Origin of the sequence: Bradyrhizobium iriomotense (assembly GCF_018129405.1) — a bacterium.
Lineage (GTDB): Bacteria > Pseudomonadota > Alphaproteobacteria > Rhizobiales > Xanthobacteraceae > Bradyrhizobium > Bradyrhizobium iriomotense_B.
This window is the reverse complement of sequence record NZ_JAFCLP010000002.1, coordinates 674,230-727,611: the sequence shown is the minus strand read 5'-3', so window position 1 is coordinate 727,611 and position 53,382 is coordinate 674,230. Positions and strand designations below refer to the sequence as shown.

The following is a 53,382-nucleotide window of genomic DNA, read 5'->3' as shown; positions in this document are numbered from 1 at the left end:
ACGCAAAATCGGTGATCACGAGCCCGAGCCCGCAGGCGCCGATCAAGCATGGCAAGGGTTTTACCATCGTCTCCGGGCTCGCCTGGAGCGGCAACGGCAAGGTCAAGCGCGTCGACGTGTCGCTCGACGGCGGCCGCAACTGGTGGCCGGCGCGGCTCGATGGCCCGGTGCTCGACAAGGCGCTGACGCGCTTCTACTACGAGTTCGACTGGAACGGCGAGCCGCTGCTCTTGCAATCGCGCGTTCAGGACGAGACCGGCTATGTGCAGCCGAGCAAGGCCGAGCTGCGCAAGATCCGCGGCGTCAACTCCATCTATCACAACAATGGCATCCAGACCTGGCATGTGCAGGCCAATGGTGAGGTCGAGAATGTCGAAGTCGCCTAAGTTCATTGCAGCCGCGCTAGTCGCTTGCGCGCTGGTCGCGCCGTCGCTGGCGCAACAAAAAACCGACGTCAAAGCCGGTCCGCGCTACCACATCGGTCGTGCTCCGACCGCGGACGAGATTCGCGGCTGGGATATCGACGTGCGGCCGGACGGCCAGGGCCTGCCCGAGGGCAAGGGCTCGGTCGCGCAGGGCGAAAAACTGTTCATGGACAATTGCTCGACCTGCCACGGTGAGTTCGGCGAAGGCAACGGCCGCTGGCCGGTGCTGGCTGGCGGCAAGGGCTCGCTGACGTCGGACAATCCGGTCAAGACGGTGGGCTCCTATTGGCCCTATGCCTCGACCGTGTTCGACTATGTCCGTCACGCCATGCCCTATGGCAACGCTGAGTCCTTCTCGGTCGACGAATATTATGCGCTGGTCGCCTACGTCCTCTATCTGAACGACGTCGTCACCGACCAGAACTTCGAGCTGAACAACAAGAATCTCGCCACGATCAAGATGCCGAACGAGCAGGGATTCGTGATGGACGATCGCGCCACGAGCGAAAAATCGTTCTGGCAGAAGGACCCCTGCATGAAGGATTGCATCGCGCCGGTGAAGATCACCGCGCGCGCGGCCGCGATCGATGTGACGCCCGAGGACAGCAAGGACAAGAAGTCGCGGGGCGTGGAATGAACTGCAGGCAGGCGAGCCGCCGCGGATTGCTTCGCGGACTGCTCGTTGCTGCCGTCATTGTATCAAATCTCGCCGTTCCGTCCCGGGCGGCGGAGCCGCACCGGCTTGCGCTCCAGATCAGCGACGACGACCCGGTCAAGATGCGTGCCGTCCTCGATGTTGCGGCCAACGTCTCGCGGCATTATTCCGGGCAGGGCGGGGATGTCGAGATCGTGGTGGTCGCTTTCAATGGCGGCCTCGACATGCTGCTCGAGGACCGCTCGCCGGTGAAGGAGCGTCTGGTGAACTTCCTGAAGTCGATGCCCAATGTGGGCTTGATCGCCTGCGGCAATACGCTGGAGACGCTGGCGGTGAAGGAAGGCCGACGGCCGCCGCTGATCGATGGCGTCAGCGTCACCCAGGTCGGTGTTGCCGCGCTGATGGATCTGGCGGAAAAGAACTGGACGATCGTCCGCCCCTGAGGAAAGAGCCACTGATGCGATGGTTGTTAGGACTGGCCGTCTTGCTCGCTCTCGCGTGGCCTGCCGGCGCCGCCGAGCAGGAGCTCGAACTGTCCATCAACGGCCATACGGCGCTCGCGACGCTGCGCACGCCGACGTCGATGGCTCCCGAGACGCCGCTGGTCGTGATGACCCACGGCACGCTCGCCCACAAGGACATGGAGGTCATTCAAGGCGTCGCCAAGGCGCTTCAGCAACGCGGCATCGCCTCGCTCGCCCATACGCTGTCGCTGGGGCTCGATCGCCGCAAGGGCATGTACGACTGTGCCACGCGGCACGACTATGTCGTTGACGATGCGGTTGCCGAGATTGGCGCCTGGGTGACGCGGGAGAAGGGAATGTCCCGGTTCGTCTTCACGTTCGGTCATTCGCGCGGCGGCAATCAGGTCGCGCGCTATCTGGCGACGAGCGAAACCCCTCCCGTCGCGGGCGCGGTGCTGTTGGCACCGACGACCGCGGGAGCCGAAGCGGGCTTGCGCGCTTCCTATGTCCAGACCTATGGCAAGCCGCTCGAGCCGCTCCTGGAAAAGGCGACCAAAGCCATCGCTGCGGGGCGCGGCGGCGAATGGATGGATGTGCCCGGCTTCATCTACTGCCGCAACGCGGTGGTGACGGCGCGGGCCTTTTCATCCTTCTATGCTGCCGATGCCGCCCAGGACACCGCGGCGCTCGTGGCGCGCGTGAAGCTGCCGGTGCTGGTGTTCGCCGCAACCAAGGATGCCGTAGTGCCCGATGTGATAGCGTCCTTCACGCCGCTCGCCGTTTCGAGCGGTGGCAGGGTGCAACTCGAGAGAATCGAGGACGCCGATCATTTCTTCCGCGACCTGTTCACGGAGGATGTCGCCGACCGCATCGCCGACTTCATCAAGCAGACACGATAGGAGGGACCATGCAGCGTCGATCCATGCTTCGCGCGAGCCTTGCCGGACTGTTTGGCGTCCTTGCCGTGCGCGAGGCAACGGCTGCGACGGAAACTCCGGCACGGCAGCGCGTCGTTTATCACCTCGCCGATGCCGAGCGGGTCGTCTTCGTGCTGGGCAACCTCCAGAACCATGTCGACGGCGTCGGCGGGCCGGGCAAGGCCGATATCAGGCTGGTCGTGCACGGGCCGGTGCCGCGCGCCTTTCATGCGCTGGCGGCCGAGGACCACACGGTTGCGATGATGAAGAAGCTCACTGACGCCGGCGTCGGATTTGACGCCTGCGCCAACACGATGAAGGCGCAGGGCGTTAAGCTCGATGACCTCACGCCCGGCTTCGTGGTGGCCGAGAAGGGCGGCGTCGTTCGGCTCGCCGAGTTGCAACAGCAGGGATATGCCTATCTGCGCCCCTGACCGGGAGCGGCGATCTCCTGCAAAGCTCGGGGCCTTGATTTGGCTCATTTGGCGAGGCCGCGCGGCGCGATAGATTGGCGGATCTCGACGGAAGACGGAGGCGGCTGTGCTGGCGCCACTGATCGATCTCCTGGGCGAAGACCGGCTGTCATGGCTCGGTGGCCTTCTGGTCGGCGGCCTGTTCGGCTTCTTCGCCCAGCGAAGCCGCTTCTGCCTGCGCGCCGCGGCCGTCGAATTCTCCCGCGGCGAGGGCGGCCCGCGCCTCGCGGTCTGGCTGCTGACCTTTGCCGCCGCGCTCATAGGCACGCAGACTTTTGTAGCACTTGGCTTGCTCGACGTCTCCGAGGCGCGGCAGCTTGCGCAGCAGGGCAGCATCTCCGGCGCGCTCGTGGGCGGGGTGATGTTCGGTTGCGGCATGATTTTGGCGCGAGGCTGCGCCAGCCGGCTGCTGGTGCTCTCGGCCAACGGCAATCTCAGGGCCCTGCTGTCGGGCCTGGTGTTCGCGGTGACGGCGCAGGCGTCCTATCGCGGATTGCTGTCGCCCGCGCGCGAATGGGTCACCCGTCTGTGGCTGGTCGACGGCGGACCGTCGCGCGATATCATGACGTTGTTCGGCGCGGGCTTGCCCGAAAAGCTTGCCTTCGGCGGCTTGTGGCTGATCGCGGGGCTTGCCTTCGCCTTTCGCTGCGACTTGCCGCGCCGCCTGATCCTCTCCGCGCTCGCAACCGGCGCGGCGGTGGTCGCCGGCTGGCTCTTTACCTATCAGCTTTCGCAGGCTTCGTTTGCGCCGGTGACGCTGAAGAGCCTCACCTTCAGCGGACCGTCGGCGGAACTGCTGATGCTGGTGCTGAACAGTTCGCAGCTCCGGCTCGGCTTTGATCTCGGCATCATTCCCGGCGTGTTCCTCGGCTCCTTCATCGCGGCAGCGCGTGCGCATGAGCTGGCGCTCGAGGGGTTCTCGGACGGGCTCGGCATGCGACGCTATCTGCTCGGCGCCGTGATGATGGGATTCGGCGCGATGCTTGCCGGCGGGTGCGCAGTCGGCGCCGGCGTGACCGGCGCCTCGGTGTTCGCACTCACCGCCTGGCTCGTGCTCGGCGGCATGTGGCTGGGGGCGGTGCTCACGGACCTGCTCGTCGACCATGGCGGCGCCCCGCAACCGCAGCAGACGGCGGGTTCGCCCGCGTCGCGCGCCTGTCATGTTGGCTGAGCCGCGACGAAGTCGAGTCCGAGCGCACCATAAATCCACTTTGACGTTGAAGTCCTTTGCTTTTCCTGGTGCATCCGGGTTTGCAGATGCCGGCTGTCATTGGATGGGGCCTGTCGGCGCAAACAGCGCCAAGCAGAGACCGAGCCCTCATGCGCTCCAGCCTTGCAGCTCGAATTCTACGCCTGGTTGAGGCGTCAATTCGCTCTACCGTGTCCACGCGGTAACAGCTGTCAGCTCCCGAAGCAGGTATAATGCTGCCCATATTTATCCCTGAGGTTGATATGAAAAAGCTTTGCTTTGGTCTTGCTGCCGCGCTCTCGATCGCTGCCGCTCCTGCCTCGGGTGCGGATATGGCCGCCAAGGCGCCGATCTATAAGGCACCAGCGCCGGTCCCCTATGTCTGGACAGGTTGCTACGTCGGCGGAAACGTCGGTGGTGGATGGGCGGACACGTCCTATCGGATCAACGACCCCACGCAAGGCGTTGTTAACGGTGCCAGCCTCGGGTCGAACACCGGTTCGGGCGTTGTCGGCGGCGGACAGATCGGCTGCGATTACCAAGTCGGAAACTGGGTCTTCGGTGCGCAGGGGATGTTCGACTGGACAGACATCAAGGGCAGTCATCCTGATCCGATCAATGCTTTCCCGCTGATCTGGACCAGCAAGATTTCCTGGCTCGCAACGGCGACCGGTCGGGTCGGCTACACCATCACGCCGCAGGCCCTGCTTTATCTCAAGGGTGGTGCAGCCTGGGCAAAGACGCATGACGACCGCACCGGACCGGCGTTGGGAATTATTCTGTCCTACACCACGCCCGATCACACCGACTTCGGCTGGACCGTAGGTGCCGGATTCGAATATCTCCTCGCGCGCAACTGGTCTGTGTTCGCGGAGTACAATTACGTTGATCTCGGCACCAACCGCCTCAGCTACACGCGCAACACCGACGGCGCCGCGTTCTTTGTCGATACCCGACGTCAGATCCATATGGCGACGGTTGGCGTGAACTTCCGGTTCGGGCAGCCCTGATCGAATCCGGGCGTCGCAACCAGATTTCGTAGCCGACGTTTCAGGCGTCGCTGCTCCAGATCCTGCGCGACCGCTCGTTCGGCGGCGCCCTAACAGAGCGGCTCCCACATCTCGATGTCGCGATCGAGTGCGAGCAGGACGGGAAGCGCCTCATGCCAGGCGTCTCGATAGGATCGCTTGATCTGAACGTTCACGACCTCGTCATGGCTCTCCCAGGTCTCGTAGAGCATGAAGCGATTTTCGGACACGGGATCGCGATGCAGGACCGCCTGATGAAACGTCGGCTCGTGTCTCATCGCGTCGAGCACTGCCCCGAGCAGTCGCAGAAAATTCGCACGCTGCTCGGGCACAACGTCAAACTTGATGACATAGGTCACCGGCATGGTGCTTCTCCTCGGCATGATCGGTCCTGCCGCAGCGCCATGGCTCGGACCCTTGCCAGGTCCGGGAAGGGTGCATCATGCGACCGCGCCCGGTCGATTACCTCGCAGGTCAAAAACACGGTGACGTGCGCCGCGAATATGACCACGGAGGTCATGGTGATCGCGGGATCGGTCGCAGGCGGCCCCTAGCTCGCCCGGTCGGCGGCCCCTTCAGCCGTATTCCTCGCCGATGCCGTATTCCTTGTAGATCTCGAGCGGATCGACTTCCGGAAACAGGCGGCATTTGGCCTGGGCGAGGTGCAGGCTCACCGCCGCCGGCTCCTTGCCGTTCGAAAGCATCTTGCGGATGTCGTCCATATGCGCGCTCGGCTGGTGCTTCGGCGCGAGCTGCTCCAGCGCGACCAGTGCGGTCGCGAGGGCCTCGGTCAGAACCCATTCGTCGTGGCCCGTGATTCCCTTCTTCGGCATCGGCAGACCCCAGATATGGCGGCGCGGCCCAGTCTATCGCGACTTCTGCCAAATCTCCATTGAGCCGTTGCGGACGGCCCGCGCGAGGCGGGCGCCCTTGCATTATGGCAGCGCGTGGCTAAAAGGCGGCAAATTGCAGGGCCATGGTATCTTTGTTGAAACAATATTGGCGTAGACGGGCGCCTGCAGGGATCCGGCTGGCAGTTCCGGTCTGGCTCCCCTGATCCCGCATTCGCAACGCGCTTCCGCCTGCGCACCCTCAAGGCTCAAGCCAGCATGGTCTTTCTCAGCTTCGTCTACCGCTTCGTCACCAATTTCGCGTTCCTGGCGGTGGTCTATTTCAGCCTGAACTTCATGGAGAAGTATCCGAACCGGGCGATCCTCGCGATCCTGGTGCTGGTTTATGCCGGCATGCGCGCCGCCTCGACGCTGCGTGCGTTCTACTTCTTCCAGAAGATCGAGAAGCTGGAGGCCGAGACGAAGCGTCTTCAGGCCCCGATCAATGACGGCTCGGGCGGAACCAATGCGCGCAAGCAGGTCGTTGCCGACGTCGCCCGGCTGCGCCGCGACGGCGAGCTCAAGTCCTATATGGACCTGTTCTTCCTTGCGCTGATCGTGCTGCTCTGCGTCGCCGCGATCATGCGGCAATAGCCGCTCAAGCGCGCTTCTTCACGCTGGTCGCGACGCGGGTCGGGCGGGACGCCGTGTTCTTGAGTGCAGTGTTCTTGGCCTGCGCGGCATGCTTGGGAGCGGCCGGCGCCGCATGCGCGGTCCGGGGAGCGTGTGGCTTGCCGGCCTTGGCCTTTGCGGCCTTGCCCTTGTCCGCGCGGGGCGTCTCGGCCGCCATGGCGAGCCGCGACAAGGTCGTGGACAGCAACACCTCGACCGAGCCTTCCGGAATCGCGAACAGATCGCGGCCGGGCACGGGCAGGGTGGATGCGATATCCACCTGCCCCTTGGTCCGGCGCGGCAGCAGCGGCTGATGCTCGGTCTGCGCATTGAGGTCGGACAGCGCCGGCGCCGGCAGCGTCCGGGTCTCGGTGAACACGAAATTCGGAACGGCCGGCCAGCGCACGATCGGCGTCGTCTCGGTCGGCGGATGCAGCAGCCATTCGACCGGCGTGGTCGGCGTCGCCGGCCGGTCCGCGGTTGCCGGTACCACATGCACGATGCGATAGCCGCGCGCCTTGAGGTCGCGGATGATCTTCGGCAGCGCCGCCACGGTGCGGGCCTGGATGTCGTGCAGCAGCAAAATGCCCTTGCCCTTGGCCTCCAGCCGCTGCATCGCGAGCTGATAGACGCGGTCGGACGACACGTGGCGCCAATCGTCGGCGGGGAAATCGGCGCTCCAGACCTGGATGCCGCGCGAGATCAAATAGTTCTCGACGCCCTCGGCGCGCATCAGGCCGGGAATGCGGAAGAACGGCGCGAGCTTGGACGGATCGGTCATCGCGGCCGAGGTCCACTCGATGCCGCCGTTGATCTCGGGCTCGTATTTCTCGACCGGCATCCGGTCGAACGTCAGCGGATGGTTCATGCTGTGGGTGCCGACGGTGTGACCCGCCGCCACCAGCTTGCGCACGCCTTCCGGGTTCGCCTTGGCCTGGCTGCCGATGATGAAGAAGGTCGCCTTGATGCACTCGTCGTCGAGCATCTTGAGGACCTGGTTGGAATATTTCGGCAGCGGACCATCGTCGAAGGTCAGGACGACCTCGTGGTCCTTCAGGGGCAGCGTCTCGCGGTACTGCATGGTGCCGATGCGCGGATGCTCGCGCGGATCGACCACGAGGGTGCGGGACGTGCCGAGCGCGTCCGGGTGGCCGGGGCAGTCGGCCGCATGAGCCGCCGGTGCGCCCACGGTCAGCAAACCCAGACAGAGGACGAGCCACGATCGCGTCCGAACCACAACGCTACTTCCGATCATGAATCCCGTCTGCCCTCATACGCGATTGCCGCCATAGTAGGTCGGAGACGCCTGGAAACGGTTCAGGCGCCATACCCTACCATCTTTGCATGGCGTAGCATGAACAGAGTGTTAATAGGGCCAAAATCACCCCATTTTGCCCCGGCGTGACATTCCGGCATCAGCGCGCATCGGCGTTTTTCTGTGACGTGCCCGCCGGAACCGCGTGAACGACGCGAAACCCGTTCTGCTTCAGATACCGCAGGAAGGCCGGCATGATCGCGGCCGTGCGCGCCTTCGGATCATGGAAGAGAATGATACCCTTGCCGCTCGCAGCGAGGCGCTCGGTGACCAGCTTCAATTCCTGCTCCGGCGTCATCTCGTTCCAGTCGCTCGCCCAGAGGTCGGCCCCGAACACGACGATGCCGCGCGATTGCAGCAGATCGAGCTCGGCCTGCGTCGCCTCGAAATAGGGGAAGCGGAAGAACGGCGTCGATGGCGTCGTCGTCGAGACCCCGTGCAGCGCCATCTCGTCGGCGGCGATGCCGCGGTCGATCTCGCTCCTGGCCTTGTCGATCGGGATCCGCGCCATGAACGGATGCGAGAAGGTGTGATGACCGATAGTATGGCCTTCGCGTGCAATACGCTTGACCATCTCGGGATGCTCGGAGGCGTGCAGGCCGATCAGGAAGAACGTCGCGCGCACGCATTCCTGCGCCAGCGCCGCCAGCACCTTCGACGTCGTCGGCGGATGCGGCCCGTCGTCGAAGGTCAGCACGACCTCGTGATCGGCCAGCGCCAGCGTCTGCGGAAAGCTCTTCAAGCCGACGCGCGGCGTGGCCTTGGCGTCGACGGTTAGGATCCGCGACGTGCCGAGCGCATCCTTGCGCGGGCACTCGGCGGCATCCGTCGGGGCAATGCCGGTGAGGGCCGCAAGGACGGCGCCCGCCGACATCAATGTCCATTTCAGCCGAAGCATCTTTGCCATTGCGCTGGGAGTCGCCTTGTGGGTATTGCCTGAACCATCAGCTCAGACCACTCGTTCCAACCTGTCAAACGGCGAGGCGCGCCATGGATGAACATATGGACGGTGCCCCATCCGCCGCGGATTCGGTACTCGACCACGTGCCGATGCGCAATGAAGACGGCGAAATTCGTCACGAATTCGTCGAGGAAATTGCCCGTGCGATCGAGGCGGCGGACAGCGCCGCGCTGCGCGCCTGCGTGGCCGAGCTGCACGAGGCGGACCTCGGCGACCTGATCGGCGCCCTCGCGCCCGACGACCGCGTCCGCCTGGTCGAGCTCACGGGGCGCGACTTCGACTTCTCGGCGCTGAACGAGGTCGACGAGGCCGTGCGCGAGGAGATCCTCGAGGAGCTGCCGCCGGAGACGGTCGCCGAAGGCGTCCGCGAGCTCGAATCCGACGACGCGGTCGAGCTGCTGGAGACCCTCGACGAGGACGAGCAGGAGGAGATCCTCGAGAAGCTGCCCCTGCAGGAGCGCGTCGCGCTCGAGCGCAGCCTGCTGTATCCGGAAAATTCCGCCGGCCGCCGCATGCAGACCGAGTTCATCGCCGTGCCCCAGGATTTCACTGTCGGGCAGGCGATCGACTACATGCGCGAGACGCCCGATCTGCCCGACCGCTTCTACGAGATCTATGTCGTCGACAAGGACCAGCACTGGCAGGGCGCAGTCCCCCTCGACGTGCTCTTGCGCGCGCGCCGCCCGGTGCCGCTCACCGAGCTGACCGACGAGGACCGCCGCCGCGTCTCCGTCCTGGAGGACCAGGAGGAGGTGGCGCGCATGTTCGGCAAGTATAACCTCGTCGCCGCGCCCGTGCTCGACACCCAGGACCGCCTCGTCGGCGTCATCACCGTCGACGACGTCGTCGACGTCATCGAGGAGGAGGCCGACGAGGATCTCAAGGCGCTCGGCGGCGTCACCAGCGACGAAGAGCTGTCGGACACGTTCCTCACCATCGCCCGCGGCCGCTTCAACTGGCTGCTGGTCAACCTCGCCACCGCGTTCCTGGCGTCCTCCGTGCTCGGCCTGTTCGAGGGTCAGCTCGAGAAGATGGTCGCGCTCGCGGTGCTGGCGCCGATCGTGGCGAGCCAGGGCGGAAATGCCGCGACCCAGACCATGACGGTCGCGGTGCGCGCACTCGCCACCCGCGAGCTCGGTTCCTCCAACGCCTGGCGCGTGGTGCTGCGCGAGACGCTGGTCGGCCTCGTCAACGGGCTCGCCTTCGCCGTGATCACGGGCATCGCGGCGGTGGCCTGGTTCAAGATCCCGGGCCTCGGCATCGTCATCGGGCTTGCCATCATCTGCAACCTCGTCGCCGGCGCGCTTGGCGGCATCCTGATCCCGATGGCGCTGGAACGCGTCAGGGCCGACCCGGCGGTGGCGTCGGGCACCTTCGTCACCACGGTGACGGATGTCGTCGGCTTCTTCTCCTTCCTCGGCATCGCGACGCTCTGGTTCGGGTTGAAGTAGCTCTCGCCCAGGCGGGAGTTCGTAGCCCGGATGGAGCGCAGCGTAATCCGGGACCGCTGTATCGCCGCGAGAGCTGCCCCGGATTGCGCTTCGCTCCATCCGGGCTACCGGCCATCATCATCTTTAATCCGAACTTAAGCGACCTGCCGCATCATCATGCCCGCTTGGGGGAATGGACATGCGGTTGCGGCTGAAGGCGGACGGGCGGATCGTCGAGTTGCGGGATGGACGGGAATTTCCGGTCCAGCCGGCGGCCAATGCCGCACCTAGCGACACCAGTTCGCTCGCGGTGCGCGATTTGCGGCGCCGCGCCTGCCTGACCCAGATGGAGTTTGCCGCCAAGCTCGGCGTTCCCGTCGAGACCATCCGCAATTGGGAGCAGGGCAAGCGCGCCCCGCGCGGACCGGCGCGCGCGCTGCTCGCGGTGATCGCGCACGCGCCCGACACCGTGTTCCAGGCGCTGGCCAAGGCGTGACGTCAAGGCCTGAAGCCTCGCGCGAACCTCCTGTTAGCATTGCCCTGAAGATCCGTCCCGATGGCACCGACGCCCGTTGGCAACCATCACGGGCGAGGTCCATAATGCCGTTCGGGGCTGCCGCAACAGAGAGGATTCCTCATGCTGTTCGTCGAGGCCAATGGCGCAAGGATTCCGGCGATCGGGCTCGGAACCTGGGAGTTGGAAGGGCGGACCTGCGCGCGCGTGGTCGAGCAGGCGCTGCGGCTCGGCTATCGCCATATCGACACCGCCCAGGTCTATGACAACGAGCGCGAGGTCGGCGACGGCCTGCGCTCCTCCGGCGTGCGCCGCGACGATATCTTCCTCACGACGAAAGTCTGGACCAACCATTTCGCGCCCCACGACCTCGAGCGCTCGGTCAAGGAGAGCCTCGCGCGCCTGCGGCTTTCCTCCGTCGATCTCTTGCTGCTGCACTGGCCCAATCCGCACGTGCCGCTGGCGGAGACGCTTGGCGCGCTGTCGCATGCGAAGCGCATGGGCCTCGCCCGCCACATCGGGGTCTCCAACTTCACGGTGGCGTTGGTCGAGCAGGCGGTTGCGCTATCGGGCGAGCCGCTGGTCTGCAACCAGGTCGAATTCCATCCCTATCTCGACCAGGCGAAGGTGAGGGCTGCCTGCGACCAGCACGGTCTCGCGCTGGTCGCCTACAGTCCCATCGCCAAGGGCCGCATCAAGTCCGACCAGACCCTCGCCGCCATTGGCCGCGCGCATCGCAAGACGTCGGCGCAGGTCTGCCTGCGCTGGCTGGTGCAACAGAATGTCGCTGCGATCCCGCGCACCTCGCGTGTCGAACGCCTGTCGGAGAACATCGATATCTTCGATTTCGAGCTCTCGGATGAGGAGATGGCGCAGATCGCCGCGCTGGCCAGTCCCAAGGGCCGCTTGACCGATTTCGGCTTCGCACCGAAATGGGATTGAGGGGAGACGGCGGTATGCTAACAGCAGGGCGGCAACCCAAGATCGGGCGATGGAACTGCGGAAGATCATACGGACGGACATTGCAGCGTCGGCGATCGCGCATCTGACGCTGGTGGCGCTGATCATCGTGATCAGCGAGGTCCGTCCGTTCCACGCCGCCGCGCCCGAGACCGTTTCCGTCGACATCGTCACGCCGGAGCAGGTGAAGCAGGAGGAAGCCAAGGCCCAAGAGAAGGAAGAGAAGGAGAAGCTGCCGGAGTCGCTCCCCGACCTGAAGCTGCCGAAGCTGGATGTCACCGACAAGGCGGACGCGACGGCGAAGCCGGCCGCCAAGCCGCAGGCATCGCCTGAACCGCAGCAGCCAGCGCAGCAGAAACAGCCGCCGCCTTCACCCTCGCAGCCGACAAAGCAGCGCGAGGCCAACGTGCAGCCTCAGCCTCAACAGCCGCCGCCGCAACCGCAGCCCCAACTGCCACCTCAGGCGATGCCACAACAGCCGATGCCGCAGCCACCGATGCAGTCGCCACAGGCGATGCAGCAGCCGCAGGCCACGCCCCCGCCGGCCTATCAGGCGCCAGAGCCTGATGTCACCGTCAAGTATGGCGTCATGCTCGGGTTGCCGCCCGAACTGCCGACCGAGCTGCCGAAAGACGCGCCCAAGGACGACGGCGGCGACGCCAAGGATTCAATTGCAGCCAAGCTGCCGGCGGAAGTCATCGCGGCACTTCGCCGACATTTGAGAAGCTGCGCCAAGCTGCCGGCCGGGGTCGAGCCGACCGACAACGTCCACATCAAGCTGCGCGCAGTGTTCGCCACCGACGGCACGCTGGCGCGCGAGCCGATTCTCATGGCGGCCCCGCCATCCGCCAAGGGCGTGGCCATCGTGAGGTCGGCGACGGCCGCGCTCCAAGCCTGCCAGCCCTACAAGATGTTGCCGGCCGACAAATACGAGGAATGGAGGGTGTTGGACCTGCCGTTCAGCCCGCGGGATTTCGCGTCGTAGCTTTCCCGTAGCCCGAGTGTCTGTGACGCCGTAGGATGGGTAGAGCACTTGCGAAACCCATCATGTTCGCGCAGGGACGAGAATGCGATGGGTTTCGCTTCGCTCTACCCATCCTACGAGTGCCACGAGAGTCGTTCAGAGAATTGCGCTGCTGCCTCATACTCCGTCATTGCGAGCGCAGCGAAGCAATCCAGAATCCCACCGCAGAGAGACTCTGGATTGCTTCGCTGCGCTCGCAATGACGATGCTGAAGCAGCGCACGCTCCACTTCGCTCTCGTGCCCCGGACGCAGCGCAGCGCTTCTTCAGCGGTGCGCTGCAGAGCCGGGGCCGCCCATCTCGCTCAGGGGATGTGGCTTCTAGGTCCCGGCTCTGCGCCGCAACGCTCCATGCGTTGCAGCTTGTCCGGGACACGAAGTGGCGATCAATGACCGCGCTTCCGCGCCTCCTCGCGATCCGCCGCGGGCGCCTCCGGCGCCATCGCCGCCCACGCGCTGGAGGCGAACTGCCGCCGCCACGTCACGATCACCACGGCGGCCGTGGTCACGAACAGCACCCAGGGGCTGACGAACCAGCCGAGATAGCCGAGCGCGAAGAAGAAGGCGCGCTGGCCGCGGTTGAAATGGCGGCCGGCGGATTCGAACAGGCGTGTGGTGCGCATGACATGGGCCTCGGCCTGCGGCGTGTCGGCTTGCGAGGCCGGCGGCATGCCGCCGAACAGGATCGCGACATAGTTGAACAGGCGATAGGCCCAGGCGAACTTGAAGAAGGCGTAGACGCAGATCAGCACGAGGCCGACGCATTTCAGCTCCCACATCGCCGGCGAGGTGCTGAGGTCGATCGGAAGCTTGCTCAGGATCGTGATCGCGTCGTTGGTGGCGTGCAGCAGCGCCAGCGCGCCGCCGAGCGCGAACAGGCTGGTGGAGGCGAAGAACGCGGTGCCGTTCTGGAGCGAGGCCATGATCTGCATGTCGACCATGCGCGTCTCGCGGTCGAGCAGGCGGCGCACCCAGACCTCGCGGTAGCGGTTCATGCGCGCCGACAGGCTGTCGCGGCCATAGGCCGAGTGCTCCAGCGTCAGCGCATAGGCCAGCCATTCGATGATGAAGAAGCCGACCGCCGTGATGTCGACCCAGTGCCTGCTCATGTCTTGCTCCTAGAGGGATCGCAACGATTGCCACGCATGGCCGGGCGCAGCAACGATTGATTGGCGGCAGGCGATGGCGTTAAAAGCAGCTCGCTTCAAGACGTCTCGGGAAGGATTGGTGACATGGCAACGCTCAAGCTCGCGATCGGCAACAAGAACTACTCGTCATGGTCGATGCGGCCCTGGCTCGCGCTGCGCGCGAACGACATCCCGTTCGTGGAGACCCTGATCCCGCTCTACACCGACAATCCCGCCGACAAGGAGCAGATCCTGTCCTTCAGCCGCGCCGGCAAGGTGCCCGTGCTGGTCGATGGCGACGTGACGGTGTGGGATTCGCTCGCCATTATCGAATACATCGCCGAGCGTTACCCGGAGAAGAAGCTGTGGCCCGACGACGCCGCGGCCCGCGCCCATGCCCGTTCGGTTTGCGCCGAGATGCATTCCGGCTTCGTGCCGCTGCGCAGCGAATGCGGCATGAACCTGCACCGGCCGATCCGCGCCGTAACGCTGTCGGCCGATGCGAAGGCCAACGTCGCGCGCATCGAGGAGATCTGGCGCGAGTGCCGCGCGCGCTATGGAGCCAAAGGACCGTTCCTGTTCGGCCGCTTCGGCGCGGCGGATGCGATGTATGCGCCGGTCGTGCACCGCTTGCGCACCTATGCGATCGACGTGGCGCCGGACACGAAGGCTTACATGGAGACGATGATGGCGCTGCCGGCGTTCCAGGAATGGACCCGCGAGGGGATCGCCGAAACGCTGGTCATCGCGAAGTTCGAGGACGCGTGAGCATGATTGTGATTGAGCGCGGCTTGACGGCATGCCGGATGGCGGCGCTCAATCACCGCGCAACTATGGCTTAGGAGAGGGCGCCATGGGAATCCTGGACTCGCTGGAGAACAATCCCGCGCTCCGCAGCGCGCTCGGTCAGCTCGGTGCCGCCGTGCTGCCGGCCGTGCTCAACGAAGTGCTCGGCAGCAATCATCAGGGCGGCCTCAGCGCGATCGTCGCAAAACTCCAGCAGGCGGGCTTTGGCGACCAGGTCAAATCCTGGCTCGGCAACGGCCACAACCTGCCGATCTCGGCCGACCAGCTCCGCGCCGTGCTCGGCAGCGACACCGTCCGCCAGCTCGCCGCACGCTACAACATCCCGGTCGACCAGTTGGGTGAGATCCTCGCCCAGGAGCTGCCCAAGGCCGTAGACCAGGCAAGTCCGCAAGGGCATCTGCCCCATACCGCCTAGGGCTCGGTTCCAGCGGTATCAAAGTGGGCCGCGGTTCCCGTTATCGTCCTGAAAAGACTTCAAAATTTGTGTGTTCGCCAGGCTTGCATGAGGCTGGTCAAAAACGCCGCATGCGTGCTATACAGCAGCCGGGTTTCCGGCCGGCCATCGCAGTGGGACCATGGGCGAGGCAGGCGCTGTTTGAGTAATGGAGAGGGTGTTGAAGCACAAATTCCCCGTTGGAACGCGCGTATTGTTCACGGCCAGCAACATCGCGCGCCCCGCTGCCAGCGGCTCGTATGAGGTCATCCGCCTGCTGCCGACGGACGGCGACGACTGCCAGTACCGGATCAAGAGCTCGACCGAGGCGTTTGAACGGGTCGCCAAGGAAAGTCAGCTGGCGCTCTCCTGACGCGCCGCCGACCCCGCGCTCATTGCAATTGCGGACGAATTTGCTCCGCCCGCCGTCAAAAGGCCCGCTTCACCTTCACAAGGTGGGGCGGGGGCAGCTGCCGACTCGCGGTGCTCGCTTGACCATTCGCTCTCTGCTCGCGTGAGGGGACGTCGCGCATGAACTCGGCATGGGCCACTTCGCTCGACCAAATCTGGCGCTCGGCGGCCTTTCCGATGTGGATGACGCTGGCGGCCGCCGGCTTCTTCGGATTGATTCTGCTGATCACGCTGCTGCGCGCCGAGAAGTCGGTCGCCAATGGCGCGCTGACGGTGATCACGCTGCTGTCCATCGCCATCGCGGGGGCTGCCACGGTGCGCGTCTATGGACCGGAGGGGCTGGACGCGCCGACCGAGTCGCGCGCGCAGGCCGCGGTCACCGCGAGCCTGCCGGCGCTGTCCTGCCTCGATGGCCTGGCCGGTGATGCCGTGGCCGCGGGCTGCGAGAAGGCGCTGTTCGGCGCACCCGACACGGCGGCGGCGGCCGTTGCCTACACCGCGGCCAGGATCGACCGTCTCACCGCGCTTGGTGACGCCGCGACCGCCGACAAGAGCCTGACGCTCGACATGAAGGTGCTGCGCAAGTCGCTGGAGCGTGACCGCTACGGCCTCGTCGCGCAGGTACTGGTTGCACGCGACGGCTGCACGCAGTTCGATTGTGCCGCCTTCCGCTCGCTGACCGATCAGCAGCAGGTCGCCGCCAACATGGATTCCCGTCTCTACGACACGCTGGTCGCGCGCTACGCGCCGACCTGGAATACGCCTGGAACGGTGCCGGCAATGCCTGCCACGGCCGCACTCGCGGGGTTGCCGCCATCGATGCCGACGGGCAAGCCGACCAATGCGGAGTTCCCGAGCTCCTCGTCGACGCCTCCGGTGAGCATCATGAATCCGGAGCCGCCGACTGCGGCGACGCGCCAGGCGGCGCCTGCCGCCGCTGCGCCGCGCGCGCCGGCCGCGACCTCGGCGCAGGCTGCGGCACCCGCGGCACCGGCCGCCAAGAAGCCGCCGGCACCGAAGGCCGCGCGTGCGCCCGCTGCAGCACCGGTTCCGATCGCGCCACCGACTTCCGCGCCGGCGGCTCCAGCTGCGGATAACGAGTAGTTCGGCATTCCAAATGGGTGGCTGCCCGGCTAATGCTGGGGCATGCCACTCCATCTGATCAAGCTCGCCGTCGGCTGCGACTCCGTCAAGGAATTGAAGGAGTGGGTGGCCGAACGGATGCAGACCGCCAAGAAGAAGGGTCTGCCGCAACATCACATCCACATCACCCGCATGGTGCCCAAGCGCGATGCCGAGATCCTCGCCGGCGGGTCGCTCTATTGGGTCATCAAGGGCGAGATCGCCGCACGCGAAAAGATCATCGGCATCGAGCCGTTCCGCGACAAGGACGGCATCGGACGCTGCCGCATCGTGATGCAGCCGAAGGTGATCTCGGTCTCGCCGCGGCCGATGCGCCCGTTCCAGGGCTGGCGCTATCTCACCGAGGATGCCGTGCCGCCCGATCTCGGCAAGTCCGCCGCCGGCTCGATTGCAGCCATGCCGGAGCCGATGCGGCGCGAGCTGCGCGATCTCGGGTTGCTCTAAACCGCGATATTGTCGATCAGCCGCGTCGTCCCGAGCTTGGCCGCGACCAGGATCCGCAAGGGGCCGTCCTTGCGCGAGGTGACCGGCGCCAGCGTCGCGGCATGGCGGGCCTCGTAATAGTCGAGCGAAAAGCCAGCCGCCTTGATCATCCCGGCGCCGCGCGCCATTGCGGGCGCGACGGCTTCGCCGCCGCGGATGCGTCCGGCGCTCTCCTTCATGGCGCGGTAGAGCGTGGTCGCGGTCTGCCGCTCCTCGGCCGAGAGGTAGACGTTACGCGATGACATCGCGAGCCCGTCGCGCTCGCGCACGGTGCGGGAGCCGATCACCTTGACGCCGAGATCGAGGTCGCGCGCCATTTGCGTCACCACGCGCAATTGCTGAAAGTCCTTCTCGCCGAAGATCGCAAAATCCGGCCGGCATTGCGTGAACAGCTTGCCGACGACGGTGGCGACGCCGCTGAAGAAGTGCGGCCGGAAGCGGTCCTCGAGGCCGGCGAGCGCCGGCCCCTCCGGCGCGATGCGGGTGGCGAAGCCCTCCGGATACATGGCCTCGACGCCGGGATGCCAGACGATATCGACGTCCTCGGCCGCGAGCTTGGCGATGTCCGACTTCCAGGTGCGCGGATAGGCACCGAAGTCCTCGGTCGGAGCGAACTGAGTCGGGTTGACGAAGATCGACACCACGACGCGGCTGGCCCGCCGCTTGGCGAGACGCACCAGCGACACATGCCCGTCATGGAGCGCCCCCATGGTCGGGACCAGCGCGATCGTGGCCTTGCGCTTGCGAAGATTGTCGACGGTGCGCCGGAGTGCGGGGACCGTGCGGGCGATCAGGGGACTTGGCGACATCAGGACTCGACGGGGTTGGGAATCAGCGGGGGCGGCTCGGCGCCTGGCTGGCTAACCTTAACAAGCGGCAGTCGTGGACGCCATGCGCACGGATGCGGCACAGCATCCCGCGCAAAGCCACGCGCGATGTCGCGACATTGTGGGCTGGATCACAGACGATGGATGGCGCCGCGATTCATGATGAAACACGGCGCGCTGCGATTTGCATTACCTGTCACGCATTTCACTTGACCGCAGACGCGGCCAACTCGAAGATATTCGTTAGGGGTGTTGAGGATCGCTATGCTCGTGCAAGCTAGCCAAGGCCAGTCAGGCTCGGCGCATGTTGTCGTGCTCGGCAACGAGAAGGGCGGCTCCGGCAAATCGACCACCGCCTTGCACATCGCCGTTGCGCTCCTGAAAGCCGGTCAGCGCGTCGCCACCATCGATCTCGACTGCCGCCAGCAAAGCTTCACCCACTACATCGACAACCGCGCCGCCTGGGCCCGCCGCACCAAGCTCGACCTCGAGCTGCCGGTGCATCGCTGTATCAAGCTCGGCGAGACCATGCAGATTGCCGACAACGAGAACTCAGAGTTCCAGCAGTTCATGGAGGCGGTCTCGGCGGTCGAGAGCAGCTTCGATTTCATCGTCATCGATACGCCCGGGACCGACAGCTACCTGATGCGCCTCGCCCATTCGATGGCCGACACGCTGGTCACGCCGATCAACGACAGCTTCCTCGATTTCGATGTGCTCGGCACCGTCGATCCCGCCAACTACGCGGTGACAGGCGAGAGCCACTATGCCGAGATGGTGCGGGACGTCAGGCGCAAGCGCCGCCAGCTCGACGGCTCGACCACCGACTGGATCGTGGTGCGCAATCGCCTGTCCATGCTCGGCTCCCGCAACAAGCAGCTCGTCGCTGGCGGGCTGAAGGATTTGTCGCTGCGGCTCGGCTTCCGCTATGTCGACGGCTTCGCCGAGCGCGTCGTCTACCGCGAGTTCTTCCCGCGCGGCTTGACCGCCCTCGACGAGATCGACGAGGCCACGCTCGGCATGCGGCCCAATCTCGGCCATCTCACCGCGCGGGAGGAGGTGACGAGCCTGCTCCGCCAGCTCAAGCTGCCGCTCGACGAACGCGGCCGCCGCCGTGCGGCAAATCGCGCCGAATGGTTCAGCCAGGTCGACAAGCCGCTCGAGGTTCACGACATCCTCGGCGCCTGAGGCGGCGGTATATCGCTACTTTCGATCGATCCAGGGGAGGTTCCTGCCCGGAACCAAGCCGGCGCTCGGGCGTTTCACCGCATATTTACTGCGAAATTGAACCCCATCGTGACCGGTTGCGTCGGATGGTGGCGAGCACCCGAGTAGCCACAGGAAAATGGAATGCTCAAGAAACGAGTGCGCCGCACAATGAAAGGGCTGCCGGTTCACAATATTTAGCCTTCCTGTCACGTGGCTGTGACATATATTAGGGAATAGGCGACCAGGGGCCGAAGAGCCCCGGAAGAACACGATTTTCAACAGGGATTCAGGCCGTAAGAGCCTGAGGCTGAGGACGAAAATGAAGCGTGGAATTGCCGTTCTGGTTTCGGTCAGTGCCCTCTGCGGCATCGCCTATTTCACGGCGAGCAAGTGGGCGATCAAGCACGAGACCATCACCTTCTACGACGCTTCGCGCGACAATCGCCCCGTGCCCGTCGATATCGCGGTCCGCCGCGACAAGGAAATGCAGGCCACTGCCGGCATGATCACGCTGCCGGTCGCTGTGATCAATCACGGCAATACCGTCAAGAACACCGAGTACGCCTTCCTCGCCAACATCTTCGCTGCGCGCGGCTATATGGTCGTCAGCCCGCAGCATGACCTGCCGACCGATCCTCCGATGGTGACCAAGCCCGGCGAGCTCTATGTCGGCCGGCTGCCGCAGATCCTGCGCGGCGTCGCCAACATCCATCTCGCCATGCAGGAGATGAAGAAGGTTCAGCCCAACGCCGACTACGACAAGGTGACGATGGTCGGCCACTCCATGGGCGGCGACATCACCATGTATTTCGCCAAGCAGTATCCGGACGAGGTCAAGAAGGTCGTCACGCTCGACAATCTGCGCGTGCCCTTCGTCACCGCCGGCAAGTTCAAGATCCTGTCGTTCCGCTCCACCGATCCGCAGTTCAAGGCCGATGCGGGCGTGATCCCGACGGACGAGGAATGCGAGAAGGCGGGCATCCAGGTGGTGAAGACCGAATTCCAGCACAACGACATGCGCGACACCGGTCCGGATGTCGCCAAGAACTCGATCCAGGGCATGCTCGACAAGTTCCTGAGCGCGACCGACAGCGAGGTGGCGCCGGTCGACACGCAGTCGTCCCCGCCCAAGATCCTCGAGCCCGGTCCGGTCGCTCTGATGGGACCCGCCAAGAGCTGACGGCTTTCTCGTAGACAGTCTTCAAAGCCCCCGCTGCCCCGCCGGCGGGGGCTTTGCACATTGACCGGGCTGCCTGCGCTCGCCACATTAGTCCCCCACGCTTGGTTGAGCTGCGATGTCGGGCGAACCCATCAAGCCGCGCGGTGATGCCGTTTCGACGAAGGCCGGCGGCGCGGTGCCGCAGGCCGGCACGTCGACCTCGGAGGACATTGCCGCCTTCGTCGCCAAGGCGCGTGCGCTGTCGCCGCATGCGCCGGGCGCGAAGGGGCGGCTGATCTTCGCGCTGGATGCGACGATGAGCCGGCAGCCGACCTGGGACATGGCCTGCGCGCTCCAGGCCGACATGTTTCGCGAAACCGCGGCGCTCGGCAGTCTCGACATCCGCCTGGTCTACTACCGCGGCTTCAACGAGTGCCGCGCCTCGGGGTGGATCTCCGACAGCGCCAGGCTGGCGACGCTGATGAGCAAGATCGATTGCCGCGGCGGCGACACCCAGATCGGCAAGGTGCTGAGCGAGGCACGGCGCGAGGCGGTCGCATCCGGCGTGCGCGCCGTCGTCTTCGTTGGCGATGCCATGGAGGAGCAGGTCGACGAACTCTGCGCCAAGGCCGGCGAACTCGGCATGCTCAAGGTGCCCGTCTTCGTGTTTCAGGAAGGCCACGATGCCGTAGCCGAGCAGGCGTTTCGCGAGATCGCGCGCCTGACCGGCGGTGCCTGGTGCCGGTTCGATCCGGGCGCGGCGGCGCAGCTGCGAGAGCTGTTGCGCGCAGCTGCAGCCTATGCTGCCGGCGGCCGCGAGGCGTTGCTGAAGCTGGCGACGACCACGAGCGGCGCGGCGATGTTGATCGGCCAGATGAAGTAGCGCTCAGGCTCGCCTTCGGCGGCGAACGCCATGCATTTTGTCGCAAGGCCGACTATATTCCAGCCATGACCCTGATCGCCGGCGCCGTCGCCGTTATCACGCTTTACCTGCTGCTCCAGATGTTCCGCTCCGCCAATCCGGCGGTGCTGGCGCGCACCATCAAGTTTGGCGGCGGCGTGGTGGCACTGGCGGTCGCGGCCTTCACGGGCTTGCGCGGCGAGCTGGCGGTGGCAATCCCCCTCGGAATTTTTGGCGCCGGGCTGCTCGGCTGGACACCATTGGCGAACTCCGGGTTCGGCAACTTTGGAGGGCTGTTCGGTGGCGCCGCGACGCGCCCGACCGGTCAGGCCTCGCGGGTGCGCTCGGCATTCCTCGATATGCGGCTGGACCACGATTCCGGCCGGCTCGGCGGCCAGATCATTGCCGGTCCTCACGCCGGGCGCGATCTCGACGAGTTCGATCTCGCGGGCCTCTTGGCGATGGTCCCGGCGTTCGACGCCGAGAGCGTGGCCTTACTTGAAAGCTATCTGGACCGCCGGTTTCCCGCTTGGCGTCAGAACGCGCAGCGCGACGCGGCAGGGGGGCAGCGCCGCACGGCGGCGAGTGGCAAAATGACGGCGGAGGAGGCCTACCAGATCCTTGGCTTGCAGCCGGGGGCGGGACGTGACGACATCAGCCGGGCCCACAAATCCCTGATGAAGAAACTCCATCCCGACCAGGGGGGCTCGACGTATCTCGCTGCCCGGGTAAACGAGGCCAAGGATACTCTGCTTCGCACGCATAACGGCTGACTCCGGCACCACGCTACAAACGCCCGTACCGCGTGAGCTCCGTTTGCTCTGTCTGTCGTCGCCCCGATGCCCGCCATTGTCGGCGTGGTCCATCCTTTGAGTAAAAATTTAACCGTAAATTGTTGACGAGAGGTTGTCGCGGAACTGGCATCGCCGCATCCCCCAAAACAAAAATGCCCGCGCAAGGCGCGGGCATTATGATCGGGACGGTTCAGACGATCAGTTGCGGACCGTGATGCAGGAGATGTCGGCGCGCTTCAGGGCGCGGCAGACGGCTTCGGCCTGGTCGCGCTCGAGCCCGGCGAAGCGGGCGCGGTAGAGCTTGCGATTGTCCTTGGCGACGACCGGCTCGGTAAACGGATCGGCCTTGCTGAGCAGCCCGCGGGCCGAGCTGCGCGCTGCATCAATGCGCTGCTGGGCTTCGTTCTCGCTCTCGAGCGCGCCGACCTGGACGATCCAGCCGCTGTGGGTGATGGCCGGCTTGGTGGTAGCGCTCATCTGGATCGGCTGCGGCGCCGGATCGGCGGATGCAAGCTTCGGAGCGGCCGGGGCGGGCGCGGCGGGGGTCGCGGCCGGCAGCACGCCGAGGATGCCATTGCCGGTGCCGAACCCGGCCGGCTGGCGCGGCAGCTCGGTACGGGCGACGTCCGCCTTCGGCGCCTCCGGCTGGCTCTGGGGCTCGGGCTTGTTGATCAGATCGGCGCGGGCGACGACGGCGCCGGAGGTTTCCGCGACGTCGGAGCGGGCAGCGATCGTGCTCGTGACTTGCGGTGCGACCGGAGCCGGGGCGGCGGAGGCGACCTTGACGGCGCCGGCCTTGACCTGAACGGTCTTGACCCGGACCGGCTTCATCGGCTCGGACGAGCCGGGGATGATCGAGAGCGGCTGGCTGGAGATCACGCCATTGGTGAGCGGCGCGGGCTCGATCTTGGATTCGGTCGGCCGAACCTCTGGCTTGCTGGCTTCAGGCTTGGGCTGAACCGGCGGCACCGCAGCCGTCGCCGCGGCAAGCGTCGACAGGCGCGCAGCGAGGCGAGACGGCGCTGCCTCGGGAGCCGGAGCGGCTGCAGCCTGGACCTGCGGAGCAGCGCGGGCCGGCGTGTCCGAGGCGTCGGCGACCTCGGCGGAGGCGTCAGCGCCATTGCGTTCGGTGACTGCGGCAACGGTGTGAGTGGTCGCGCCCTTCTCGAGGTTCTCCGCGAGCAGGTTGCGCATGATGGCGTCGCGCGAACCGCCGCTGCGGCCGCCCAGCACCACGCCGATCAGGTGGCGGTTGCCGCGGCGCATCGAGGTGACGAGGTTGAAGCCGGAGGCGCGGGTGTAGCCGGTCTTGATGCCGTCGACGCCCTCGACATTGCCCAGCAGGTGATTGTGGTTGCGGATCGACTGGCCGCGCCAGTTGAACGTCGAGGTGGCGAAATAGCGATAGTAGCGCGGGAAGCGCTCCTGGATGGCGCGGCCGAGCGTGGCCTGGTCGCGCGCGGTCGTGACCTGCTCGTCGTTGGGAAGGCCGTTGGCATTGCGGTAGACCGTCTTCGACATGCCGAGCGAGCGCGCCTTGCGCGTCATCATCTGGGCGAAGTCGTCTTCATCTCCGGCGATCGCTTCCGCGATCACCACGGCGGCGTCGTTGGCGGAGCGGGTGACGAGACCCTTGATGGCGTCCTCGACGCGGATGGTCTGGCCGGCGCGCAGGTTCAGCTTGGTCGGATCCTGGTCGGCGGCGTGCTGGGACACCGGCATCTCGGTGTCGAGCTTCATCTTGCCGGACTCAAGACGCTCGAACAGCAGATAGAGCGTCATGATTTTGGTGAGCGAGGCGGGGTGGCGGATTCCGTCGGGGCTGTTCGACTGGAGCACCGCGCCGGAATTGCCGTCGACGATGATGGACGCGAATTTCGGGCTGGAGCTCTCGGACACATCGCGCTGCACCCGGTGGTGCGCGTAGTGGCGGCGGTGGCGCCGTGCCTCGGCAGCATCAGTGGTGAAGATGACTGCGGTGGTGACCGTAAGAAGCCCGAAAACGCCAACCCGCGCCAAGCGCGAGGAAGACAAGTTTTTACGAAGCATGGAACCCCGTCCCCGTTTCTGACTTGATCACCGGCCCGTGAGGCGAAATTGTGCCCATGGGGACCCGGGATCATTACCTGCTCAGGCTGTCCCTCCGCCTGTGTTCGCTGCGGGGGACGTTGGGCCTAAGCCGCTATTCTGGCTAAGGTGATGTTCTCAAACGGCTTTTGACCGATTGCGGAAGCTGAACACGTCCAGGGAATCAGGGTAGGGGGCCGCGGTTTCCAAAAGCTTAAGGAACCCTTGCGGGAAACCCCGGGAATCTCCGCGATTTGCATCTAGTTTTTGTGCGTCGCACAAGATTCTTGACTTTATTGTGCGTTGCACTAATTATGGGCACAGTCAGGGAGCCGGGGCTTCCCGACGAGAGCCAGGGAAAAGGATTCCGAAATGTTCAAGGTTGAAGACTTTCAGAACTACGGGAAAGAGCACTTCGAGCAGTGCGTTGCCTCCGCGACCTCGGTGCAGCACGGCCTTCAGGCGATCGCCAGCGCCTATGGCGACTACACCAAGAAGTCGTTCGAAGACACCAAGTCCTTCGTCGAGAAGCTTTCCGGCGTGAAGTCGCTGGACAAGGCCATGGAAGCCCAGACCGACTTCGCGCGTTCCACCTACGAGACCTTCGTTGCGGAATCGCAGAAGATCGCCGGCCTCTACAACGACCTCGCCAAGCAGGCGTTCAAGCCGGTCGAGACCATCGTGTCGAAGTTCACCCCGGCCGCCAACTAAGCTTTCCCGGATATCCTGAAAGCAAAAGCCCGGCTGACCAGCCGGGCTTTTCGTTTGTCGCGACGGGTTCGTCTCGGCGCACCGCGCGCAGCTTGGACGGCCGGCTCGTTCGATCGTCCTGAATGTGTGGACGGTCGGGCTCGCCGAATTGTCCAGGACGAACTCGCTTGTGCTGCTCGCGCAAGATTGCACCTGCCCGTAGATTATGATGGTCGCGGGCCCCGGCGTTTCGCACAGCTTCGTCCTTGCCCGATTTCGCGCCACGCGATTCAAGCGGCGGCTCGACTGAACCGTAGAAGTCCGGAGATGATCCCGCGCGAAACCGTCGCAACAGTTGGCCCGGCCGGTTCCTGATCAAGACGTTCTAACCAGACGGCGCGGAAATTTTTGTCAAATTGGTCCGGATTGACTAACCTCGGTCAGGATCGTTCGGATTGGGAATCGGGACCGTCGCGGCCGCATTCGGCCGGACCTTTGCACGCTTGCGGCGAGCCGGGGGCGGGCCCATATTGCTGACGACCGACCCGGCTTGGACCGGACCGGTTGGAAGCGGCGATCCAACGAGGCGGCGAGCCTGCGTGAAGCTCCGAAGGCTGGGGCTCCGCGGCGGACCGTCATACGCTTCCGTGGGGAATTTGAACGCCTGAGCCATGCCGCAACTGTTGTCCAGACTCGACCTGTCCGCGGCCACCGCCGCCCTCGCTCCCCGGATGAGCAATGACGAGAACCGTTCGGGCGGTCCGACGGGTCCGAACACCTCTGTCATCACCAAGGTCAAGCCGAAGACCAAGCGACCGAACCTGTACCGCGTGCTGATCCTGAACGACGACTACACGCCGATGGAATTCGTCGTCCACGTGCTGGAGAAGTTCTTCCAGAAGGACGTCGAGGCGGCGACCAAGATCATGCTGCACGTTCACCATCACGGTATCGGGGAGTGCGGGGTGTTCACCTACGAGATCGCCGAGACCAAGGTGACGCAGGTGATGGACTTCGCCCGCAAGCACCAGCATCCGCTGCAATGCGTGATGGAAAAGAAGTAAGTCACCTTACCGCGCGTCTTTAGGCCGGCTCTCGTGCCTGTCGCAATGTGATTGTCGCGTGCTGCCTGCGCGCGATGGCTGTTGCGGCCGGCAAGATTTAAGGAATTCTGCACCGGCGCCGACCCCGCCCAAATCGGAACGGGTTTTGCATCGAAAATAGCCCAGGTGGCTAGCTGCCGAGTCGCGGAACCGGTCTTTCGCCGCGATCTTGTATAACTATATGTGACAAAGGTTGTTGTTGCCTGACCGGGCGATGGCGATCATGATGGTGGGGGCCATAGAGGACGCGAATGCCGACTTTTTCCCAAAGCCTTGAACAATCCCTGCATCGTGCGCTGGCGATCGCAAACGAGCGTCATCACCAATACGCGACGCTCGAGCATCTCCTGCTCTCCCTGATCGATGACTCCGATGCAGCCGCCGTGATGCGCGCCTGTAGCGTCGACCTCGACAAGCTCCGCACGAGCCTCGTCAATTATCTTGAGACCGAATTCGAGAATCTGGTGACGGATGGCGCCGACGATGCCAAGCCGACCGCCGGTTTCCAGCGCGTGATCCAGCGCGCGGTGATCCATGTGCAGTCGTCGGGTCGCGAAGAGGTGACCGGCGCCAACGTGCTGATCGCGATCTTCGCCGAACGCGAGAGTCATGCCGCTTACTTCCTGCAAGAGCAGGACATGACGCGCTACGACGCGGTCAACTACATCAGCCACGGCATCGCCAAGCGGCCGGGTGTCTCCGAGGCGCGCCCCGTGCGCGGCGTCGACGAGGAAACCGAGACCAAGGGCACTGAGGACGCCAAGAAGAAGGGCGAGGCGCTCGAGACCTATTGCGTCAACCTCAACAAGAAGGCGCGCGACGGCAAGATCGACCCGGTGATCGGACGCAATTCCGAGATCAACCGCGCGATCCAGGTGCTGTGCCGTCGGCAGAAGAACAACCCGCTGTTCGTCGGCGAAGCCGGCGTCGGCAAGACCGCGATCGCCGAGGGCCTTGCCAAGCGCATCGTCGACAGTGAAGTGCCGGAAGTTCTGGCGGCCGCGACCGTGTTCTCGCTGGACATGGGCACGCTGCTTGCCGGCACGCGCTATCGCGGCGATTTCGAGGAGCGCTTGAAGCAGGTACTGAAGGAGCTCGAGGCGCATCCCAACGCCATCCTGTTTATCGACGAGATCCACACCGTGATCGGTGCGGGCGCAACGTCCGGCGGGGCGATGGATGCTTCGAACCTGCTCAAGCCGGCGCTTGCCTCGGGCACGATCCGCTGCATGGGCTCGACCACCTACAAGGAATACCGCCAGCACTTCGAGAAGGACCGCGCGCTGGTGCGGCGCTTCCAGAAGATCGACATCAACGAGCCGACCGTCGAGGACGCCATCGCGATCCTCAAGGGCCTCAAGCCGTATTTCGAGGACTACCATCGGCTGAAGTACACCAATGAGGCGATCGAGGCTGCGGTGCAGCTCTCCTCGCGCTACATCCACGACCGCAAGCTGCCCGACAAGGCGATCGACGTGATCGACGAGTCCGGTGCGGCGCAGATGTTGGTCGCCGAGAACAAGCGCAAGAAGACCATCGGCATCAAGGAGATCGAGACCACGATTGCCTCGATGGCGCGGATCCCGCCGAAGAGCGTGTCGAAGGACGATGCCGAGGTGCTCAAGCATCTCGAGCAGACCCTGAAGCGCACCGTGTTCGGCCAGGACAAGGCGATCGAGTCGCTCGCCGCTTCGATCAAGCTGGCCCGTGCCGGCCTGCGCGAGCCGGAGAAGCCGATCGGCTGCTACCTGTTCTCAGGTCCCACCGGCGTCGGCAAGACCGAGGTCGCTAAGCAACTCGCGGCGTCGCTCGGCGTCGAGCTGTTGCGCTTCGACATGTCCGAATACATGGAGCGGCACACCGTGTCGCGCCTGATCGGCGCGCCTCCCGGCTATGTCGGCTTCGACCAGGGCGGCCTGCTCACCGACGGCGTCGACCAGCATCCGCATTGCGTGGTGCTGCTCGACGAGATCGAGAAGGCGCATCCCGACCTCTACAACGTCCTGCTCCAGATCATGGATCACGGCCGGCTGACCGACCACAACGGCAAGCAGGTCAACTTCCGCAACGTGATCCTGATCATGACCACGAATGCGGGTGCTTCGGATCTCGCCAAGCAGGCGTTCGGCTTCACGCGCTCGAAGCGGGAAGGCGACGACCACGAGGCGATCAACCGGCAGTTCGCGCCGGAATTCCGCAACCGCCTCGATGCCATCGTCTCGTTCGGCCATCTCAGCGTCGAGGTGATTGGCACCGTCGTCGAGAAGTTCGTGCTTCAGCTCGAGGCGCAGCTTGGCGACCGCGACGTCACCATCGAACTGTCCGAGCCCGCCAAGGCCTGGCTGGTCCAGCATGGTTACGATGAGCAGATGGGCGCGCGGCCGATGGCCCGCGTGATCCAGGAGCACATCAAGAAGCCGCTGGCCGACGAGGTGCTGTTCGGCAAGCTCAAGAGCGGCGGCCACGTCCGCGTCGTCCTGGTCAAGGACGAGGCCGACGAGACCAAGGACAAGATCGGCTTCGAGTTCGTCGAGGGCCCGGTCACACCGAAGCAGGAGAAGCTGCCCGGCACCCGCAAGCGCCCGCCGGGCAAGTCCAACAAGCCGGGTGGTCCCGGCGGCTCGAAGGGGCCGACCTCCAAGGGCCCGCTGGTCAAGGCTTGATCGGCATGTGATGAAATCGAAAAGGCCGGCTGTGAAGCCGGCCTTTTTGCTTTGAATTGCGAGCGATCCTTACGTTCCTGCCTTGGGCGCCGCTGCTGCCGGCGACCAGGCCACTGCTCCTGATAGCTAAACCACGCAGGGGTTGTGCACGAGAACATCTGGCACCTTGCGGGCGCGGAGTTACTCTCAATCCCCCTTCATCCGCTGCCCTTCCTGAATCCGGACATGCTCGGCGCCGCGCGCGCCCGCGGGTGACAGGCGCAACATGCTGAGCAGCGCGCCGCACAGGGCAAAGCCGACGCCGGCGAGCAGTGCGATCCTGGTTCCTTCCTGCGGGTAGCGGCCGAGGAACAGCGCGACCAGCGCGGCGCCGGCGGTCTGGCCGAGCAGCCGGGCAGTGCCCAGCATGCCGCTGGCCCCGCCGGAGCGCTCACGCGGGGCGGCTGCGATCATGGTGCGGTTGTTCGGCGTCTGGAACAGGCCGAAGCCGAAGCCGGCGAGGGCCATGCGCCAGGCGATGTCGAAGGCGCCGGGCTCGGCCGGCAGCATCGCCAGCGAGGCGAGCCCGCCTGCGAACAGCAAAAGGCCGATGCCGCCGAGCAGGCCGGCCGGATAGTGCTCGACCAGGCGTCCCGCAAGCGGGGCGGCGAACGCCACCGTGATCGGCCATGGCGTGATCAGAAGGCCCATATGCACGGCTGAATAGCCGAAGCGACTTTGGAGGTAGAACGGGATCGCGACGAAGGAGAGCATCTGGGCGCAGAACGAGGCGATCGAGGTCGCGATCGACAGGGCGAAGATCGGGATGCGCAGGAGATCGACCGGCAGCAGCGGCGCGGCCATATGCGTCTCGCGCCAGATCAGGGCGGCGCCCGCAATCGCGGCGACGGCGAATTCGATCAGGCAGGTGAGGAGCGGCTCGCCATGGCCGACGCTGTCGACGGCGAAAATGCCGACACCGAAGGTGACGGCGCTGAGCCCTGCGCTCTGCCAGTCGAATGAATGCTCCGCCAGGCGCGTGTGCGGCAGGCAGCGCGCGCCGAGCGCAACCGCGACCGCACCGATCGGCACGTTGATCGCAAACAGCCAGGGCCAGCTTGCCACGGCCAGGATGCCCGAGGCCAGCGTCGGCCCGATCGCGGCGGACACCGCCACGACGAGCGCGTTGCGCGCGATGCCGCGCCCGAGCAGCGCATGCGGATAGGTGAAGCGCACCAGCGCGGTGTTGACGCTCATGATGCCGGCCGCGCCAAAACCCTGAATGATGCGCGCGACGGTCAGCAGCGGCAGCGAGTGCGCAACGGCGCACAGCGCGGAAGCGAGGGTGAACAGCGCAAGCCCCGCCAGATAGACACGCCGGTAGCCGACGATCTCGCCAAGCGAGGCTAGCGGCAGCAGCGAGATGGTGATCGCGAGCTGATAGCCGTTGACGATCCAGATCGAGAAGGCGGGGCTCGCATCGAGGTCGGCCGCGATCGTCGGCAGCGCCACATTGGCGATGGCGCCGTCGATCACGGACATGGTGATGCCGAGCGCGATGGTGAGGATGGCCCATCGACGCTGCGGCAGCGGCAGGCCGTCGGCCTGCTCGATGGTGACTGTCGACATCGTGATCAGCGTCTGGTTTGGCGAATCGGACACTGCCAGGTGGCCGAGTATTGCGCCAACAGGGCAGGACCGCGATAGTTCCGGAACCGCAATCACCAGCGCGCGGTCGATTTTCCGAAGATGTAGAGGGCGATGAGCCCGAGCGTCACCGCTGTCGAGAAGACCAGGATGCGGCGATCCCAGTCGATTCTCTCTCGCTCAGCCCTTCTGAGAGACAGCATCGTGAACAGGGCTTTCATGGCAAATCGGCGCATCGCAAGCCTCGCGACGGCCGCAGGATGCCACGGCCGACGGAAGCGAGCTTGATGCAGCTCAAGGGCGCTCGCTACACCGCCGGCGGATTGCGGTCGGTGAAGGTCGTGCGCTGGTGCCAGTAGGGATAGGGCAGCGTCACCTTGCTGGCGGCGTCGAGCTTTGCGATCTGGTCCTTGGTCAAGGACCAGCCGACCGCGCCGAGATTTTCGCGCAGTTGCGCCTCGTTGCGCGCGCCGATGATCAGCGTCGAGACGGTGGGGCGCTGGAGCAGCCAGTTCAGCGCGATCTGCGAGACGCTCTTGCCGGTTTCCTTGGCGACCTCGTCGATCGCGTCGACCACGCGATAGACGTGCTCGTCCGGCACGGGCGGGCCGAAGTCGGCGGTCTTGGGCAGGCGGCTGACTTCCGGCTTCGGCTGGCCGCGCCGGATCTTGCCGGTGAGGCGTCCCCATCCGAGCGGCGACCAGACCACCGCGCCGAGGCCCTGGTCGAGGCCGAGCGGCATCAGCTCCCATTCGTAGTCGCGACCGATCAGTGAATAATAGGTCTGGTTGGCGACGTAGCGCGGGAAGCCGTGCTTGTCGGCAACACCGAGCGACTTCATCAGGTGCCAGCCCGAAAAATTCGAGACGCCGACGTAGCGGATCTTGCCGGCGCGCACGAGCACGTCGAGCGTTGAAAGCACCTCTTCAGGCGGAGTGAGCGCATCGAAGCCATGGAGCTGGAACAGGTCGATGTAATCGGTGCCGAGCCGGCTCAGCGAACCGTCAATGGCGGCAAGCAGGTGCTGCCGTGACGAGCCGATGTCGTTGGGGCCGTCGCCGAAGCGGAAGGTTGCCTTGGTCGAGATCAGCACCTTGTCGCGGCGGCCCTTGATGGCTTCACCCAGAACGCGCTCGGACTCGCCGAGCGAATAGACGTCGGCGGTGTCGAACATCGACACGCCGGCCTCGAGGCAGATATCGAGAAGGCGCCGCGCTTCGGTCGCGTCCGTCGTGCCCCACGCAGCAAGGCGGCCGACGCCGCCGAACGTGCCCGTTCCCAGGCTCAAAGCAGGCACCATGAGGCCGGACCGGCCCAAGCGTCGGTATTCCATCGACATGCTCCTCGGCTGGCCGCTGATTGATCGATGCGGCCTTGGTGTCGGATGTTAGTGCAAGCAGGCGCATTGTCCTACGACGCGCTCACATACCGGCCTTGCTTCGGAGCGGGCTAGTCGTGCCGAAGCATGTCATCGAACGCGGCGTTGGCAACGTGCGGGCCGACCGGCTTCGCTGCAGCCCGAGACTCGCTCCTTGCTGAAGGAAAGCAGGCGGCTTCGTTGTCACGCGTCTGCTGCGGCAGCAAAGCGAGGCTCCAGCCCACGAGGACCAGCATCGCGAGCCGGAACGCGATCGCGCCCAGCAGCAGCTCCGATCCGCTTATCGTCGCGCGAGACCTCATGCGTGTCAGCCTGATGCACGCGTCTGGATAAGACAATCTGGAATTGGCGAGCGTTGCCTTCGCTCAGGACGAAGGCTCGCGCAGATGGCAGCTCAGTGCGGCAACTGGCTCTGCCGGAAGTCGCGCGGCGACATCCCGAAGTGCTCGCGGAAGACGCGGCCGAAATGCGAGAGGTCGTTAAAACCCCAGGCGAACGCGATCTCGCTGATGTGGCGATGGGCGAGCAGAGGCGAAGCGAGGTCGCGCCGGCATTGGGCCAGACGCTCGGCGAGCACGTGGCGCTGGAACGACATCTCCTCGTCGGCGAGGAGATCGTTGACGTAGCGCGGCGAGATGCCGAGTGCGGCGGCGGTCTCCGCCAGCGACAGGTCGGGATCGGCGAGATGCGCGCGGATGTGGGCCTTCAGCCGGTAGAGCAGGGCGGAGCGATGGGTCGAGGACGGCAGCGAGGTCTTGCCAAGCCGTTCGCTCAGCGCCATCGCCAGCAGATCGACGGCCTGCTCCGACAGGGCGGCCGCATTGTTCGGCGCTAACCGGTCCGCACTCTGGCAGAGCCTGAAGATGAAGTCGTAGGCGAGCCGCTCCAGCGGCGCATCCGCTCCGAACGCGATCGCGGTGAGCGTCTCGGTGCCGCCGAGCCGCCGCTGCAGCATTTCGCGCGGCACCTTGAAAATGGTCTGCGTAAAACTGTCGTTGAACTTCAGCTCATAGGGCCGCGTAGTGTCGTAGAGTGCGAACTCGCCGGGATGGATCACGGTCTCGCGCCCGTCCTGCGCTACGCCGCCGTCGCCGCGATTGCCGAGTGCGATCAGCACAAAATCCTGGTCCGAGCGCGCGATGCGCGAGGGCGTGCGGAACACGTGCTGGCGGTCGGAGCAGACGTCGGAGCAGACGGCCTTGCCGAGCGGGGCTTGCGTCACCGAGCCGTGGAAGGCGCTGCCGAGGTCGGACTTGCAGTCGAGCCCGACGAAGACGTCGCAGACGATGTCCTGCCAGAGGGCGAGCCGCCGGTAGCCGGGGCTGCCGTCCGTCGTGAACTGGATTGGCATTTGGACAGCCTCCCTTTCACATCCCGCAAAATCGCAAATTGGCGCAGATCCAGCCTGACCGGAGGCAAATCCCGTACCGGGCGGCGATCCCGTCCGGTCGAGTTTTTGTGCCGCCGCAGTCGAGCGCCCGGCCGCCCGGCTTGGCCAAATAGACTGCATCGGACGAGGTCTGCGATCAACCGGCAATGGAGGCGGCCATGGGCATCGAACATCCCAAATATAAGGTGGCGGTGGTGCAGGCGGCTCCCGCCTGGCTCGATCTCGATGCCTCGATCGACAAGTCGATCGCACTGATCAGGGAGGCGGCCGAGAAGGGGGCGAAGCTGATCGCCTTCCCGGAAGCCTTCATTCCCGGCTACCCCTGGCACATCTGGATGGACTCGCCGGCCTGGGCAATCGGCCGCGGCTTCGTGCAGCGCTATTTCGATAATTCGTTGTCTTACGACAGCCCGCAGGCCGAGCGTTTGCGCGATGCCGTGCGCAAGGCGAAGCTGACGGCGGTGATCGGTCTGTCGGAGCGCGACGGCGGCAGCCTATACCTGGCGCAATGGCTGATCGGCCCCGATGGCGAGACCATCGCAAAGCGCCGCAAGCTGCGCCCGACCCATGCCGAGCGCACCGTCTATGGCGAGGGCGACGGCAGCGACCTCGCCGTGCACGCGAGGCCCGACATCGGCCGCCTCGGCGCGCTATGCTGCTGGGAGCATCTGCAGCCGCTGTCGAAATACGCGATGTACGCCCAGAACGAGCAGGTCCACGTCGCGGCCTGGCCGAGCTTTTCGCTCTACGATCCCTTTGCGCCGGCGCTCGGCGCGGAGGTCAACAACGCCGCCTCGCGCGTCTATGCGGTGGAGGGATCCTGCTTCGTGCTCGCGCCTTGCGCGACGGTGTCGCAGGCGATGATCGACGAGCTCTGCGACCGGCCGGACAAGCACGCGCTGCTCCACGCCGGCGGCGGCTTTGCCGCGATCTACGGCCCCGATGGCAGCCAGATCGGCGACAAGCTCGCGCCGGACCAGGAGGGACTCCTGATCGCCGAGATCGACCTCGGCGCCATCGGCGTCGCCAAGAACGCCGCTGATCCCGCCGGGCATTATTCGCGGCCCGACGTGACGCGGCTGCTGCTCAACAAGAAGCGATACCAGCGCGTCGAGCAGTTCGCGCTGCCGGTGGATACCGTCGAGCCCACGGACATTGCCGCAGCGGCGAGCTGATCGCCGCCGCGCGGAGACGGGCTCACATTACGCGACGCAGTGACCGAGCAGCTCGGGATGCGCGGCGCAGATGTGATGTGCGCCGGCCGCGCGCAGCTCGGCTTCGCTGCCATAGCCGTAGAGCACGCCGATCGCGGTCATGCCGTTGGTGCGTGCGCCCACCACGTCATGGCTGCGGTCGCCGATCATGATCGCGCTGGCCGCATCGACCTTGGCCTCCTCGAGCGCGTAGCGCAGCAGGTCGCGCTTGTCGACGCGGGTGCCGTCGAGCTCGGAGCCGAATACGCGCTCGAAATAGGGTTTCAGGCCGAAATGATCGACGATGCGGGTGGCGTAGACCGCGGGCTTGCTGGTGGCCACGAACATGCGTGGCGTCGTTGCGGCGAGCGTTGTCAGAGTGTCCACGATGCCGGCATAGGCCTCGTTCTCGAACAGGCCGATATCGGAAAAGCGTTCGCGATAGAGCAGCAGCGCGCGGTCGGCGAGCTCGTCGCTTCCGGTGAGCTTTTTCAGGCTGGCATGCAGCGGCGGCCCGATGCACCAGGTCAGCTCGTCCTCGCTTGGCACCGCCAGGCTCAACCGCTCCAGCGCGTACTGGATCGAGCGGGTGATCCCGGGCTTCGGGTTGGTCAGCGTGCCGTCGAGATCAAAATAGATTGCTTGCATCCGGACCCGTCCCCCGAGTTGTGACGGGTCCGTTGCTAGTCGGATCAGCCTTCAAGTCAAGGCCCGGGTCGTCATTGCTGCTTCGCCCATTCGACGATCGCTGTGGCATCCGGGCCGGCCTGGGCTTCCCAGGCGGCGATCGCATCCTTTGCGGCGCTGCGAAGTGCCGCGACGAGGGACGGCGGCGCCGGCTCCGCGATCTTGACGCCGTTATCGCGCATGCGCGCATAATTCTCCGTGGTGCGGTTGGCCAGCAGGGCGAACTGGCTCTGCTCGGTCTCGGCTGCCGCGGCAAGCACCTCGCGCTGCATCGGCTCGGACAGTTCGACAAATGCCTCGGTGCGGACGAAAGCGATCGAGATCGGCATCGCGTAGTTGATGGCGGTGAAATACGGCAGGTGGTCCCAGAGCTTGCGTCCCGCGCCGCCGTCGCCGGAGGTGAGGACGGCGTTCAGCCGGCGCTCTTTCAGCCCGGCGATCGCCGCGTCCATCGGCAGGAATTGCGCATTCGCGCCGGCCGCGCGCATCACCGCACTGGAATTGGCATCGTAGGCGCGCAGGTTCAGCGTCGGCAAATCCTCGGCGCCCGCGAGCGAACGATCCGACCAAAGTCCCGTCGCCGGCCAGATCGTCAGATAGAGCAGCTTCAGACCGCGGGCGGCGAACGCCTTCTCGTAGAGCGGGCGGGCCCGCGCATTGGTGGCGCGCGCGACGTCGACCGATTGCACCAGGAAGGGCAGGGTGGAGAGACCGAGCACCGGGTCGATGCCGGACAGTGCGCCCGCAAAGGCATCGCCCCCGGCGATCCGGCCATCCGCAGCGGCCCGCGGCATCTCGCCCGAACTGATCTTGAGAGTGTTGTCGAAGGCGTTGGCCAGCGTCACGAAGCCGTTGGTGCGCTCGGAAACGCGTTTGGCGAAGGTCACAAGGCCGATACCGGAAATGTTATTTTCGGGGTATTCGGTGGTCATCCGCCAGGTCACCTGGGCGGTGGCGGGCGCAGCGGTCAGGAGAAGCGCGACGAGGATAACGAAGGCGCGGATCCGTTTGGCGGGGGAACGCATTGAAGGCAGCAGGTCGGGCAGCATATCGGTAACTCATCGAACCATGGCACGATGCCACGGCATGGCAGATCATCTTGTTGCACGACGCGCCGGCGTGCGCCACAGCGATGCTTGGGCACGGCTGCCGCGAATTGCGTCACTCATCGCTGTCGCGCTGCTCGTCTTGGCGACACGGGCGGCGGCATGGGACAGCTCGCCCGCGAAAACCAACGTCGCCGTCCCCAGTGTCGAAGAGCTGGCGATGCCGCCGCAAAAGCCCGCCAGCGCACGCGAGAGCGATACGCGGGAATCGATCTGCCTGATCGTCGAGGCTGCCGCGCGCGATGCCAATCTGCCGCTGGAATTCTTCGCCCGCGTGATCTGGCAGGAAAGCCGCTTCCAGGCCGATGCGATCGGGCCCATGACGCGCAGCGGCGAGCACGCGCAGGGGATCGCGCAGTTCATGCCGGGGACTGCGAGCGAGCGCGGGCTGCTCAATCCCTTCAATCCGGTTCAGGCGCTGCCGAAGTCGGCCGAATTCCTCAACGAGCTGCGCAACCAGTTCGGCAATCTCGGCCTTGCCGCAGCCGCCTATAACGCCGGCCCCCGCCGCGTCCAGGAATGGCTCGCCGGCACCGGGCCGATGCCGGAGCAGACCCGCAACTACGTCTATGCCATCACCGGCACGAGCGTTGACGCGTGGGCCAAGGCGGGCAGCACCGGCAAGGGACCACCGAGTTCGCCACCGACGAGCTGCCGCGACCTCATGGCGCTGTTGAAGCGCGCGCCGAATCCGTTCGTCGCCGAGCTCGAGCAGCATGTCGAGCTTGCCGCCGCAAAGATCTGGGGCGTGCAGCTCGCCGCCGGCTTCGACCGCAACAGGGCGCTGGCGATGTATTCCCGTGCGGTCACGCATCTGAGCGCGGTGATCGGCGAACGCGATCCGAGCCTGCTGAGCTCGGTGATGCGCAGCCGCGGCACGCGTACGTTCTACCAGGTGCGCATCGGGGCCGATACGCGGGCCGAGGCGGATGATCTGTGCAACCGCATCCGCAGGGCTGGCGGCGCCTGTTTCGTGCTGAGGAATCGGGGTGTGGCGGGGTAGGAGGCGTCTCTCGCGCGCATGCCAGCCCCGCCGCGCGCTTCCTTGACGCGGACGGTCGCATTGCCCGTTATGCAGCCACGATTCCGTAACCTCGGCCAATACTCCCGTGGCGCTTCCCCCGCTCGATTCACCTCAATGGCAAAGTCCGTGGCGCGCCTTTGCGTGGGGACTGCGCTCGATCACGCAGACGATCCTCACCATCGTGCTGTTCGTGACCTATCTGGGCATCGGCGCGCTCGCCCATGACACCCATTTCAGCCTGCTCTGGGCGCTGTGCTCGACGCTGTTCGTTTGGGCTGGTCCGGCACAGATCATCCTGATCACCACGCTCGGCTCGGGCGCCACCGTCATCCAGTCGGCGATCGCCGTGACCGTCAGCGCCATCCGCCTGTTTCCGATGGTGGTCTCGGTGCTGCCGCTGATGCGCACGCCGACGACGAAGCGGCGCGAGCTTATCTTCGCCGCGCATCTCACCGCGGTGACGCTGTGGGTCGAATGCCACCGCTTCCTGCCGCAGGTGCCGCGCGAGCGGCGCATCGCATTCGTCCATGGTCTCGGCTGTGGCCTGGTCTCGGTGTGCCTCACCGCCAATACGGTCGGCTATTTCCTCGCTGCCAACCTGACGCAGACGCTTGGCGCGGCGATCCTGTTGCTGACGCCGCTGTCGTTCCTGTTCTCGACCGCGCGCAACAGCCGCGAGGTCGCCGATGTCGTCGCGCTGACGCTCGGGATATTGCTCTATCCGCTCGCGGCCAAGATGAACTCGGGTCTCGACATCCTCGTGAGCGGCGTGGTCGCCGGCACGATCGCCTATGGCGTGCATTGGTGGCGGGAGGTGCGCGCATGAGTTTTGCGCAAGCGATCGGCGACTGGTACGCGCTCGCCGTACTGTTCATCGCCGGCGTTGTTCCCAACCAGATCTGGCGCATGCTGGGCCTGTGGTTCGGCGGCGGCATCGACGAGGGCTCGGAGCTGCTGGTCTGGGTGAGGGCGGTCGCGACCGCGATCCTGGCCGGGGTCATCGCCCAGATCGTGGTCGAGCCGCCGGGCGCGCTGGCCAGCGTGCCTGATGTCCTGCGCTATGGCGCGGTCGCTGCCGGCCTTGTCGTGTTCCTGCTGACCCGCCGCTCAATCTTCGCCGGCGTCGTCACCGGCGAAGTCTTCATGCTGGCCGGCAAGTGGTGGTTGGGCTAAAACGCGTCCGACAAGCTTAAGGAACAGGACATATGGTTCGCGAAAACGAGCTCCGCGAGGGCGAGGTCGCCATCGAGCTGCCATCGACCGAGGACGCCGGTCTCGTCTTCATCGGCCGCATCCGCACGCCCTGGACCTCGCGGCTGGAGACGCCGCGGCAGGGGCGTCAGGACGGTCCGATCTGCCGCCTCGAGATCTTCGAGCCGTTCGTGCCGGCCATCAAGGGCGTCGATTTCTACAGCAATCTCGAGGTGCTCTACTGGCTCGACCGATCGCGCCGCGACATCGTCCTGCAGAGCCCGAAGAACAACGAGAAGACCCGCGGCACGTTTTCGCTGCGCTCGCCGGTGCGGCCCAATCCGATCGGGACCTCGATCGTCAAGCTGGTCGGGATCGAGGGCAATGCCATTCTGGTGCGCGGCCTCGACTGCATCGACAACACGCCGCTGATCGACATCAAGCCCGATCGCTGCGAGTTCACGCCGCTGGCCGAGCCGCAGAAGGGCGATTTCGAGACGGAGTGACTTTCTCCGTCATTCCGGGGCGTGCCGTAGGCACGACCCCGGAATCCATCGGACGGCAGAGACGGTGGTGAAATGGATTCTCAGGTGCGCAATTGCGCACCATAGCTCGACGCTTCGCGTCGCCCCGGAATGACGATCAGCTCTTCAACGCCGCGATCAGCTTGGTCGCGTGCTCTTCCAGCACCTTGGCGTCTTCCTTGCGGCTCGCCGGCGGCAGCATGGCGACGCCGTCGTGGCGCGGCATCACGTGCATGTGCAGATGGAACACGACCTGACCGCCGGCGGGCTCGTTGAACTGCTGCACGGTGATGCCGTCGGCGTTGAACGCCTTCATCGCGGCCGTTGCGATCTTGTGCGCGCCGCGCGCGACATGGGCGTAGTCGTCGGGCTTGATGTCGAGGATGTTGCGGGCAGGGGCCTTCGGGATCACCAGCGTGTGGCCGGGCACGCGCGGCATGATGTCGAGGAAGGCGACGACGTGCTCGTCCTCGTACACCTTGTTGCAGGGCAGCTCGCCGCGCAGGATCTTTGCAAAGATGTTGTTGGTGTCGTAGGCGGTCATGGTGGCGGCTCCCAAGAAATTTGCGCTTAGAATTTTGCGCTTACTGTCACCAGCCGCGGCGGGCCGTCAAGGCGCCTCGTCGGCGCCTTTTCGGAACGGGCCGAGTTCGGCCAGCTCGCGGCCGGCGTCGGCGACATAGGCGCGCTCGCGCTTGAGGTAATCGTCGATGGCGCGGCGCAGGCCGGGATCGGCGATGAAGTGGGCTGAATGCGTCGTGCGCGGCAGGTAGCCGCGCGCAATCTTGTGCTCGCCCTGCGCACCAGCCTCGACATGGGTGAGGCCATGCTTGATCGCGAAATCGATCGCCTGATAGTAGCAGACCTCGAAATGCAGGAAGGGATGATGCTCGACCGCGCCCCAGTTGCGGCCGAACAGCGTGTCCGAGCCGATGAAGTTGATCGCGCCCGCGATCCAGCGGCCGTTGCGGCGCGCCATCACCAGCAGCACGTCCTGGCTCATGGTCTCGCCGATCAGAGAGAAGAACTCGCGTGTGAGATACGGCCGGCCCCATTTGCGCGAACCGGTCTCCATGTAGAATGCGAAGAAGGCGTCCCAGGCATCCTCGGTGATGTCTTTGCCGGTGAGCCAGTGGATCGTGATGCCGGCCGCGAGCGCATCGCGCCGCTCGCGCTTGATCGACTTGCGGTGGCGCGAGTTCAGCGTTGCCAGGAAGTCGTCGAAACTCGCAAAACCCTGGTTGTGCCAGTGGAACTGCTGGTCGGTGCGCTGGAGGAAGCCGTGCTCGGCGAGCAGCTTCCATTCGTCCTCGCGCGCGAAGGTGACGTGCACGGACGAGGCCTTGCTGACGCCGCAGAGCGCCACCAGCCCGCTCGCCAGCGCCTCCCTGATCTGCTCGCGGTCGACGCCGTCGCGGACCAGCAGCCGCGGTCCCGTTGCGGGGGTGAAGGGAACGGAGACCTGAAGCTTCGGATAGTAGCGTCCGCCGGCGCGCTCATAGGCATCCGCCCAGCCCCGGTCGAAGACGTATTCGCCCTGGCTGTGCGATTTCAAATAGCAGGGCACGACGCCGGCGACGCGGCCGTCGAGCTTGGCCACCAGGTGCCGTGGGCCCCAGCCGGTGCGGATCGTCGCCGAACCTGATTTCTCGACCGCGCAGAGAAAGGCGTGCGAGACGAACGGGTTATAGGCGGGTCTTGAGAGGCCGAGGGAATCGCCTGGAAAGGCGGATGAGGTTCCCGCGCCATGCCCGTTGCAAGCCTTTTCGTTAATCGCCTTGCTGGGGCTGGCGCAGGCGTCCCAATCCGCGGGCGAGACTTCGCCAATGGACGGTACAGCCTCGAGCGTAATGTCGGATGATGCCATTGGGCCCAAGATCGTGCATTGCAGCAGCGACTTCAAGGGGGCGGGGGAACATGATGCCGCCTGCGATTGCGCGCAACTCCATCCGCGAGTCGTCCTGGCGAAAGCCAGGACCCATTACCCCAGGGAGGAGTTGTGGCGTCGAGCTGTCAACCACCTGTCTTCGCCAAACCGACGCTGGTGGTAATGGGTCCTGGCTTGCGCCAGGACGACGCCGGAGGCTACGGCACAAACCCCTCAAAGATCATCTGATCGGCATACTGCCCGACCCGTGTCCGCTGCTCCGGCGTGCGCACGGTCCAGCCGAGCAGGGCGCAGCCGAACAATTTGCGGGCGAGCCAGGGGGCGGGGGCAGGGAGGTGGTCGACCTTGAAGGCGACGAAATGCGGCTGGGTCTGGAAGCCGTGGCGCAGGTACAGCATGCTGTCGCGCTGCTCCTGCGTCAGGTAAGCCCAATACTCGTCCTCATAGCTCCGTTGCGCGACGATGCCGCGCGGGCGGGAGGGCAAGAGCTCGCGCAGCGCCAACACCTGGTCGGGATCGAAGGACATGCCGACCGCAGGGCCCTGATAGGACGCCAGCACCTCGGCCATGCGCCTCACCAGCTTGCGGTCGCCGCCAAAACGGCTCTTCACCTCGATCACGAGGGGCACGCGGCCGGCGACCATGGCGCAGAGGTCGGAGAGCGACATCATCCGCTCGTCGGTGTCCTTGAATTTGACGGCCTTCAGCTCGGCCGCGGTCTTCCCGATCACGTCGCCGCTGGCCTCGGTGAGGCGGCCGAGCGCATGGTCGTGATGCACCATGGCCTCGCCGTCGGACGAGAGCTGGATATCGACCTCGATCGAGAAATTGCCGGCGATCGCAGCCTGCACCGCGCTTGGCATGTTCTCGACGATGCCGCGCGAAATGTCGTGCAGGCCGCGATGGGCGACCGGCCGGGCTGTCAGCCAATCAGGAGCGCGCATGCGCGTCAGGCGACCTCGAACACGCCTTCGACCTCGACCGCCGCGTCCGCGGGCAGCGAGGCGACGCCGACGGTGGTGCGGGCGTGGCGGCCCTTGTCACCGAAGGCGGCAACCATCAGGTCGGAGGCGCCGTTGAGCACCTTCGGCCCGTCCAGGAAATCCGGGGCCGAGTTGATGAAGCCGCCGAGGCGCACCACGCGCACGACCTTGTCGAGGTCGCCGAGGGCCGCCTTGACCTGGGCCAGCAGGTTGACCGCGCAGCCGCGCGCGGCCGCCGCGCCGTCCTCGATCGAGACGCCGGCGCCGAGCTTGCCCTTGGCGATCAGCTTGCCGGCGGGGTCGAAGCAGACCTGGCCGGAAACAAACAGCAGGCTGCCGGTCCGCACGAACGGGACGTAATTGGCGACGGGGGTGGGGGCCTCGTGCAGTTTGATGCCCTGTTCCGCCAGTTTCTGCTCGACCGTGCCCGCCATGTCCGACCTCGTTGTCCAAAAATCATTCAGCCCCGGCACGTCCGCAGGCGGCCGGGCGCGCCCTGTTTCGCCCATCGTGCCGCCACATGCAAGCAACCGGAGGGGGCTGCATTTTGTTGAGGCAGGGCAGCAGGTTCAAAGCGGGGGCCCCAACTTTACGTGAAACGGCCTCAGTTGCGACGCAATGGAACGGTCATTAAAATGTCGAATCTGCGCTTTCCTCAGGGAACAGACATGGTGCACCTTTTCCGGACTTCGCTCGGTGTGATGGCGCTTGTGGCGGCCGCTTTCGGTCCCGGAGGCGGGGCGCTCGCCGCCAACGGTCCGTTCCTCGCGCACCAGGCGCTCTATGATCTGCGCCTCGTCAAATCGCGGTCCAATTCGGTCAACAGCGCGCGGGGCCGCATCCTCTACAATTTCACCGGCAGCGCCTGCGAGGGCTACACCTCCGAATTCCGCCAGGTCTCCGAGCTCGACAGCGGCGAGGGCAAGGTCACGCTCAGTGACCTCCGCTCCAATTCCTGGGAGGACGCCGCGGGAAAAAGCTACCGCTTCAAGATCGAGACGCGGATGAACGAAGCCGATGCCGGCCGGGTCGACGGCTCGGCCGAACGCGACGGCGACCACATCAACGTCAAGCTGAAGCTGCCGGCGCCGAAGAGCTTTACGCTCGACGGCAAGATCGTATTTCCGACCGAGCAAATCCAGCGCATCATCGCCGCCGCCAAGGACGGCAAGTCGCTGCTCGAGCTTTCCGTCTATGACGGCTCCGACGATGGCCAGAAGGTCTACAACACGCTGACCGTGATCGGCCAGCCGGTCGCCGCCGACCGCGCCACCTCGTCCGATCCGTCGACGTCCGACGAGCACATGAAGTCGCTGAAGCGCTGGCCGGTCACCGTCAGCTATTTCGATCGCGAGGCCCAACAGAAAGAGGGCGAGCAGACCCCGGTCTACGCGATGGCGTTCGAGCTCTACGAGAACGGCGTCTCGCGCCAGCTCGTGCTCGACTACAACGATTTCGTCATCTCCGGCGCGATGGGCAAGTTCGACGTCAAGGACAGCAAGCCCTGTAATTGAGGGCTTCTCCGTCATTGCGAGCCACCGGGTCCGCGCGAAGCGCGGCCCGATGACAGGCTCAGCGAAGCAATCCAGAATCCCTCCGCGGAAGCAGTCTGGATTGCTTCGTCGCAAGAGCTCCTCGCAATGACGGGGCATCAGTGTTGCGCGTTGCATCTAGCTCTCGTCACACTCTCCAGCTACGCTGCCTCCCAACCACAAACTCCGGGAGCCAGCCCATGCCCAAGCTCGACCATCTCCGTCCCAGCGGCCTGCATCACAATCCCGCCTATTCCCACGTCGTCACGGCCACCGGCGCGCGGACGATCTACATTTCCGGGCAGGTCTCGACCGACGAAGAGGGGCGGATCGTCGGCGAGGGCGATATCGCCGCGCAGACGACGCAGGTGATGCAGAATCTCGGGCTGGCGCTGAAGGCAGCCGGCGCGAGTTATGCGAACATCGTCAAGATCACGACCTTCGTCGTGAACTACAAGCCGGAGCTGCGCCCCATCATCGGCAAAGCGCGCTCGGCCTTCTTCGAGGGCATGGAGCCGCCGGCCTCGACGCTGGTCGGCGTCTCCGCGCTCGCTGCGCCGGAATGGCTGATCGAGATCGAGGCGGTGGCGGTTGCGGATTGAGGTGTGGACGGAATGACGTCTCAAAATGCCATTCGGATAGCGGCTGCATTGATGAGCCGGAGCGATGGGCGTGTCTTGCTGGTCAGGAAGCGGGCCACCGAAAGCTTCATGCAACCCGGCGGAAAGATCGAGGCCGGCGAGCATCCGCAAGTCGCGCTGAGGCGCGAACTGTCGGAGGAACTCGGCATCGATATCAATCCGGATGAGATGAGCTACGTTGGACGCTACACGGCGCCTGCCGCGAATGAGCCGGGCCGGGAGGTCGATGCGGAGATTTTCCGCATCGTCATTGCGCACCCGGTCGCTCCGGGAGCCGAGATCGAGGAGATCCTCTGGCTCGATCCGTCCTCGCCAGGAGCCGTCAAGCTCGCCCCTCTGACCCGCGACAAGCTGCTTCCGCTGTGTTCGTGAATGCCGTAGCCCGGATTGCGCTCCGCTTCGTCCGGGCTACAAGTGCCTCGCGCCAGACATCTCCTTTAGAACGGCCATCGCCTCGTCGGCCTGGTCGACAGGCACGAAGAGATGGTCGTGGTGAAACGCCGAAACCGCGTTCACGCTGATGCCGGCTTCGGCCAGACGCGCCGTGATGGCCGCCAGAAAGCCCACCGCATCGAGCGCGGAGTGGACCGTCAAGGTGATCAAGCGCGAGGCAAACGCGTAGCGTAAGCCTGACGCCTCGGCCTCCTCGTGCAGCATCACCAGCGTTGTTCCTTCGCGTTCGCGGAACGTCAGGATCGGGCTGATGGTGGCTGGAATGCTCGCGCTCGGCGCAAGCGTGCAAAACACGAAGATGCCGTCTACCATCTCCGGCTTCATGTTCCTCAGCAGCACGTCGAGATCGCGTTCGCCTGTCACGGGGCCAACCCAGCGGCTGTCGAAGGCACAACCAACATACCTTTGTATATTCCTTCCAATCCTTCTCATACGCCGATCTTACGCTGGTACAATTGAGCGACGGCGGGAGATTCTTACAATTTGAGTCCACTCGGGTCACTGCGAGGAAGCTCAAATGAACGTCGTCATTCGAAAGCTCAACGGCCTGTGGCACCTCATCGTCGGGTCCTGTCAGATCCGAACTCCGTTCCTGGAAACTCAGGATCGGCAGTTGGTCGTTCAGTATGCCAGGCGCGCCTATCCGGGTGCACGGATCTTCGAACGCGATTGAGTAGGGCGGGACCCGATCACTCCTGCGCCTTCTCCGGCCCGTCATAGGCAATGCCGCGGATCACCGCGGCGCTGCCGAACTTCTTGCGCAGGCTGTCAACGGCACGTTCGGCATGCGCAGCGCGGCGGTCGAGCATGTCGGTGTCGTCGCTCGCCGATCCCTCGCGCAGCGCGCTGACGCCGGCGCCCATCAGGCGGAAGGCGGTGCCGTCGATTTCTTTCGCCAGAATCTCGCGGCAGATCGAGAAGATCTTTGCGGCAAGCTGCGTCGGCGCGGCGATCGATTGCGAGCGGGTGCGCTGGCGGAAGTCGGCGGTCTTCAGCTTCAGCGTCACGGTCGAGCCGGCGAGCTCGCTGCTCTTCAGCCGTGACGACGTCTTCTCGCAGAGCCGCCACAGGATCTTCTCCAGTGTCGCGAAATCGCGGATGTCGGTCTCGAAGGTGGTCTCGCTGGAAATGGTCTTGGCGCCGCGGTCGGGCTCGACGCGGCGGTCGTCGATGCCGCGGGCGAGCCGCCACAGCCTGCGGCCGTCGCTCGGAAACTGCCGCATCATCTCGATCTCGTCGGCCTTCTGCAGGTCGGCGATGATGCGGAAGCCGCGCTGCACGAGGCGCTCCTGGGTCGCCGGTCCCACGCCGAAGATGAAGCCGACCGGCTTTTCCGCCAGCATCGCGCGCGCTTCCTCCTGATCGAGTGTCGCAAAGCCGCGCGGCTTGTCGAGGTCGGAGGCGATCTTGGCCAAAAACTTGTTGCAGGACAGGCCGACCGAGACGGTGATGCCGATGTCGCGCTCGACGTCGCGGGCAAAGCGCGCCAGCACCTTGGCGGGGATCATGCCATGCACCCGTTCGGTGCCGGAGAGATCGAGGAAGGCCTCGTCGATCGAGAGCGGCTCGACCAGCGGTGTCAGCGCCTGCATGGCCTGGCGGACCTCGCGGCCGACGCGGACGTATTTCGCCATGTCGGGGCGGATCACGGTGGCATGCGGGCAGGCCTCGAGCGCCTTGAACATCGGCATCGCCGAGCGCACGCCGTAGGTGCGCGCGATGTAGCAGGCGGCCGACACCACGCCGCGTCTTCCGCCACCGATGATGACGGGCTTGTCGGCGATGTCAGGATTGTCGCGCTTCTCGACCGTCGCATAGAAGGCGTCGCAGTCGATGTGGGCGATGGTCAGGCTCGCCAGCGCCCGGTGGCGGACGAGGCGGGGGGAACCGCAGGCCGAGCAACGGCGGACGCTCGTGTCCAGATCGGCCAGACAATCCCGGCAGAAGCAGCGGGGCCCGGCCGGGACGGGGGCGCTCACGGCACGTCGCGCTCCCAATTGGGGTCGCCGAGCGCATCACCGAGGACCTGCCGCGCTGCGGCAACGTTGGTCGGATGCAGCTCCGAGGCCTTGGCAAAGGCCTTCACGGTGGCGTCATCGCGCAGCACGAAATCGAGCACGTTGAGGAGGAAATTCGGGTCCGCGGCGGCGTTCCGCAGGGTCTCCGGGCCGACACCTGTCTCGGCCAGGAACAGGCCCAGCCGCTCGGGCTCGCCCGCGACGAAGGACAATGCCTGAATCGCAACGATTTCAGCGACTTCGCGAGGGTTGTGAACAGGCTTTTTCACGGGGCCGGTTTGCCTTTCCGTTAACTTTCGGTGTCTACTTTGCATCATGCCCGAGTCTCCGCCTTGAGTCTTGCGATCCCGGGGCAAGCAACTGGAAACCACATCGCAGAAAGTGGCCCCTCGGGTTTAACGAAACTAGAGCGAATCTGAGGCTAGTTTGAATCCAGTTTTCGAAGCGCCGGCGAGCGGCGCCTGAGGCGTCACATGTATCCGGCTTCGTGCCAATCAGGAGGGCGGGATGGCTAAGACCGTCCTGATCGTGGAAGACAACGAGCTCAACATGAAGCTCTTCCGCGACCTGTTGGAAGCACATGGCTACCAGACTTCGGGCACCAGCAACGGTTACGAGGCGCTCGATCTGGTGCGCAAGATGCGGCCCGACCTCGTGCTGATGGATATCCAGTTGCCGCAGGTCTCGGGGCTCGAGGTGACGCGCTGGATCAAGGACGATCCGGAGCTGCGCACCATTCCCGTCGTCGCGGTCACGGCGTTCGCGATGAAGGGCGACGAAGAACGCATCCGCGAGGGCGGCTGCGAGGCCTATTTGTCCAAGCCGATCTCGGTCGGCAAATTCATAGAGACGGTCCGGCGTTTCATCGGATAGGAAGTGAGTGCAAAGTGTCCGCGCGTATCCTCGTCGTCGATGACGTTCCTGCCAACGTCAAGCTGCTAGAGGCCCGTCTGTCCGCCGAATATTTCGACGTGATGACCGCCTCGAACGGCACCGAGGCGCTTGCGATCAGTAGGCGGGCCGAATGCGACATCATCCTGCTCGACGTGATGATGCCTGATATGGACGGCTTTGAAGTCTGCCGCCGCCTGAAGTCAGATCCGGCCACGCACCACATTCCCGTCGTGATGGTCACCGCGCTCGACAGCCCCGCCGACCGCAACCGCGGGCTCGAGGCCGGAGCCGACGATTTCCTCACCAAGCCCGTCTCCGACGTCGTGCTGATCGCGCGCGTGCGCTCGCTGACGCGGCTGAAGATGATGACCGATGAGCTGCGCATGCGCGCCATCACCTCGCTCGAGATCGGCATGCAGGCGCCCGAGCGCAGCGCGGTGGCCGACACCGGCAAGGGCGGCCGCATCCTCCTGGTCGACGACCGCGAGTCCTCCTATGAGCGGCTGGCGACGATCCTCGCGGCCGAGCACACCGTGGACGTCGAGCCGAACCCGACGGAGGCGCTGTTCCACGCCGCCGAGGGCAATTACGACCTCCTGATCGTCTCGCTCGACCTCAACAATTTCGACGGCCTCCGCCTGTGCAGCCAGGCGCGCTCGCTGGAGCGCACGCGCCATGTGCCGATCCTGGCGATCGCCGAGCCCGACAACTCGACGCGGCTGCTGCGGGGCCTCGAGATCGGCGTCAACGACTATCTGCTGCGTCCGATCGACAAGACCGAGCTCCTGGCGCGCGCCCGCACCCAGATCCGCCGCCGCCGCTACACCGATCATCTGCGCGACAACGTGCAGAACTCGATCGAGATGGCGATCACCGACGCGCTCACCGGCCTGCACAATCGCCGCTACATGGAGAGCCATCTGGCAACGCTCGCCGAGCAGGCCGCGACCCGCGGCAAGCCGCTGGCGCTGATGATCCTCGACATCGACTACTTCAAGTCGATCAACGACAATTACGGCCACGACGCCGGCGACGACGTGCTGCGCGAATTCGCGGTGCGGGTGCGCAAGTCGATCCGCGGCATTGATCTCGCCTGCCGCTACGGCGGCGAGGAGTTCGTCATCGTGATGCCGGAGACCGATCTGCACGTTGCCGGCATGGTCGCCGAGCGCCTGCGCCGCTCGATCGCGGGCGAGCCGTTCGCGATCCACAAAGGCACCAGGCGCATCGAGGTCACGATCTCGATCGGGCTCACCACGCTGGAGCAGAAGGGCGAGGCGGTCGCCGACGTCCTCAAGCGCGCCGACACCGCGCTCTACCGGGCCAAGCACGACGGCCGCAACCGCGTGGTGTCGCAGGCGGCGTGAGGCTGCCGCGATATAAAAGTCGCGAAACAACCCCATGCACAGTAGCCGGCGTTAGTCGGATCAATGGGTTATGCGGGTGGCAGAAAGGCTTGCGCTGGCGATAGCGCCGTTTGACTCGTCGGGCAAAACAGGAGCATGTTGGTAAGATCGGATAGTGGGACAAATATCAGGCTCACACACTCGGTGTCGTCCCGGCGGAGGCCGGGACCCATAACCCCAGGAAGGGGTTGTGGTGCGAGCTGGTAACTCCGAGTCCTCGCCAAACATCTGTCTGTGGTTATGGGTCCCGGCCTTCGCCGGGACGACAGTGATTATTTTGGTGCGCGCCTGCGCTTCACTGGCTCCCCCACATCCACCCCCGCATTCCGCAACAACACCGTGGCCGCTTCCTTCGCGGCGCGGGCCATCGCGGGATCGTCGCGCACGAGGTCCTGTGCGATCGAGCCGTCGACCAGCAGCACGAGCTGCGTTGCCAGCGCGTCCGCATCGGCAACGCCGAGCTCGGTCAGGCGGTCGCGAAACCAGAGGCGGCGGCTTTCCTTGAAGGCGATGGCGATCTTCTTCACGGCGCGGTCGGAAGGCCCGAGCTCGGCGACTGCATTCACGAACGGGCAGCCGCGGAAATCCTTCGCCGCAAAGCGCCGCTCCAGCGAATCGAAGGTGGCGAGAATCTGCTCGGCCGGTGGCTTGTCGGAAGGGCGGGCGTGCACGAACCGGCGCTCGAGATAGGCCGCAATCAGCGCGTCCTTGGACGGGAAGTGATTGTAGAGCGTGCGCTTGCTGATACCGATCTCGGCCGCGATTGTGTCGACGCCGATGGCGCGAATGCCTTGCAGATAGAACAGCTTGTCGGCGGTCTGAAGGATCCGCTCTTTCATCGTCTGTGGGGCGGGCGGGGGAGCCATGCAGAGCTAAGCGTCCTGTTCGCTTGACAGCTGAGACCAACTATAGCCTAAGTACACAGGTCTGTGTAATCAAAATCATCGGCAAAAACAGACGTCGGCACGCGTGCCGCGCCCAAAAGGGAGAAGAAAAATGCCCCTGTTGCAGGTCCTGCGTCCGACATTGCCGATCCTGATCGGCGCCTCGATCATGCTGACGCTGAGCATGGGGCTGCGGCAGAGCCTCGGCATCTTCATGCAGCCGCTGACGCACGACATCCACATTTCGATCTCGGATTTCACGCTGGCGCTGGCCGTGCAGAACCTCGCCTGGGGCTTTCTGCAGCCGCCCGCCGGCGCACTCACCGTGCGCTACGGCTTCCGCCCGATCATGATCGCGGGCGCGCTGATGTACATTGCCGGGCTCGCGCTGATGGCGACCGCGAACGGGCTCGTCAGCATCATGATCGGCGGCGGCATCCTGATCGGGACGTCGCTGGCCTGCACCGCAGCCGCGATCGCGATGTCGGTGGCGGCGCGCGCGGTGCCTGCGACGGTGCGCTCGACCGTGCTCGGCATCGTCTCCGGTGCAGGCTCGCTCGGCGCGCTGCTGTCGGCGCCGATCGGGCAGATGCTCAACGAAGGCTTTGGCTGGCGCATCGGCCTTGCCGGCTTCGTCATCATGTCGGTGCTGATGATCCCCGCCGCCTGGTATGCCGGCCGCGTCGACAGGATCCCGCTGCCGAAGCCGGCCGCCGATGACATCGGCGATGCCTCGGCGGCAGCCGCGGCAAGGACGGCGTTCGGCAACGCGCCGTTCGTGGTGATGACGTGCGCCTATCTCGTCTGCGGCATGCAGCTCGTGTTCCTGACCACGCACCTGCCGTCCTACCTTGCGATCTGCGGCCTCGATCCAATGCTGAGCGCGCAGACGCTCGGCATGATCGGCGGCTTCAACGTGCTGGGCTCGCTGTTCTTCGGCTGGGCCGGCCAGCGCTGGAACAAGCTGGCGCTGCTGGGCGGCATCTACATCCTGCGCTCGCTGGCGCTCGCCTGGTACTTCATGCTGCCGGCCACGTCGTTCTCGACGCTGCTGTTCGGCGCGATCATGGGCTTCCTCTGGATGGGCGTCGGCCCGCTGGTCGCAGGCGTGGTCGCCGAGATGTTCGGCCTGCGCTGGCAGGCGATGATCCAGGGTCTCGCTTTCATGAGCCACCAGATCGGCAGCTTCCTCGGCGCCTATGGAGGAGGGGTGCTCTACGACGCGCTCGGCTCCTACACCATGGCCTGGCGCATCGGCGTCGCGCTCGGCCTTGCCGGCGGCATCGTGCAGGTGGCGTTCGCGCTGATCCGGCCGTCGCAGCCGCCGGTGTTGCGGACGGCGTAGGTGGGCGTGTGGTCGCTTCGTCTGCTTGGAGGCTGACAGCGGACGCCGCGCTGTCTGGTCGTGATGGTTGCTTGTCCCGAAGCCGACATTGGTCGGAGGGCGCCCAAAATTGAAAAAAGGCCGCTGGCAATATGTCCAGCGGCCTCCGCGCTCAACGTGGTTTGCCGCCGGGTGGCGCCCGGACTAGAGATCGATGCTAACAGCGATGTTACGGCCCTGTAGTTCGGCAATCTTCAACCCGTCAGCCATCACCTGCGCGAACTCCGGGTCCTTTGCCACGGCCTCCTGCACTTTGCCGTAGACCTCCCAATTGGCGTAGCGCGTCGTAACCAGCAACTCTCCTGCCCAATGGCCGGTGTGGAAACGGGACAGCCGAAGAAATTCGGCGCCGTGTTTTTCGAAGATTTTCTTCGCCCGCCCGACAACCTTGGTCATTTCCTCGGGCTTGTCGGTTTTGAAGCGAGTGAATTGAACGATCGGCATGGGACTACCTCCTTAGCGATGTAAAATGTCCAAGAGGCATGTATCGAGTGACCTTTGGGAGCGAACCCCAATGCAATCTCGATGAAGGTTTGTCTTCATCGATTGATTTTGGTTCAGGGTTCGCAAGAGACAGTAACGCTGCCGTATCTCGGCTCACATCGTTACTGGCTAAAACCGGTGGGCCGATATCAAGACCTGAGCTGTTCGGGCGTGTAAACGCGTGCCCGATCGAGGAAGAATTGCACTTCCTCGAAAAGCTGCATCCGGTTCTTCTCCAGCATAACGATATGTGTTCCCTCACCGATCTCAACGAGTCGCTTGTTCGGGCCACTCGGCAGCTTGTGGAAGAGCGCTTGCGCACCCTGGCTGGGAGTCGCCTGATCCCACTCGGCGACGACGAGTAGCGTAGGATTCTTGATTTTCTCCGGGTTGTAATATGGCTTGCCCCCGTCCCAGTAAATTCGGATGTCTTGGAACACGCCAGCTGGACTGCATAGCACCGGCGGCTCTTGCTTTGACCCGACCGGATCGCTGGCCAATGCGGCCGCCGACCATGCTTCGAACCACTTCGCCGGCATCAAATCGTTCTTGCGATCGTCGGGTGCGCCGGCCTGCAGGCGTTCCCGGGCGGTCGCCATTGTTGCCGCAACATAAGCTCCTAATGGCGGGCTCGCAGTTTGCGGCGGCGGTGAGGCCCTCAGCCACTGCGGCGCATAGAGCACCAGCCGGTCGACCTTGTCACTATGGTCGGCCGTGTAGGCGCCCATAATCACGGTCCCCCACGACCAGCCCATAAGACTGAGCTTCGATACGTCTCGCCGCTGGAGAATGAAGGTGATTGCGGAACCGACATCCTTCACAGCCACATCGGTCGTGACGATAGGAGGATTGCTGGCGGCTGGCTGATCCATTTCCGGCGGACGCGTGGATCGGCCGTAGCCTCGTACATCAATCAAATACACATCCCAACCATGCTGGGCGATGTAGTCCATCCAGGACAGTCCTTCGATCGGAAGATCAAAAGTCGCCTCCGCCGGCTGCGTCGCACCGTGAACGAACAGCAACGTTTTCTCCGAGATAAACTGCTTCAAATCCTCCGTCCGTTTGTTTCTGACGTACAGCTTTATTCCAGGATCGGCGGCGTCGATCATGAACTCCTCGGTCACGAGTTTTTGCGCTGGATCAACCGCAATGAGCATAATCTTCCTCCCTGCTTTGTGGACCGGTTGCCGGTCCCGTGTCAGCCGGAGGTCGCGCCAGGCAAACCCGGCGAACCGCACTCTACTCTTTCAGGTTGACATCAGCGAGGAAGATCGCTGCCCCGCGGCGTTGTGTCCGGTCTTTCGGAGTTCATTGCAACGAACGTCAGACATCGGTCCCTAGGAATGGTGCGTTTGTCGTACCGAATATCAGGGAATCACTGGATGTGGACCGGATGCCTCGTGGGTCGACAGAGCAGTGCGACGCGACGTAGTCGATCTCACCGCGCGTCGTCCCGATATCCATTAGCTCCCTGTCACTTAAGTCGAGCAACGCGGCTCGTAATCTCTGACGTTTGCGCCGTTCCAGAAACGCCCCCCAATATCTCTTGAAGAAGCTGGAGGCACACCATGTTGATCCTGTCTGCCCCAATCCCGTTGCACCATGGGTCGTGCTCATCGCGGCATCTCCTGGTTACTTTCTACCCAGACGAGAGTGCCGAGGCGGGACAGAGGACGCTTGACATTCGGCTTACATTTTCCTCACCGGCGGCTTATTCTTTGCGGTGCAATCGATGCTAGAGCCTCGAACTGAGGGAATGGCAATTGCGCTATATGTTCGAGAACTACGCAATCGATACTGATCGGCGCGAGCTGCATCGCGGAGCAGACGTCGTCTCCGTCGCGCCACAGGTATTCGATTTACTTGATTACCTGATCCGGAACAGGGAGCGTGTGGTCAGCAAAGACGATCTCATTAGAGCCGTCTGGAACGGGCGTAGCGTGTCCGATGCGGCGCTGACGACGCGCCTGAACGTCGCCCGGAGCGCAATCGGCGATTCCGGGGATAAGCAGCGTCTCATCA

Annotated in this window: 62 protein-coding genes (2 of these 62 cut by a window edge); 37 read left to right on the top strand and 25 right to left on the bottom strand. The window is 65.0% G+C overall.

All coding sequences use genetic code 11. The annotated features are described in order from the left end of the window. From soxC to JQ592_RS08195, 7 genes are all read left to right on the top strand, one after another. A protein-coding gene (gene soxC / locus JQ592_RS08225; protein ID WP_211402338.1) for a sulfite dehydrogenase crosses the window boundary here: on the top strand, positions 1 to 386 show its final stretch. It extends 886 nt beyond the left edge of the window; the window shows 386 of its 1,272 coding nt (coding positions 887–1,272); its start codon lies off the left edge, out of view; the stop codon is at positions 384 to 386. Beyond that, positions 370 to 1,062 carry a c-type cytochrome gene (locus JQ592_RS08220; protein WP_246820229.1) on the top strand — a complete coding sequence of 231 codons (693 nt, stop codon included), beginning with the start codon at positions 370 to 372 and terminating at the stop codon, positions 1,060 to 1,062. Before soxC ends, JQ592_RS08220 begins: the two co-directional genes overlap by 17 nt. Then, positions 1,059 to 1,523: a hypothetical protein gene (locus tag JQ592_RS08215; RefSeq protein WP_246820228.1), complete on the top strand. Its 465-nt coding sequence runs from the start codon at positions 1,059 to 1,061 to the stop codon at positions 1,521 to 1,523. Before JQ592_RS08220 ends, JQ592_RS08215 begins: the two co-directional genes overlap by 4 nt. A 14-nt stretch (positions 1,524 to 1,537) precedes the next feature. Beyond that, entirely contained in the window at positions 1,538 to 2,443 is a 906-nt protein-coding gene (locus tag JQ592_RS08210; RefSeq protein WP_211402336.1) for an alpha/beta hydrolase, read from the top strand. 8 nt (positions 2,444 to 2,451) lie between these two features. After that, positions 2,452 to 2,895, top strand: coding sequence for a DsrE family protein (locus JQ592_RS08205; protein ID WP_211402335.1), 444 nt, complete (start codon positions 2,452 to 2,454; stop codon positions 2,893 to 2,895). A gap of 106 nt (positions 2,896 to 3,001) precedes the next feature. Beyond that, entirely contained in the window at positions 3,002 to 4,105 is a 1,104-nt protein-coding gene (locus JQ592_RS08200) for a YeeE/YedE family protein (RefSeq protein WP_211402334.1), read from the top strand. A gap of 251 nt (positions 4,106 to 4,356) precedes the next feature. Next, positions 4,357 to 5,133: an outer membrane protein gene (locus JQ592_RS08195; RefSeq protein ID WP_211402333.1), complete on the top strand. Its 777-nt coding sequence runs from the start codon at positions 4,357 to 4,359 to the stop codon at positions 5,131 to 5,133. A gap of 89 nt (positions 5,134 to 5,222) precedes the next feature. On the opposite strand, the gene JQ592_RS08190 is transcribed toward JQ592_RS08195, so the two are convergent. Then, on the bottom strand, positions 5,223 to 5,534 hold the full coding sequence (locus JQ592_RS08190; protein ID WP_433996405.1) for a putative quinol monooxygenase: 312 nt from the start codon (positions 5,532 to 5,534) through the stop codon (positions 5,223 to 5,225). Between the two features lie 192 nt (positions 5,535 to 5,726). Next, the gene (locus JQ592_RS08185; RefSeq protein ID WP_211402332.1) at positions 5,727 to 5,984 is read right to left on the bottom strand and encodes a hypothetical protein; all 258 of its coding nucleotides are present in this window, start codon (positions 5,982 to 5,984) and stop codon (positions 5,727 to 5,729) included. Between the two features lie 276 nt (positions 5,985 to 6,260). Here JQ592_RS08185 and JQ592_RS08180 point away from each other — a divergent pair, with 276 nt between their 5' ends. Beyond that, a complete protein-coding gene (locus tag JQ592_RS08180; protein WP_183245154.1) occupies positions 6,261 to 6,635 on the top strand; it encodes a hypothetical protein in 375 nt (124 codons plus the stop codon). A gap of 4 nt (positions 6,636 to 6,639) precedes the next feature. Here the strand turns inward: JQ592_RS08180 and JQ592_RS08175 are convergent, their stop codons facing one another. Together JQ592_RS08175 and JQ592_RS08170 are read right to left on the bottom strand one after the other, a co-directional pair. Beyond that, on the bottom strand, positions 6,640 to 7,908 hold the full coding sequence (locus tag JQ592_RS08175; protein ID WP_211402331.1) for a polysaccharide deacetylase family protein: 1,269 nt from the start codon (positions 7,906 to 7,908) through the stop codon (positions 6,640 to 6,642). A 160-nt stretch (positions 7,909 to 8,068) separates the two neighbouring features. Beyond that, the gene (locus JQ592_RS08170) at positions 8,069 to 8,842 is read right to left on the bottom strand and encodes a polysaccharide deacetylase family protein (RefSeq protein ID WP_211402545.1); all 774 of its coding nucleotides are present in this window, start codon (positions 8,840 to 8,842) and stop codon (positions 8,069 to 8,071) included. 116 nt (positions 8,843 to 8,958) lie between these two features. On the opposite strand from JQ592_RS08170, the gene mgtE reads away from it, so the two are divergent. The 4 genes from mgtE (at position 8,959) to JQ592_RS08150 (ending at position 12,818) form a co-directional block, all read left to right on the top strand. Then, the gene (mgtE, locus tag JQ592_RS08165; protein WP_211402330.1) at positions 8,959 to 10,380 is read left to right on the top strand and encodes a magnesium transporter; all 1,422 of its coding nucleotides are present in this window, start codon (positions 8,959 to 8,961) and stop codon (positions 10,378 to 10,380) included. 172 nt (positions 10,381 to 10,552) lie between these two features. Next, a complete protein-coding gene (locus JQ592_RS08160) occupies positions 10,553 to 10,855 on the top strand; it encodes a helix-turn-helix domain-containing protein (RefSeq protein ID WP_211402329.1) in 303 nt (100 codons plus the stop codon). A 141-nt stretch (positions 10,856 to 10,996) separates the two neighbouring features. Beyond that, a complete protein-coding gene (locus tag JQ592_RS08155; protein ID WP_211402328.1) occupies positions 10,997 to 11,815 on the top strand; it encodes an aldo/keto reductase in 819 nt (272 codons plus the stop codon). A 49-nt stretch (positions 11,816 to 11,864) separates the two neighbouring features. Continuing rightward, complete coding sequence (locus JQ592_RS08150; protein ID WP_211402327.1) at positions 11,865 to 12,818, top strand: hypothetical protein; 954 nt, start codon at positions 11,865 to 11,867, stop codon at positions 12,816 to 12,818. Between the two features lie 423 nt (positions 12,819 to 13,241). Here the strand turns inward: JQ592_RS08150 and JQ592_RS08145 are convergent, their stop codons facing one another. Continuing rightward, a complete protein-coding gene (locus JQ592_RS08145; RefSeq protein ID WP_211402326.1) occupies positions 13,242 to 13,964 on the bottom strand; it encodes a DUF599 domain-containing protein in 723 nt (240 codons plus the stop codon). A gap of 123 nt (positions 13,965 to 14,087) precedes the next feature. Between JQ592_RS08145 and JQ592_RS08140 the strand changes: the two genes are divergently transcribed. The 5 genes from JQ592_RS08140 to JQ592_RS08120 all read left to right on the top strand — a co-directional run bounded on the left by JQ592_RS08140 (position 14,088) and on the right by JQ592_RS08120 (position 17,220). Beyond that, positions 14,088 to 14,750, top strand: coding sequence for a glutathione S-transferase family protein (locus tag JQ592_RS08140; protein WP_211402325.1), 663 nt, complete (start codon positions 14,088 to 14,090; stop codon positions 14,748 to 14,750). An 85-nt stretch (positions 14,751 to 14,835) separates the two neighbouring features. After that, on the top strand, positions 14,836 to 15,204 hold the full coding sequence (locus tag JQ592_RS08135) for a YidB family protein (protein ID WP_211402324.1): 369 nt from the start codon (positions 14,836 to 14,838) through the stop codon (positions 15,202 to 15,204). Between the two features lie 187 nt (positions 15,205 to 15,391). Further along, complete coding sequence (locus tag JQ592_RS08130; protein WP_183245163.1) at positions 15,392 to 15,595, top strand: hypothetical protein; 204 nt, start codon at positions 15,392 to 15,394, stop codon at positions 15,593 to 15,595. 158 nt (positions 15,596 to 15,753) lie between these two features. Then, positions 15,754 to 16,737 (top strand): hypothetical protein, encoded by a 984-nt coding sequence (locus tag JQ592_RS08125; protein ID WP_211402323.1) that lies wholly within the window; start codon positions 15,754 to 15,756, stop codon positions 16,735 to 16,737. Between the two features lie 42 nt (positions 16,738 to 16,779). Then, positions 16,780 to 17,220: a DUF1489 family protein gene (locus tag JQ592_RS08120; RefSeq protein WP_211402322.1), complete on the top strand. Its 441-nt coding sequence runs from the start codon at positions 16,780 to 16,782 to the stop codon at positions 17,218 to 17,220. On the opposite strand, the gene panC is transcribed toward JQ592_RS08120, so the two are convergent. Next, positions 17,217 to 18,068: a pantoate--beta-alanine ligase gene (gene panC / locus JQ592_RS08115; RefSeq protein WP_211402321.1), complete on the bottom strand. Its 852-nt coding sequence runs from the start codon at positions 18,066 to 18,068 to the stop codon at positions 17,217 to 17,219. The genes JQ592_RS08120 and panC overlap by 4 nt on opposite strands. A 282-nt stretch (positions 18,069 to 18,350) precedes the next feature. Between panC and JQ592_RS08110 the strand changes: the two genes are divergently transcribed. The 4 genes from JQ592_RS08110 (at position 18,351) to JQ592_RS08095 (ending at position 22,128) form a co-directional block, all read left to right on the top strand. Further along, a complete protein-coding gene (locus tag JQ592_RS08110) occupies positions 18,351 to 19,274 on the top strand; it encodes a division plane positioning ATPase MipZ (RefSeq protein ID WP_211402320.1) in 924 nt (307 codons plus the stop codon). 340 nt (positions 19,275 to 19,614) lie between these two features. After that, positions 19,615 to 20,475 (top strand): alpha/beta fold hydrolase, encoded by an 861-nt coding sequence (locus tag JQ592_RS08105; protein ID WP_211402319.1) that lies wholly within the window; start codon positions 19,615 to 19,617, stop codon positions 20,473 to 20,475. Between the two features lie 115 nt (positions 20,476 to 20,590). Further along, a complete protein-coding gene (locus tag JQ592_RS08100; RefSeq protein ID WP_211402318.1) occupies positions 20,591 to 21,337 on the top strand; it encodes a VWA domain-containing protein in 747 nt (248 codons plus the stop codon). A gap of 65 nt (positions 21,338 to 21,402) precedes the next feature. Next, positions 21,403 to 22,128, top strand: coding sequence for a DnaJ domain-containing protein (locus JQ592_RS08095; RefSeq protein WP_211402317.1), 726 nt, complete (start codon positions 21,403 to 21,405; stop codon positions 22,126 to 22,128). Positions 22,129 to 22,347: 219 nt separating this feature from the next. Here JQ592_RS08095 and JQ592_RS08090 read toward each other — a convergent pair whose 3' ends face one another. Beyond that, complete coding sequence (locus JQ592_RS08090) at positions 22,348 to 24,198, bottom strand: D-alanyl-D-alanine carboxypeptidase (RefSeq protein ID WP_211402316.1); 1,851 nt, start codon at positions 24,196 to 24,198, stop codon at positions 22,348 to 22,350. A 390-nt stretch (positions 24,199 to 24,588) separates the two neighbouring features. Between JQ592_RS08090 and JQ592_RS08085 the strand changes: the two genes are divergently transcribed. The 3 genes from JQ592_RS08085 (at position 24,589) to clpA (ending at position 28,672) form a co-directional block, all read left to right on the top strand. Continuing rightward, positions 24,589 to 24,927, top strand: a complete 339-nt coding sequence (locus tag JQ592_RS08085; protein ID WP_211402315.1) for a phasin family protein — start codon at positions 24,589 to 24,591, stop codon at positions 24,925 to 24,927. A 710-nt stretch (positions 24,928 to 25,637) separates the two neighbouring features. After that, complete coding sequence (gene clpS, locus JQ592_RS08080; RefSeq protein WP_015685564.1) at positions 25,638 to 25,970, top strand: ATP-dependent Clp protease adapter ClpS; 333 nt, start codon at positions 25,638 to 25,640, stop codon at positions 25,968 to 25,970. Positions 25,971 to 26,260: 290 nt separating this feature from the next. Beyond that, a complete protein-coding gene (clpA, locus tag JQ592_RS08075; RefSeq protein ID WP_211402314.1) occupies positions 26,261 to 28,672 on the top strand; it encodes an ATP-dependent Clp protease ATP-binding subunit ClpA in 2,412 nt (803 codons plus the stop codon). A 186-nt stretch (positions 28,673 to 28,858) separates the two neighbouring features. Here clpA and JQ592_RS08070 read toward each other — a convergent pair whose 3' ends face one another. From JQ592_RS08070 to JQ592_RS08050, 5 genes are all read right to left on the bottom strand, one after another. After that, the gene (locus tag JQ592_RS08070; protein WP_211402544.1) at positions 28,859 to 30,280 is read right to left on the bottom strand and encodes an MFS transporter; all 1,422 of its coding nucleotides are present in this window, start codon (positions 30,278 to 30,280) and stop codon (positions 28,859 to 28,861) included. A gap of 92 nt (positions 30,281 to 30,372) precedes the next feature. Further along, complete coding sequence (locus JQ592_RS08065) at positions 30,373 to 30,534, bottom strand: hypothetical protein (protein ID WP_211402313.1); 162 nt, start codon at positions 30,532 to 30,534, stop codon at positions 30,373 to 30,375. A gap of 71 nt (positions 30,535 to 30,605) precedes the next feature. Continuing rightward, positions 30,606 to 31,631, bottom strand: a complete 1,026-nt coding sequence (locus JQ592_RS08060) for an aldo/keto reductase (protein ID WP_211402312.1) — start codon at positions 31,629 to 31,631, stop codon at positions 30,606 to 30,608. A 116-nt stretch (positions 31,632 to 31,747) separates the two neighbouring features. After that, positions 31,748 to 31,978 carry a hypothetical protein gene (locus tag JQ592_RS08055; RefSeq protein WP_211402311.1) on the bottom strand — a complete coding sequence of 77 codons (231 nt, stop codon included), beginning with the start codon at positions 31,976 to 31,978 and terminating at the stop codon, positions 31,748 to 31,750. A 92-nt stretch (positions 31,979 to 32,070) separates the two neighbouring features. Then, positions 32,071 to 33,027: a helix-turn-helix domain-containing protein gene (locus JQ592_RS08050; RefSeq protein ID WP_211402310.1), complete on the bottom strand. Its 957-nt coding sequence runs from the start codon at positions 33,025 to 33,027 to the stop codon at positions 32,071 to 32,073. A gap of 197 nt (positions 33,028 to 33,224) precedes the next feature. Here JQ592_RS08050 and JQ592_RS08045 point away from each other — a divergent pair, with 197 nt between their 5' ends. Next, positions 33,225 to 34,241, top strand: coding sequence for a carbon-nitrogen hydrolase family protein (locus JQ592_RS08045; protein WP_211402309.1), 1,017 nt, complete (start codon positions 33,225 to 33,227; stop codon positions 34,239 to 34,241). Positions 34,242 to 34,268: 27 nt separating this feature from the next. Here JQ592_RS08045 and JQ592_RS08040 read toward each other — a convergent pair whose 3' ends face one another. Then, positions 34,269 to 34,907 (bottom strand): HAD family hydrolase, encoded by a 639-nt coding sequence (locus JQ592_RS08040; RefSeq protein ID WP_211402308.1) that lies wholly within the window; start codon positions 34,905 to 34,907, stop codon positions 34,269 to 34,271. A 71-nt stretch (positions 34,908 to 34,978) separates the two neighbouring features. Beyond that, positions 34,979 to 35,995 carry a TRAP transporter substrate-binding protein gene (locus JQ592_RS08035; RefSeq protein WP_211402307.1) on the bottom strand — a complete coding sequence of 339 codons (1,017 nt, stop codon included), beginning with the start codon at positions 35,993 to 35,995 and terminating at the stop codon, positions 34,979 to 34,981. 37 nt (positions 35,996 to 36,032) lie between these two features. Here JQ592_RS08035 and JQ592_RS08030 point away from each other — a divergent pair, with 37 nt between their 5' ends. The 4 genes from JQ592_RS08030 (at position 36,033) to tsaA (ending at position 38,773) form a co-directional block, all read left to right on the top strand. Next, positions 36,033 to 37,055: a lytic transglycosylase domain-containing protein gene (locus JQ592_RS08030; protein WP_246820226.1), complete on the top strand. Its 1,023-nt coding sequence runs from the start codon at positions 36,033 to 36,035 to the stop codon at positions 37,053 to 37,055. 106 nt (positions 37,056 to 37,161) lie between these two features. Continuing rightward, positions 37,162 to 37,902, top strand: coding sequence for an AzlC family ABC transporter permease (locus JQ592_RS08025; protein WP_211402306.1), 741 nt, complete (start codon positions 37,162 to 37,164; stop codon positions 37,900 to 37,902). Beyond that, positions 37,899 to 38,249 (top strand): AzlD domain-containing protein, encoded by a 351-nt coding sequence (locus JQ592_RS08020; RefSeq protein ID WP_211402305.1) that lies wholly within the window; start codon positions 37,899 to 37,901, stop codon positions 38,247 to 38,249. The genes JQ592_RS08025 and JQ592_RS08020 overlap by 4 nt, the downstream gene beginning before the upstream one ends. Before the next feature lie 32 nt (positions 38,250 to 38,281). Next, on the top strand, positions 38,282 to 38,773 hold the full coding sequence (tsaA, locus tag JQ592_RS08015) for a tRNA (N6-threonylcarbamoyladenosine(37)-N6)-methyltransferase TrmO (protein WP_211402304.1): 492 nt from the start codon (positions 38,282 to 38,284) through the stop codon (positions 38,771 to 38,773). A 136-nt stretch (positions 38,774 to 38,909) separates the two neighbouring features. On the opposite strand, the gene JQ592_RS08010 is transcribed toward tsaA, so the two are convergent. The 4 genes from JQ592_RS08010 to JQ592_RS07995 all read right to left on the bottom strand — a co-directional run bounded on the left by JQ592_RS08010 (position 38,910) and on the right by JQ592_RS07995 (position 42,096). Next, complete coding sequence (locus tag JQ592_RS08010) at positions 38,910 to 39,335, bottom strand: HIT family protein (RefSeq protein WP_211402303.1); 426 nt, start codon at positions 39,333 to 39,335, stop codon at positions 38,910 to 38,912. A gap of 66 nt (positions 39,336 to 39,401) precedes the next feature. Continuing rightward, positions 39,402 to 40,658 (bottom strand): GNAT family N-acetyltransferase, encoded by a 1,257-nt coding sequence (locus tag JQ592_RS08005; protein WP_211402302.1) that lies wholly within the window; start codon positions 40,656 to 40,658, stop codon positions 39,402 to 39,404. Between the two features lie 218 nt (positions 40,659 to 40,876). Beyond that, complete coding sequence (locus JQ592_RS08000; protein ID WP_211402301.1) at positions 40,877 to 41,623, bottom strand: glycerophosphodiester phosphodiesterase; 747 nt, start codon at positions 41,621 to 41,623, stop codon at positions 40,877 to 40,879. A 5-nt stretch (positions 41,624 to 41,628) separates the two neighbouring features. Further along, positions 41,629 to 42,096, bottom strand: a complete 468-nt coding sequence (locus tag JQ592_RS07995) for a RidA family protein (protein WP_211402300.1) — start codon at positions 42,094 to 42,096, stop codon at positions 41,629 to 41,631. A 234-nt stretch (positions 42,097 to 42,330) separates the two neighbouring features. Here JQ592_RS07995 and JQ592_RS07990 point away from each other — a divergent pair, with 234 nt between their 5' ends. The 3 genes from JQ592_RS07990 to JQ592_RS07980 all read left to right on the top strand — a co-directional run bounded on the left by JQ592_RS07990 (position 42,331) and on the right by JQ592_RS07980 (position 44,207). Next, the gene (locus JQ592_RS07990; RefSeq protein ID WP_211402299.1) at positions 42,331 to 43,176 is read left to right on the top strand and encodes a cell envelope integrity EipB family protein; all 846 of its coding nucleotides are present in this window, start codon (positions 42,331 to 42,333) and stop codon (positions 43,174 to 43,176) included. A 218-nt stretch (positions 43,177 to 43,394) separates the two neighbouring features. After that, positions 43,395 to 43,796, top strand: coding sequence for a RidA family protein (locus JQ592_RS07985; protein ID WP_028171561.1), 402 nt, complete (start codon positions 43,395 to 43,397; stop codon positions 43,794 to 43,796). Between the two features lie 12 nt (positions 43,797 to 43,808). Continuing rightward, entirely contained in the window at positions 43,809 to 44,207 is a 399-nt protein-coding gene (locus JQ592_RS07980) for an NUDIX hydrolase (protein ID WP_211402542.1), read from the top strand. A gap of 36 nt (positions 44,208 to 44,243) precedes the next feature. Here the strand turns inward: JQ592_RS07980 and JQ592_RS07975 are convergent, their stop codons facing one another. Beyond that, positions 44,244 to 44,651: an ACT domain-containing protein gene (locus JQ592_RS07975; RefSeq protein WP_211402298.1), complete on the bottom strand. Its 408-nt coding sequence runs from the start codon at positions 44,649 to 44,651 to the stop codon at positions 44,244 to 44,246. Between the two features lie 154 nt (positions 44,652 to 44,805). Here JQ592_RS07975 and JQ592_RS07970 point away from each other — a divergent pair, with 154 nt between their 5' ends. Then, the gene (locus JQ592_RS07970; protein ID WP_008548553.1) at positions 44,806 to 44,961 is read left to right on the top strand and encodes a hypothetical protein; all 156 of its coding nucleotides are present in this window, start codon (positions 44,806 to 44,808) and stop codon (positions 44,959 to 44,961) included. Positions 44,962 to 44,977: 16 nt separating this feature from the next. Here the strand turns inward: JQ592_RS07970 and JQ592_RS07965 are convergent, their stop codons facing one another. Beyond that, a complete protein-coding gene (locus JQ592_RS07965) occupies positions 44,978 to 46,267 on the bottom strand; it encodes a DNA polymerase IV (protein WP_211402297.1) in 1,290 nt (429 codons plus the stop codon). After that, complete coding sequence (locus JQ592_RS07960) at positions 46,264 to 46,575, bottom strand: DUF3572 domain-containing protein (RefSeq protein ID WP_183245191.1); 312 nt, start codon at positions 46,573 to 46,575, stop codon at positions 46,264 to 46,266. Before JQ592_RS07960 ends, JQ592_RS07965 begins: the two co-directional genes overlap by 4 nt. Before the next feature lie 238 nt (positions 46,576 to 46,813). Here JQ592_RS07960 and JQ592_RS07955 point away from each other — a divergent pair, with 238 nt between their 5' ends. After that, on the top strand, positions 46,814 to 47,179 hold the full coding sequence (locus JQ592_RS07955; protein WP_027553080.1) for a response regulator: 366 nt from the start codon (positions 46,814 to 46,816) through the stop codon (positions 47,177 to 47,179). Positions 47,180 to 47,193: 14 nt separating this feature from the next. Further along, positions 47,194 to 48,567 (top strand): PleD family two-component system response regulator, encoded by a 1,374-nt coding sequence (locus JQ592_RS07950; RefSeq protein ID WP_211402296.1) that lies wholly within the window; start codon positions 47,194 to 47,196, stop codon positions 48,565 to 48,567. A 311-nt stretch (positions 48,568 to 48,878) separates the two neighbouring features. Here the strand turns inward: JQ592_RS07950 and JQ592_RS07945 are convergent, their stop codons facing one another. Further along, a complete protein-coding gene (locus JQ592_RS07945; protein ID WP_211402295.1) occupies positions 48,879 to 49,472 on the bottom strand; it encodes a TetR/AcrR family transcriptional regulator in 594 nt (197 codons plus the stop codon). 130 nt (positions 49,473 to 49,602) lie between these two features. On the opposite strand from JQ592_RS07945, the gene JQ592_RS07940 reads away from it, so the two are divergent. Further along, positions 49,603 to 50,835, top strand: coding sequence for an MFS transporter (locus JQ592_RS07940; RefSeq protein WP_211402294.1), 1,233 nt, complete (start codon positions 49,603 to 49,605; stop codon positions 50,833 to 50,835). A 183-nt stretch (positions 50,836 to 51,018) separates the two neighbouring features. Here the strand turns inward: JQ592_RS07940 and JQ592_RS07935 are convergent, their stop codons facing one another. The 3 genes from JQ592_RS07935 to JQ592_RS07925 form a co-directional block, all read right to left on the bottom strand. Next, positions 51,019 to 51,318 (bottom strand): hypothetical protein, encoded by a 300-nt coding sequence (locus JQ592_RS07935; RefSeq protein ID WP_018642713.1) that lies wholly within the window; start codon positions 51,316 to 51,318, stop codon positions 51,019 to 51,021. Positions 51,319 to 51,506: 188 nt separating this feature from the next. After that, on the bottom strand, positions 51,507 to 52,517 hold the full coding sequence (locus JQ592_RS07930) for an alpha/beta hydrolase (protein ID WP_211402293.1): 1,011 nt from the start codon (positions 52,515 to 52,517) through the stop codon (positions 51,507 to 51,509). A 166-nt stretch (positions 52,518 to 52,683) separates the two neighbouring features. Continuing rightward, positions 52,684 to 52,977 carry a DUF1127 domain-containing protein gene (locus tag JQ592_RS07925; protein WP_211402292.1) on the bottom strand — a complete coding sequence of 98 codons (294 nt, stop codon included), beginning with the start codon at positions 52,975 to 52,977 and terminating at the stop codon, positions 52,684 to 52,686. 146 nt (positions 52,978 to 53,123) lie between these two features. Between JQ592_RS07925 and JQ592_RS07920 the strand changes: the two genes are divergently transcribed. Next, positions 53,124 to 53,382: the 5' portion of a winged helix-turn-helix domain-containing tetratricopeptide repeat protein gene (locus JQ592_RS07920; protein ID WP_211402291.1), read on the top strand. Its footprint extends 1,319 nt past the window's final position; only the first 259 of its 1,578 coding nucleotides appear in the window; its start codon is at positions 53,124 to 53,126; its stop codon lies beyond the right edge, outside the window.

Bases quoted from the DNA above. Each gene is read 5' to 3' on its own strand.
- JQ592_RS08095 (WP_211402317.1), top strand. From the start codon at position 21,403: ATGACCCTGATCGCCGGCGCCGTCGCCGTTATCACGCTTTACCTGCTG.
- JQ592_RS07995 (WP_211402300.1), bottom strand. From the start codon at position 42,096: ATGGCGGGCACGGTCGAGCAGAAACTGGCGGAACAGGGCATCAAACTG.
- JQ592_RS07985 (WP_028171561.1), top strand. From the start codon at position 43,395: ATGCCCAAGCTCGACCATCTCCGTCCCAGCGGCCTGCATCACAATCCC.
- JQ592_RS07945 (WP_211402295.1), bottom strand. From the start codon at position 49,472: ATGGCTCCCCCGCCCGCCCCACAGACGATGAAAGAGCGGATCCTTCAG.
- JQ592_RS08085 (WP_211402315.1), top strand. From the start codon at position 24,589: ATGTTCAAGGTTGAAGACTTTCAGAACTACGGGAAAGAGCACTTCGAG.
- JQ592_RS08105 (WP_211402319.1), top strand. From the start codon at position 19,615: ATGAAGCGTGGAATTGCCGTTCTGGTTTCGGTCAGTGCCCTCTGCGGC.
- JQ592_RS08145 (WP_211402326.1), bottom strand. From the start codon at position 13,964: ATGAGCAGGCACTGGGTCGACATCACGGCGGTCGGCTTCTTCATCATC.
- tsaA (WP_211402304.1), top strand. From the start codon at position 38,282: ATGGTTCGCGAAAACGAGCTCCGCGAGGGCGAGGTCGCCATCGAGCTG.
- JQ592_RS08000 (WP_211402301.1), bottom strand. From the start codon at position 41,623: ATGCGCGCTCCTGATTGGCTGACAGCCCGGCCGGTCGCCCATCGCGGC.
- JQ592_RS08120 (WP_211402322.1), top strand. From the start codon at position 16,780: ATGCCACTCCATCTGATCAAGCTCGCCGTCGGCTGCGACTCCGTCAAG.
- JQ592_RS08170 (WP_211402545.1), bottom strand. From the start codon at position 8,842: ATGTCGGCGGGCGCCGTCCTTGCGGCCCTCACCGGCATTGCCCCGACG.
- JQ592_RS08185 (WP_211402332.1), bottom strand. From the start codon at position 5,984: ATGCCGAAGAAGGGAATCACGGGCCACGACGAATGGGTTCTGACCGAG.
- clpS (WP_015685564.1), top strand. From the start codon at position 25,638: ATGAGCAATGACGAGAACCGTTCGGGCGGTCCGACGGGTCCGAACACC.
- JQ592_RS08210 (WP_211402336.1), top strand. From the start codon at position 1,538: ATGCGATGGTTGTTAGGACTGGCCGTCTTGCTCGCTCTCGCGTGGCCT.
- JQ592_RS07980 (WP_211402542.1), top strand. From the start codon at position 43,809: ATGACGTCTCAAAATGCCATTCGGATAGCGGCTGCATTGATGAGCCGG.
- JQ592_RS07955 (WP_027553080.1), top strand. From the start codon at position 46,814: ATGGCTAAGACCGTCCTGATCGTGGAAGACAACGAGCTCAACATGAAG.
- JQ592_RS07990 (WP_211402299.1), top strand. From the start codon at position 42,331: ATGGTGCACCTTTTCCGGACTTCGCTCGGTGTGATGGCGCTTGTGGCG.
- JQ592_RS08125 (WP_211402323.1), top strand. From the start codon at position 15,754: ATGAACTCGGCATGGGCCACTTCGCTCGACCAAATCTGGCGCTCGGCG.
- JQ592_RS08055 (WP_211402311.1), bottom strand. From the start codon at position 31,978: ATGAGGTCTCGCGCGACGATAAGCGGATCGGAGCTGCTGCTGGGCGCG.
- JQ592_RS08155 (WP_211402328.1), top strand. From the start codon at position 10,997: ATGCTGTTCGTCGAGGCCAATGGCGCAAGGATTCCGGCGATCGGGCTC.
- JQ592_RS08150 (WP_211402327.1), top strand. From the start codon at position 11,865: ATGGAACTGCGGAAGATCATACGGACGGACATTGCAGCGTCGGCGATC.
- JQ592_RS08050 (WP_211402310.1), bottom strand. From the start codon at position 33,027: ATGCCAATCCAGTTCACGACGGACGGCAGCCCCGGCTACCGGCGGCTC.
- JQ592_RS07970 (WP_008548553.1), top strand. From the start codon at position 44,806: ATGAACGTCGTCATTCGAAAGCTCAACGGCCTGTGGCACCTCATCGTC.
- JQ592_RS08180 (WP_183245154.1), top strand. From the start codon at position 6,261: ATGGTCTTTCTCAGCTTCGTCTACCGCTTCGTCACCAATTTCGCGTTC.
- JQ592_RS08130 (WP_183245163.1), top strand. From the start codon at position 15,392: ATGGAGAGGGTGTTGAAGCACAAATTCCCCGTTGGAACGCGCGTATTG.
- panC (WP_211402321.1), bottom strand. From the start codon at position 18,068: ATGTCGCCAAGTCCCCTGATCGCCCGCACGGTCCCCGCACTCCGGCGC.
- JQ592_RS08090 (WP_211402316.1), bottom strand. From the start codon at position 24,198: ATGCTTCGTAAAAACTTGTCTTCCTCGCGCTTGGCGCGGGTTGGCGTT.
- JQ592_RS08215 (WP_246820228.1), top strand. From the start codon at position 1,059: ATGAACTGCAGGCAGGCGAGCCGCCGCGGATTGCTTCGCGGACTGCTC.
- JQ592_RS08070 (WP_211402544.1), bottom strand. From the start codon at position 30,280: ATGTCGACAGTCACCATCGAGCAGGCCGACGGCCTGCCGCTGCCGCAG.
- JQ592_RS08135 (WP_211402324.1), top strand. From the start codon at position 14,836: ATGGGAATCCTGGACTCGCTGGAGAACAATCCCGCGCTCCGCAGCGCG.
- JQ592_RS08175 (WP_211402331.1), bottom strand. From the start codon at position 7,908: ATGATCGGAAGTAGCGTTGTGGTTCGGACGCGATCGTGGCTCGTCCTC.
- mgtE (WP_211402330.1), top strand. From the start codon at position 8,959: ATGGATGAACATATGGACGGTGCCCCATCCGCCGCGGATTCGGTACTC.
- JQ592_RS07930 (WP_211402293.1), bottom strand. From the start codon at position 52,517: ATGCTCATTGCGGTTGATCCAGCGCAAAAACTCGTGACCGAGGAGTTC.
- JQ592_RS08045 (WP_211402309.1), top strand. From the start codon at position 33,225: ATGGGCATCGAACATCCCAAATATAAGGTGGCGGTGGTGCAGGCGGCT.
- JQ592_RS07925 (WP_211402292.1), bottom strand. From the start codon at position 52,977: ATGAGCACGACCCATGGTGCAACGGGATTGGGGCAGACAGGATCAACA.
- JQ592_RS08160 (WP_211402329.1), top strand. From the start codon at position 10,553: ATGGACATGCGGTTGCGGCTGAAGGCGGACGGGCGGATCGTCGAGTTG.
- JQ592_RS08065 (WP_211402313.1), bottom strand. From the start codon at position 30,534: ATGCGCCGATTTGCCATGAAAGCCCTGTTCACGATGCTGTCTCTCAGA.
- JQ592_RS08030 (WP_246820226.1), top strand. From the start codon at position 36,033: ATGGCAGATCATCTTGTTGCACGACGCGCCGGCGTGCGCCACAGCGAT.
- JQ592_RS08040 (WP_211402308.1), bottom strand. From the start codon at position 34,907: ATGCAAGCAATCTATTTTGATCTCGACGGCACGCTGACCAACCCGAAG.
- JQ592_RS08195 (WP_211402333.1), top strand. From the start codon at position 4,357: ATGCTGCCCATATTTATCCCTGAGGTTGATATGAAAAAGCTTTGCTTT.
- JQ592_RS08060 (WP_211402312.1), bottom strand. From the start codon at position 31,631: ATGGAATACCGACGCTTGGGCCGGTCCGGCCTCATGGTGCCTGCTTTG.
- JQ592_RS08220 (WP_246820229.1), top strand. From the start codon at position 370: ATGTCGAAGTCGCCTAAGTTCATTGCAGCCGCGCTAGTCGCTTGCGCG.
- JQ592_RS08100 (WP_211402318.1), top strand. From the start codon at position 20,591: ATGTCGGGCGAACCCATCAAGCCGCGCGGTGATGCCGTTTCGACGAAG.
- JQ592_RS07940 (WP_211402294.1), top strand. From the start codon at position 49,603: ATGCCCCTGTTGCAGGTCCTGCGTCCGACATTGCCGATCCTGATCGGC.
- clpA (WP_211402314.1), top strand. From the start codon at position 26,261: ATGCCGACTTTTTCCCAAAGCCTTGAACAATCCCTGCATCGTGCGCTG.
- JQ592_RS08140 (WP_211402325.1), top strand. From the start codon at position 14,088: ATGGCAACGCTCAAGCTCGCGATCGGCAACAAGAACTACTCGTCATGG.
- JQ592_RS08190 (WP_433996405.1), bottom strand. From the start codon at position 5,534: ATGCCGAGGAGAAGCACCATGCCGGTGACCTATGTCATCAAGTTTGAC.
- JQ592_RS08035 (WP_211402307.1), bottom strand. From the start codon at position 35,995: ATGCTGCCCGACCTGCTGCCTTCAATGCGTTCCCCCGCCAAACGGATC.
- JQ592_RS07935 (WP_018642713.1), bottom strand. From the start codon at position 51,318: ATGCCGATCGTTCAATTCACTCGCTTCAAAACCGACAAGCCCGAGGAA.
- JQ592_RS08110 (WP_211402320.1), top strand. From the start codon at position 18,351: ATGCTCGTGCAAGCTAGCCAAGGCCAGTCAGGCTCGGCGCATGTTGTC.
- JQ592_RS08205 (WP_211402335.1), top strand. From the start codon at position 2,452: ATGCAGCGTCGATCCATGCTTCGCGCGAGCCTTGCCGGACTGTTTGGC.
- JQ592_RS08020 (WP_211402305.1), top strand. From the start codon at position 37,899: ATGAGTTTTGCGCAAGCGATCGGCGACTGGTACGCGCTCGCCGTACTG.
- JQ592_RS08005 (WP_211402302.1), bottom strand. From the start codon at position 40,658: ATGGCATCATCCGACATTACGCTCGAGGCTGTACCGTCCATTGGCGAA.
- JQ592_RS08010 (WP_211402303.1), bottom strand. From the start codon at position 39,335: ATGACCGCCTACGACACCAACAACATCTTTGCAAAGATCCTGCGCGGC.